Consider the following 47,428-nt stretch of genomic DNA (forward strand, 5'->3'; position numbering starts at 1 on the left):
CCGCGGGCTGCCCGTCTTCCTGATGGCGCAGGAGCAGGAGCTTCCGCTGTGGGTCTACGAGGTCATCCACGGCTACGTCTACCCGCTGGAGGACACCCCGCGGTTCATCGCCGGGCGCATCGCCCACGCCGCCGACCAGTACGCCGAGAAGATCCTCCCGCCCTTCTTCGGTGCGCTCCGCCGGCTGCAGGACCATCATCACTACTCCTGGCACACCCCCGCGCACGCCGGGGGCGTGGCGTTCCTCAAATCGCCTGTGGGCCGGGCATTCTTCGACTTCTACGGCGAACGGCTGCTGCGCACCGACCTGTCCATCTCGGTCACCGAACTGGGCTCGCCCCTCGACCACACCGGCCCCATCGGCGAAGCCGAGCGCAACGCCGCCCGCGTCTTCGGCGCCGACCGCACGTTCTTCGTGGTCAACGGCAACTCCACGGCCAACCGCGTCGTCGGCCACCACGCCATCGCCCGCGACGACACCGTCCTCGTGGACCGCAACTGCCACAAGTCGGTCCAGCACGCGCTCGCCATCAGCGGCGCCCGCCCGGTCTACCTCGTGCCCGAGCGCAACGGGCTGGGGCTGGCCGGTCCCATCCCGCCCGCCGCGCTGGCGGCGGCCGCGCTCAGGGCCCAGGTGGCCGCCCATCCCCTCGCCTCCGGCGACCCGACCTACGCGGTGATCACCAACTCGACGTACGACGGTGTGTGCTACGACGCGGTGCGGGTCGGCGAGCTGCTGGGCGCCAGTGTGCCTCGCCTGCACTTCGACGAGGCATGGTTCGCCTACGCCCGGTTCAACCCGCTCTACGCCGGCCGCTACGGCATGGCCGTCGACGAGCACACGCTGCCCGGTCCCGGCCGTCCCACCGTGTTCGCCACCCAGTCGACGCACAAACTGCTGGCGGCGCTGTCGCAGGCCGCGATGCTGCACGTCCGCTCCTCGGAGCGGGCGCCGGTCGACTACGACGCGCTCAACGAGACCTACCTCATGCACGCCTCCACGTCGCCGCTCTACCCGATGATCGCCTCGCTCGACGTCGCGGCGGCGATGATGGACGGCCCGTCGGGAGTGTTCCTCACCGGGGAAGCGATCACCGAGGCAGTCCGGTTCCGGCAGGCGATGACGCGCCTGGCCGCCCGCATCCGCGACGACGGCACGCGGGCCTGCTGGTTCTTCGGCGTGTGGCAGCCTCCCGTCGTCACCGATCCGCGCACCGGGCGCACCGTCCCGTTCGCCGACGCCGACCCGGCCCTGCTGTGCTCGGAGCCCCGATGCTGGACGCTGGAGCCGGGCGCCGGCTGGCACGGGTTCGACGGCATGTCCGAGGGCTACTGCCTGCTCGACCCGATCAAGGTGACGATCACCTGTCCGGGCGCCGATGCCGCCACCGGCACGCTCGACTGGGGCATCCCGGCCCGCGTCGTGGCCGCCTACCTGCAACGACGCGGCATCGTGGTGGAGAAGACCGGCGACCACACGTTGCTGGTGCTGTTCTCGATGGGGATCACCAAGGGCAAGTGGGGCACCCTGATCGACGCCCTCACCGACTTCAAGAACGCCTACGACGCCGGCCTCCCCCTGGCGGAGGTCCTGCCCGGCTTCGGCCCGCCCGCGATCTCCCTGCGCGAGCTCTGCACCCTGGTCCACGACAAGCTGCTCGGCTCCGAGGTCGGCAAGCTCCTCGACCAGGTCTTCACCTTCCTGCCCGAGCCCGTGACCACGCCGGCCGACTGCTACCAGGCCATGATCCGGGCGCGCACCGAACGTGTCCCGCTGAGCCGCCTGCCGGGCCGGGTCGCCGCGGCCCCGGTGGTCGTCACTCCACCGGGCATCCCCATGCTGATGCCCGGCGAGGCGACCGGTCCCGCCGACGGGCCGCTGCTGGCCTACCTGCGCGTCCTGGAGGACTTCGACCGGACCTTCCCCGACCTGGCCACCGACATCCACGGCGCCCATCGCGACACCGACGGCCGCTACTGGATAGAGGTCCTCAAGCACTGACCGCGCAAGCGGATCAGACCACACAGGGCCGGGTCACGGGGGGTCTCGTCATGCGGGGTCGGGTCACACGGGGTCGGACCGCCCGAGGCGGGTCACGCGGGGTCGGGTCACGCGGGGTCGGGTCACACGGGACCGGACCGCCCGAGGCGGGTCACGCGGGACCGGACCACGCGGAGCCGGATCACGCGGGACCGGAGCACCCCGAGCCGGACCACGCGGGTCAGATCAAGGTCGCCCCGTGAACGGGGCCGTGGGCGGCGACGGCGGTGTGGGCGGCGCCCGTCGTAGTCAGGCTGTGGGCGAGATCGCGGGCGTGGGTGGCGTCGATGGCGAGGAACGCGCACGTCGGGCCCGAGCCGGAGACGATCGCGCCCAGGGCGCCGTGCTGGCGGCCGGACTCGAGCGTGGGGGCGAGCTCGGGGCGGAGGTTGAGCGCGGCGGGCTGGAGGTCGTTGCTCAGATGGGTGCCGAGCGCGTACGCGTCGCCGGTGCCGAGCGCCTCCATGAGGGAGTCGTTGAGCGTCGGCCACGGCACGTCGGCGTCGGAGGCCGCCCGGAGCCGGTCGCACTCGGCGTACACGCTGGCCGTCGACAGACCCCCATTGGCCAGCGCGAACACCCAGTGGAACGTGCCCCCGGTGGGCAGCTCACTCAACTGCTCACCGCGCCCGGTGCCGACCGCCGTGCCGCCGATCAGCGAGAAAGGGACGTCGCTGCCGAGATCACCGGCGATCTCCATGAGATCGTCCATGGGCAGCCCCAGACCCCACAGCTCGTTGCAGGCGACCAGCGCACCCGCCGCGTCGGCGCTGCCGCCCGCCATGCCGCCCGCGACGGGGATGCTCTTGTGGATGACGAGTTCGGCGCCGTAGCTGCGACCGGCGTGCTTGGCGAGGGCGCGAGCGGCTCGGATGGCGAGGTTGCTGTCGTCGGTCGGCACCTGGTCGGACCACTTGCCGTTCACCTGGACGGTGATCCCCTCCGACTCCTTGGCCACCACCTCATCGAAGATCGACACGGCATGGAAGACGTTGACCAGGTCGTGGTAGCCATCTTCCCTGAGCGGGCCGACAGAAAGCTGCACGTTGACCTTCGCGGGCACACGTACGGTCACCGAACTCATCGATCTTCTGCCACTCTCATTACTTGCCGGGGTCAAGGACACTCGATGTTATCGGGGCGCGGAGCCCTGACATGCGGTTCTCGAAATATGACGCCGGCCTCTGCCGCCTCCTCACCACAGAGAGTCAAGTTGGTCACCATTTCCCCTGATCCCCCTGCTTGATGAGGTGCGCCCTCTTTCCGCCGCCCCTCCGGAAGGGTCGGAGCGTGCTCCCCAGCGCATCGCGGTAGCCCCGAACGAACCGCAGCACGCCGCGGGGCACAAGGCGGTCGCACCGGACGAACCGCAGCACGCCGCGGGGCACAAGGCGGTCGCACCGGACGAACCGCACGCCCGGGGCACGAGGCGGAGGTTGGACAGGGTTTCCGCGCTTTGCCAGGGTGAGTGAGTGCGTCGGGGTGATGGCTGCTCGGGTGAGGAGTGGTGGACGTGGTGACGGTGGTGGAGGTCCCGCAGTGGCGGGGGTCGGGCGCACCCACGGCGGAACGGCTGAAGGAAGGGGCACGACTGCTCGCCGACATGGTGGGAGCCGGGCAACGGGTACGGGTGACGGTGGAGGACGACCTCGTCACCACGGCGGCCCGGGTGCGTACGGCGCTTGAACAGGCGTCCGAGGACTTCGTGGTCACCACCGGCGGAGACTGCGGGGTCGAGCTGGAGCCGGTGGCGGCGGCCCGCCGACGCTACGGAGACCGGCTGGTGGTCGTCTGGTTCGACGCCCATGGCGACCTGAACACCCCTGCCTCCTCGCCCTCCGGCGCCTACCACGGCATGGTCCTGCGCGCCCTCACCGGCGACGGCCCCGTGGGCCTGGTGGCCGACGACCCGCTGACGCCACGCCAGATCGTCCTGGCCGGAGGGCGTGACCTTGACGCCGCGGAAGAGTCGTTCATCGAGGCCGCCGGGATCCGCCACGTCCCAGGGCCGGACGCAACGGCCCTGATCGAGGCCATCGAGCTCTGCGGCACTGAACGCCCCCACGAAGGCCCCTCCGGAACGGCACCACCCCACGAAGGCCCCTCCGGAACGGCACCACCCCACGAAGGCCCCTCCGAAGCGGCACCACCTCACGACGCCGACCTGACAACGCCACAGCGTCAGGACACGACGGCACGCGACGCGCGCACCGGGATCACGGCATCGCGACGGATGACGGCAGGGGGCGACGGCACCGTTGTGTATGTGCACATCGACTTCGACGTGCTGGATCCGGAGATCTTCACGAGTGTGGGATCGCCGGCACCCGGTGGGTTGCGACCCGAGGAACTCCTTTCGCTGGTACGTGCGGTGGGCGAGCGGTTCGACGTCGTGGGGCTCGGGCTCATGGAGTACGAGCCCGCTCGTAAGGAGGATCAGGAGCTGCTGTCCTCTCTGGTGACGGACCTGGTGGCGGCCTGCGGCCCCGCGTGAGTCCTTGGAGACACCCGACCGTCTTGGAGGCACTCGACGCCTCAGGCGCGCCGACCTGTTCGAGCCGCCAGCCTGGCGAACCGCAGGAGCGGCCCGAGCACCAGGCCGCCGCCGCCGAGGAGCCGCCGGAAAACCAGGCGTTGTAGTGGACGGACGGAGGAGCGAGGATGATCGAACGTGCCAAGGGGCGCCAGCGGCCACACGGCCCCGGCAGCCGACGACCGTGTGACTCGCCCGGTAGCCGACAGCCGCGTGAGAAGCTGACCGCACCCGGCTCCCCAGACAGAAGCCGGCCGACCGCGCCCCGCTCCCCCGGACCGAGGCCAGTTGACCACACCCGCTCCCCCCAGACCGAAGCCGGATGACGCCACCCGCTACCCCCATACCGAGACCGGCCGGCCGCACTCCGTTATCCAGACCGAAGCCGCAGGGGCGGCACCCCGCTGCCTCCCTCCAACCGAAGCTGGATGGCGGTGCGTGGCGGGTGAGTCGGGTCGGGGTGTGCCGTGAGCGCGTGGGGCTGAGGGCGGGGGTCAGCCTGGGCGGACGGCGCCTCTGAATGTCGCGCGGTAGTAAGGGATGTTGAGGAAGCGGGTCTTTCTGACCACGTCGCCGGTTTTCGGGGCGTGGATCATGAGGTCGCGGCCGAGGTAGAGGGCGACGTGGGTGGGGGCGCCGGTGCCGCCGCCGAAGAAGAGCAGGTCGCCGGTGCGGCGGGCGGCCAGCGGGATGCGGCGGCCTTGGCGGTATTGGGCTCCTGTGTAGTGGCTGAGGCGCACGCCGGCTCTGGACCAGGCGTAGAGGGTCAGACCGCTGCAGTCGAAGCCTCGGGTTCTCGAGCCTCGGCCTATGCCCAAGGTGGGGCCTTTGGAGGAGCCTCCGCCCCAGGAAAAGGAGACGCCCAGCTGGGTCAGGGCGGCTGCGGCGGCGATCTGTCCTCTTGTCAGGGCCTTCTTCGTGGCCGCCGCTTGGGCGGGGGTGGTGGCGGTGGTCAGGAGGGCTATGACGAAGGAGATGAGCAGGGCGGGGTGGAGGGTGAGCCAGAGGAACACGGAGTGCTTGGTCATCGGTGCCTCCCAGGGCGAACGGGGGTGGGAGGCCAGGATGCGAGGCTGATCGGGGTCAAGATTGGGCCGAACGTGGTTCTGGGGACAGCGGGCGCGAGGAGGGTCAGCCTGTGGATGCGGCCGTGGACCACCGATCGGAAGCCGGGATCGGTCGTGGCTCTCGCGCCACCCGCAACACCGACCTCGCCACCAGCGAAGCCGCACAACCGCGAACCCATTGGCTCGGCGGCGGACGACACCAACTCGACCCCCGACGACACCAGTGCGGGCACCGGCGGTGTTGGTTTCGGCTTCCAGCGAGGTGGGTGGTCGGCCTCCGATGAGGTGGGCGGTCGGCTTTCCAGCGAGGTGGGTGGTCGGCCTCCAGTGGGGTGGGTGGTCAGTGCCCAGTGGGGTGGGTGGTCGATGTCCAGTGAGTGGGTGGTCCTGTTACCGAGGGAACTGCGGGGCGGGTTTCTGGCGGTGAGGGTGGCGGGACGGGGAGATCGGGGGGGCGGGGGTTCCTCGGCGTTCGACGGACGTCCAGTTGGGACCGGTTTGTTGGGGTTGGGGTGATATGACGTGCAAGCGGCATATCGGCGAGTTCCAAGTGAACGGCAAGGCAGATCACCGATGCTGCTTGCGGAGCATAATGATCTTCTGCGGACAAAATGACCTAAAGGAGAACGACCTCGCGCGGCGAACGACCGCGCCTATCACGCGACGGTGAACCGCCCGCGCGATCCCGCGCGATCCCGCGCGCCCAGCGACGACCTCGCCCGGGGCCCGCGTGCCGCTCTGGAGGAGCGGGCCCAGCCGCCCACCCGGGCACGTTCGACCCTTGCTCGAAAGAAGGACATATGAACACGGATGCGACGGGCGCGAACCGCCCTCTCACTGGCCTGCCCGGCCGGCTCCACGAGGCCCTGGAAGCGCAGCGCCGGCGCACGCCCGATCGCGTCGCCGTCGTCGCGGGCACGAAGCGGCTCACCTACGCCGAGGTCGACCGCATGGCCAACGGGGTCGCCAACGCTCTGAAGGCACGGGGCGTCGGGCGCGGCGACCTGGCGGGGATCTGCCTGGACCGCGACGAGTGGCTGGTGCCCGCGCTGATCGGGGTGCTGAAGGCGGGCGCGGCGTACGTGCCGCTCGACCCGGCCTACCCGGCGGAGCGGTTACGTTTCATGGCCGAGGACTCCGGCGCGCAGGTGGTGGTCACCTCGGCCGTCAAGCGCGACACCGCGTCCCTGACCGGCGCCGCCACCGTGCTCGTCGACGACACGACGCCCGCCGAGCACGGCCCCGAGGTGCCGGGCGAGCCCAGTGACGCCGCGTACGTCATCTACACCTCAGGCTCCACCGGCCGGCCCAAGGGCGTGGTCGTCGAGCACCGCAACACCCTGAACCTGGTGCGCTGGGAGGCGGCCAACTACACGGCAGAGGAGTTGAGCGGCATGCTGGCCGGCTCCTCCATCTGCTTCGACGCCTCGATCACGCAGATCTTCACCCCGCTGTCCGCGGGCGGGACCGTGATCATGGCGGACAGCATCCTGACGCTGCCCACGCTGCCGGCCCGCGACGAGGTGCGCACGGTCTTCGGCGTACCGTCCGCGCTGTCGGTGCTGCTGCGCGAGCCGCTGCCGGAGGGCGTGCGCATGGTGCTGTCCGGTGGCGAGCGGCTGACCGCCTCCCTGGTCGAGCGCGCGTTCGCGAACCCGGGCGTGCGCCGCGTGCTCAACATGTACGGCCCCACCGAGTGCACCACCGGCAGCACCATGTACGACGTGCGCCGCGGCCACGAGGGCGACCCGCCGCTGGGCGGCCCCATGGCGAACGCGCTGCTCAGCATCCGCGACGCCGACGGCGGACCGGTTGCGGACGGAGAAGTGGGCGAGCTGTGGATCGGCGGCCCCGGCGTGACCCGCGGCTACCTGGGCCACGAGTCGCAGGCGTTCCGCACCGAGCCGGACGGCTCCCGCGTCTACCGCAGCGGCGACCTGGTCCGGTGGGTGGACGGCGAGCTGCGGTACGTGGGCCGCGCCGACGACCAGGTCAAGATCCGCGGCTACCGGGTGGAGCTGGGCGAGGTCGAGTCGGCGCTGGAGCGTCACCCCGACGTGCGCCGCGCGGTCGTGCTCGCGCACACGGACGACGACGGCATCGCCTACCTCGTCGGGCACGTGGAGGCCCCGGACGTGAGCGAGCCCGAGCTGCGCGGCTGGCTGCGTGACCGCCTGCCCGACCACCTCGTCCCGGCCAGGATCGGCGTGGCCGACGAGCTGCCGATCGCCCCCATGGGCAAGGTGGATCGCGCGGCCCTGCCCAAGCTGCGTCCCGCTCGTACGGGGAGCGAGGCGCCTGTCGCGCCGCGCACGGACGACGAGCGCCTGGTGGCCGAGGTGATCGCGGACGTGCTGGGCCTGCCCGAGGTGGGCGTGCACGACCGGTTCGCCGACCTGGGCGGGCACTCGCTGGCCGCCGCCCGGGTGGTGATCGAGCTGTCCCGGCGGCTCGGGCACACCGTGCCGCTGGCCTCGTTCCTGATCGAGCCGACCGCGGCCGGGCTGGCGGCGCGCCTGCGCGAGCCAGGCTCGGCGCCGCTGCGGCGGACCGGCGCGACCCGGCACCCGCTCACCGCCGCGCAGCGCGAGTTCTGGACGCTGCGCCAGCTCCACCCGCACAGCCCGGTCACCACAGTGTCGGTCCGGCTGCGCGTGCGCGGTCTCGGCGGGAGCGCGCCGCTGCGCTCGGCGCTCGACGCGGTCCTGCGCCGGCACGAGACCCTGCGCAGCACGGTCTCGGTCGGCGAGGACGGCCTCCCGTACGCGGTCGTGCACCCGCCCGTCGCCGTCCCCCTGGTCGAGCACCCGGCGGGCGCTGACCCGGTGAAGGTGGCGCGGACGGCGGCGGAGCACGTGTTCGACGTGACGAGCGAGGTGCCGCTGCTGCGCGCGAGCCTCTGCCCCGCGGGGGACGACGTGGCCGAGCTGGTGCTCGTGACCGATCACCTCGCCTTCGACGGCGGTTCCGTGGGCGTGCTGATGGAGGAGCTGGCCGCCGAGCTGGCGGGAGAGAACGTTCCCGAGCCCGCGGTGCAGCTCGGCGACGTGGCGGTACGCGAGCAGGAGGACCGGCCCGACCTTGAGCGGCTGCGGGAGTTCTGGCGGGACGAGCTGGCGGGCGCGCCGGTGGCGGGGCCGCCGCCCGCCGATCTGACGACGGGCCGGGTGATCAGGGCGCTGCCCGAGGAGTTCACGGACGACGTGGCGGCGCTGGCGCGAGCGTGCGGCACGACCCCGTACGCGGTGTACCTCGCCGCTCTCGCCCTGGCCGCCGGAGAGGCCGACACGCTGGTCGGCATGGTCGCGGCGCGGCGCGCCGAGCCGGAGCTGGCCAGGATCGTCGGGCCGCTCATCGACACCGTGCCGGTACGGCTGCGGCCGGACGCCGCGCCGACCTTCCGCGACCTGGTCAGGCAGGCCGGGGAGGCCGCGACGCGGGCGCTCGTGCATCAGGAGATCCCGCCCGCCGAGCTGCCCCGCTCCCCCGTGCTGCTGGCCATGCAGCACGCCGAGGTGCCGGTGCGGGCCGGCTGTCTCGACCTGCTGACCGAGGTGGGCTCAGGCGCGGCGGTGCACGAGTTCAGCGTCCTCGTCAACCGTACGGTCGAGGGCTCCGAGCTGCACCTGGAGTACGCGGTCGCGCTGCTCTGCAGGGAGACGGCCGAGGCGTACCTCGACCGGCTGCTGTACCTGCTGCGGCGAGCCGTGGCCGAGCCTGACCAGGGGATCGCCGCGTTCGAACGGGTCACCCCGGACGAGCGCGCCGCGCTGCTGGCCCGCGCGGCCGGGCCGCGGCTGCCCGACGACGTGCCGGCGGTGCCGGTGGCGCTCGCCGCGCACACGACGGGGACGGCGGTGGTCGGTCCTGACGGCGCGACGCTGAGCCACGCCGAGCTGAACGACCGCGCCGACCGGATCGCGGCCGGGCTGCTCGCGCACGGGGTGTCTCGGGGGGACGTGGTCGGCGTCCGCGTGCCGCGTGACCTGATGGTGCCCGCGGTGCTGCTGGGCGTGTGGCGGGCGGGAGCGGCGTACCTGCCGCTCGACCTGGACCACCCGGACGAGCGCCTGCGCCTGCTGGCCGCGGACGCGGGCGCCCGCGTGGTGCTCACTCGCGGCGAAACGCCCTCAGAAGTGCCATCTGAAGCGCCCTTCGAAGCCGACGCGTCTCAAGCGGGCGCGTCTCAAGCGGGCGCGTCTCAAACGGGCGCGTCTCAAACGGGCGCGTCTCAAGCGGGCGCGTCTCAAGCGGGTGCGTCTGATGCGGTACTGGACGGGCCGGTGATGCTCGATGCGGATCGGCTGGCGGCGGGTCCCCATGCGGACCTGCCCGAGGTCGGTGCCGAGGATCTGGCGTATCTCACCTACACCTCCGGCTCCACCGGCGCCCCCAAGGGCGTCGAGGTCACCCACGGCGGCCTGGCCGCACTCGTGGCCGGCATGATCCAGACCCTCCGGCTCGGCCCGGACGACGTACAGCCCGCGGTCTCGCCGCTGAGCTTCGACGCCTTCGCCTCCGAGCTGTGGAGCGTCCTGACCGCCGGCGGCACGTCCGTGATGGTGGACAGGACCACGGCCGAGGACGGGCACGCGCTGGCGGAGCTGATCACCACGAGCGGGGCCACGGTGGTCGACCTGGTGCCGACGTCGTACCGGATGCTGCTGGCGGCCGGCTGGACGGGCGGCCCCGGGCTGCGCGCCGTCGCCGGCGGTGAGGCGCTGGACCCGGCGCTGGCCGAGCAGATCCTGCCGCGCGTCGGCGAGCTGTGGAACGCGTACGGCCCCACCGAGACCACCGTCACCTCGACGCTGCACCGGGTGCGCCCGCACGAGGGCGACCGGGTGCCGATCGGCTCGCCGATGCCGGGTGAGCGGGCGTACGTGGTGGACGCGCACCTGCGGCTGGTGCCGCCAGGGGCGGTCGGCGAGCTGCTGCTGGGCGGGGCCGGCGTGGCGCGCGGCTACCGGGGCAGGCCCGACCTGACCGAGGCCGCCTTCGTGGCGGACCCGTTCACGCCGGGCGGCCGCTGCTACCGTACGGGCGATCTGGCGCGCTGGCGGCAGGACGGGACGCTGGAGTTCCACGGCCGCCGCGACCACCAGGTGAAGGTCCGCGGCTACCGGATCGAGCTGGGCGAGATCGAGGCCGTGCTGCGCGAGGTCACCGAGGCCGCGGTGACCGTGGCGGGCACGGAGGCGCACGCCCACCTGGTCGGCTACGTCACGCCGGAGACGGCGGACCTGGCCGCGATCGAGCGGCACGCCCGTTCCAAGCTGCCCGGCCACATGGTGCCGCGCCGCTGGGTCGCCCTGCCGGCCCTGCCCACGCTGTCCAGCGGCAAGGTGGACCGCTCCGCGCTGCCCGAGCCTGACACCGGCCCCGACCCGGCACGGGTCGCGCCGGCCACCGACGCCGAGCTGCTGGTGGCCGCCGTCTGGGCCGAGGTGCTCGAACGGCCCGAGGTCTGGGCGGGCGACGACTTCTTCGCCCTCGGCGGCGCCTCGTTCGCCGCGACCAGGGTGGCCGCGCGCCTGCGCGAGATGTTGCAGGTCGCGGTGCCGGTGCGGTTGTTGTTCGACCGCCCGGTGCTGGCCGGCTTCGCCGCCGCGCTTGAGGAGCTGCTGGCCGCTGAGCTGACGGAGGGGAACGAGGGATGACCGAGGTACGTGAGGACCGGATCGCCGGCCTGGTCCGGTCCAGGCTCGCGGCCGCGCTGAAGCAGGCGGAGAAGGCCCCCGGCATCCCGGCGACGTCGGCCACGGACATGCCGCTGTCGCCCGCGCAGGAGCGGCTGTGGTTCTTGGCCCAGCTGGAGCCGGACACGGCGGCGTACAACGTGCCGCTGACGCTGCGGCTGCGCGGCCCGGTGGACGTCGACGCCCTCACCGGCGCGGTCGCGGACCTGGCGGAGCGGCACTGGATCCTGCGCGGCGTGATCGAGGACGGCCGGGTACGCCCCGTCGGTGACGTGCACGTGCCCGTCGTGGACCCGGCTGACCTGGAGCGCGAGCTCAATGAGCACGCCTGGCGGCCGTTCCGGCTGGACGCCGAGCCGCCCCTGCGCGCGACGGTGTTCCGGGTCGCCGGCGACGAGTGCGTGCTGGCGCTCACCCTGCACCACATCGCCACCGACGCCTGGTCGGAGCGCGTGCTGCTGGACGACCTCGCCCGCCTGTACGCCGCCCGCCTCGGCCTGGAGCCGCCCCCCGCTCCTCCCGCCCTGCAGTACGCGGACGTCGCCGCGTGGGAGGCCGACCGGCCCGACACCGACCTCGACTGGTGGGCCGGGCACCTGGCGGGCCTGCCGCCGGTGCTCGACCTGCCGCTCGCCCGCCCGCGCCCGCCCGTCCCCGGGTGGGCGGGCGCGGCGGTGCCGGTCGAGGTGCCGGCGCCGCTGGCGGCGAAGGTGCGCGCGGTGGCGGGGACGTCGCCTTTCATGGTGTTCCTGGCCGGTCTGCAGGCGTTGCTGAGCCGCCTGTCCGGCGTGGACGACATCGCCGTGGGCGTGCCGCACGCGGGACGTCACCACCCCGACGCCGAGCGGGTCGTCGGCTGCTTCGTCAACACGCTGGTGGTGCGCGGCGACACCGCGGGCGATCCGACGGGCGCCGAGCTGCTGGCGCGGGCGCGTACGGCGGCGCTGGACGCGTACGCGCACGCCGGCACGCCGTTCGAGCGGGTCGTGGAGCGGCTGCAGCCGGACCGGAACCTCGCGGTCACGCCGCTGTTCCAGGTGATGCTGAACGTCTACGAGACGGGCGCGCCGGTGTCGCTGCCCGGGCTGGAGGTCGAGGCGGGGACGACGGCCGCGCCGACCGCGAAGTTCGACCTCAACCTGGAGCTGGGCGACGACGGCACCGGCTTCTCGGGCGAGTTACGGTACCGGACCGACCTGTTCGACGAGGCGACCGTGCGGCGCCTCGTCGCCTGGTACCTGGAGCTGCTCGACGGCATGCTCACCGACCCCGGCGCGCCGGTGCGGCTGCCGGCCGGCGACGACCTGCGCGGCCCCGCCACGAACCTGACCGTGGACGTGCCGCTGCACGCGCTGGTCGAGCGGGTGGCCGACGCCCGCCCCGACGCGGTCGCGGTCGGCTCGCTCAGCTACGCGGAGCTGGACCGCCGCGCCAACCAGGTGGCCCATTGGCTGCTGGCGCGCGGGGTGCGCCAGGACGAGCCGGTCGGCGTGCTGCTGGAGCGGCGGCCCGAGCTGGTGGTCGCCATGCTCGGCGTGCTCAAGGCGGGCGCCGCCTACCTGCCGCTCGACCCGGTCTACCCGGAGCGGCGCAACGAGGCGGTGGTGGCCGACGCCGGGGCGCGGATCGTGCTCACGGACGCCGAGCTCGCCGCCGCCGCGGACGGGTCGCGCGAACGTCCCGACGTGGCCGTACGGCCTGAGCACCTGGCGTACGTGATCTACACCTCGGGCTCGACCGGGCGGCCGAAGGGGGTCGCGGTCGAGCACCGGCACATCACGCACTACCTCGGCGCGGTGGCCGAGGCGCTCCCCGAGGGGCTGACCTCGTTCGCGCTGGTGTCCACCGCCGCGGCCGACCTCGGCATGACGAACGTGTGGTGCGCGCTGACCACGGGCGCCACTCTCCACCTGATCGACCACGAGACGGCCACCGACCCGGCCGCGTTCGCCGCCCGCCTGGCGGCGCACCCGGTGGACGCGATCAAGATGGTGCCCAGCCAGCTCGAACTCCTCGGCACCGCCGCGCTGCCGCGGAAGCTGCTGATCCTGGCCGGTGAGGCGGTGCCGGCGGACCTGGTGGCGCGGGTCCGCGAGGCGCGGCCCGGCCTGGAGGTGCAGATCCACTACGGCCCCACCGAGACCACGGTGTCGGTGCTGGCCTGCGACGCGAGCGAGAGCGCCCCCGGGCGGGCGCCGTTGGGCCGGCCGCTGCCCGGCGTGGTGTGCCGGGTCGCCGACCGGTCGGGGCGGGCGCTGCCGGCCGGCGTGCCTGGCGAGCTGTGGATCGGCGGGCCCAGCGTGGCGCGCGGCTACCTGGGCCGCCCCGACCTCACCGCGGAGCGCTTCACCGATGGCTGGTACCGCACCGGCGACCGCGTCAGGGTGACGGGTGACGGGCTGGTCGAGTTCCTGGGCCGGATCGACGACCAGGTGAAGGTCCGCGGCTTCCGCGTCGAGCTGGGTGAGGTCGCCGCCGCGCTGCGTGCCCTGCCGCAGGTCGCCGAGGCGTACGTGCAGCCGGTCGGCGCCGGCCTGGAGCGGCGGCTGGCCGCCTGGGTGACGCCGGCGACGGTGAACGTGGCCGAGGTGCGGGCGGCGCTGCGCGAGCGGCTGCCCGACTACATGGTGCCGGCCGCGATCGGCGTGCTGGAGGCCCTGCCGCTCACCCCGAACGGCAAGGTGGACCGGGCCGCGCTGCCCGAGCCCGAGGCGGGGCCCGCGGTGCGGGTGCCGCTGGGCACTCCGGCGGAGCGCCTGGTGGGCGAGGTCTGGACCGACGTGCTCGGGCTCGCCGAGGTGTGGGCGGACGACGACTTCTTCGCGCTCGGCGGGCACTCGTTCGCGGCGACCCGGGTGGCCGGGCGGCTGCGGGAGCGGCTGGGCGCGGCGGTGCCGGTGCGGCTGCTGTTCGAGCACCCGGTGCTGGCCGACCTGGCCGCCGCGCTCCCCCGCCCGGCCGGCGCCGAGCGGGTGCGGCGGGCGCCGGTGGACGGCCCGGTGCCGCTGTCCGGGGTGCAGGCCAGGCTGTGGTTCCTGGCGCAGCTCGAACCGGACAGCAGCGCGTACAACGTCCCCGTGGCGCTGCGGCTGCGCGGCCCGCTGCGGGTGGAGGCGCTGCTGGGCTCGGTACGCGACCTCGCCGAGCGGCACCACGTGCTGCGCAGTGTGGTGGACGCCTCCGGAGCCGAGCCCGTGATGGTGGTACGTGACGCCGGCGAGGTGCCCGTGTCCACCGCCCGCGTGACCCGGCCGGAGGTCGGGGACGTGCTGGCCGCGCACCTCGCGACCCCGTTCGCGCTTGACCGCGAGCCACCGATGCGCGCGGTCCTGCTGGCCGTGGATGACGCGGGAGCCGATGCGGGGGATGACGGCGAGCACGTGCTGTCGCTCACCTTCCACCACATCGCCACCGACGCGTGGACGCGCGGGCTGCTGCTCGACGAGCTGTCCAGCCTGTACGCCGCCCGCCTCGGCCTGCGCCCCCCGCTGGCCCCGCCGCCCGCGCAGTACGCCGAGGTGTCGCCGGTCCCCGACCCGGCCGACCTGGACTGGTGGGCCGGGCACCTGGACGGCGTGCCGCCGGTGCTCGACCTGCCCACCGACCGCCCGCGCCCCGCCGTTCCCGACCCCGGCGGTGCCGCGCTGGACCTGGAGCTGCCGGCCGCGCTGAGCGAGCGAGTCAGGGCGGTGGCCGCCGCGTACCGGTCCACGCCGTTCATCGTGCTGCTGGCCGGACTGCAGGCGCTGCTGGCGAGGCTGTCGGCGAGCGCGGACATCGCGGTCGGCGTGCCGGTCTCCGGCCGCGACCACCCCGACACCGAAGGGGTGGTGGGCTGCTTCCTCAACACCGTGGTCGTACGGACCGACGTGGGCGGCGACCCGACAGGCCGCGACCTGCTGGCCCGCGCGCGGGAGTCCGCGCTGGGCGCGCTCGCGCACGCGGGCACGCCGTTCGACCGGGTGGTGGACCGGCTGCGACCGGAGCGGAACCTGGCGGCCACGCCGCTGTTCCAGGTGATGCTCAACTACATCTCCGGCGTGGCCCGGCCCGAGCTGCCGGGGCTGGAGGCGTCCGAGATCCAGCTTCCTGAGCTGACCACCAAGTTCGACCTGAGCTGGCACGTCGTGGACGAGGGTCCTGGCGCGCCGCTGCGGGGCGGGCTCGCGTACCGGACGGACCTGTTCGAGCCTGGTACGGCGGACAAGCTGACCCGCTGGTACGTCTCCCTGCTCGACGGGCTGCTCGCCGACCTGGACGCGCCGGTGGGCGCCGTGCCGCTGGAGCCGGTGACCGGGCCTGTCGTGGACGGAGGGCCGCCGCCCGAGCCGCCCGCCGGGGCGGTGCACCACCTGATCGAGCGCTGGGTGGACGAGACCCCCGGCGCCCCCGCGGTGGTGGGCGGCGACCGGGCCCTGACGTACGGGGAGCTCGAGTCGGCCGCGAACCGGATCGCGCACTGGCTCCTGGACGCCGGGGTACGCGCGGACGAGCCGGTCGGCGTGCTGCTGGAGCCGGGGGCCGACCTGGCGTGCGCGTTGTTCGGCATCCAGAAGTCGGGCGGCGGCTACCTGCCGATGGACCCGGCGTACCCGGCGGCGCGGATCGCCGCGATGCTGGAGACGGCCGGGGTGCGGGCCGTGGTGACGGTGAGCGAGTTCGCGCCGCTGATCGGGGACGGCAGGCGGGTGCTGGCGCTCGACCGGCTGCCGTCCCTGCCCGACACCCGCCCCGAGGTGGACGTACGGCCCGAGCACCTGCACCACGTGATCTTCACGTCAGGGTCGACCGGCACGCCCAAGGCGGTGGCCGCCGAGCACGGCGGCGTGCTCAACTACCTGGGCGGCATGCTGCCGCGCATCGGCGTGCCGGGCGGGTCGTTCGCGGTGGTCTCGACGCCCGCCGCCGACTTCGGCCTGACCTGCGTGTTCGGCGCGCTGACCACGGGCGGGACGGTGCACCTGGTGCCGCGCGAGACCGCGATGGACCCGGCGGCGTTCGCCGGCTACCTGGCCGAGCACCGGGTGGACGTCGTCAAGTGCGTGCCGAGCCACCTGGAGCTGCTCGCCTCGGGCGGCGACCTGGCCGCCGTGCTGCCGCGCGAGCTGCTGATCCTGGCGGGCGAGGCGTGCCCGTGGGACCTGGTGGAGCGGGCCAGGGCGGCCCGGCCAGGGCTGCGGCTCCAGAGCCACTACGGTCACACCGAGTCCACGATGATCTGCCTGGTGTGCGACACCGAGGAGATCCCGGCCGACCGGCGGACCGGCATCGTGCCGCTGGGCCGTCCGCTGCCCGGCGTGTACGGCCACCTGGTGGACGCGGCGCTGCGCCCCGTGCCGCCGGGGGTGCCCGGTGAGCTGGTGGTCGGCGGCCCCGGCGTCACCCGCGGCTACATCGGCCGGCCCGAGCTGACCGCGGAGCGGTTCGTCCCCGACCCGCTGACCGGGGACGGACGCTGCTACCGCAGCGGCGACCTGCTGCGCCTCACCTCCGACGGGCAGATCGAGTTCCGCGGCCGGGTGGACGACCAGGTCAAGGTCCGCGGCTACCGCGTGGAGCTGGGCGAGGTCACCACAGCGCTGCGGGCGCTGCCCCAGGTCGCCGAGGCCGTGGTGCTGCCCGTCGGCGAGGGCAGGGCCAGGCAGCTCGCCGCGTGGGTGACGCCCGCGACCGTGGAGGCCGCGGCCGTACGCTCGGCGCTGCGCGAACGGCTGCCCGACTACATGGTGCCGGCGCACGTCGTGGCGCTCGACCGGCTGCCGCTCAACCCGAACGGGAAGATCGACAGGGCCGCGCTGCCCGAGCCGGTGGCGGAGCAGGCCGCGTACGCGCCGCCGTCGACGCCGAACGAGGAGCTGGTCGCCGGGGTCTTCGCCCAGGTGCTCGACGTGGAGCGGGTGGGGGCGGGCGACGACTTCTTCGCCCTCGGCGGCGACTCGTTCGCCGCGGTCCGCGCGGTCACCCGGATAGGCCGCGGGCTGCGGGTGATCGACCTGTTCACCCGGCCCACGGTGGCCGATCTGGCCGCGTTCCTCGGCCGCGAGGACGGCGCCGAGGAGCGGGGCGGGCTGCTGCATCGCCTGGGCGGCGGGCGGACCAGCGAGTTCACGCTGGTGTGCGTGCCGTACGGCGGCGGCTCGGCGGTGGTCTACCAGCCGCTGGCCAAGGCGCTGGGCGACCGGGTGGAGGTGCTCTCCGCCGAGTTGCCCGGCCACGACCCCGCCCGCCCCGACGAGCCGCCGCTGCCGCTGGAGGAGCTGGTGGACGTGCTGGCCGCCGAGGTGGCGGCGAGCGCGTCGGGCCCGGTCGCGATCTACGGCCACTGCGTGGGCTCGGCGGCCGCCGTCGCGCTCGCGCGCCGGCTGGAGGCGGACGGCGTGCCCGTGCTGGGCGTCATCGCCGCCGCGAGCTTCCCCGCCGCACGGCTGCCCGGCGCGATCAGGCGGCTGTTCGGCGGCGACCGCTTCGTGTCGGACCGGATGTTCCGCGACGCGCTGCGCGCCTCGGGCGGCCTGCTCGACGACATGGACGAGGACGCCAAGCGCACCGCCGTACGCGCGATGCGGCACGACGCCGACCAGGCGCAGGAGTGGTTCACCCGGGAGCTGGCCGGCGAGGGTGCGCCGCTGCGCGCCCCGATACTCAGCCTGGTCGGTGAGCGTGACCGCGCCACCGAGCTGCACGAGGAGCGCTACGCCGAATGGGCCGCGTTCTCGCCCCGGGTGGAGCGGGCCGTGCTGCCCAGGGCCGGCCACTACTTCCTGCGTCACCAGGCCGAGCCGCTGGCCGCCCTCGTGCTGGAGCGCCTGACGCGCTGGTCGGCGGGCGCACTGCCCGATCCGGTACGCCCGCCGGAGCGCACCAGGCTGTGGCCCTTCTACACGGTGGCGGCCGGGCAGATCGTCTCGGGCCTCGGCACTGCGCTCAGCTCGTTCGCGCTCGGCGTGTGGGCCTACCAGCTCAGCGGCGAGATCCTGGACCTGGCGCTGGTCACGATGCTGGCGCAGATCCCGGCCGTGCTGCTCACCCCGCTGGGCGGCGCGCTGGCCGACCGGATCGACCGGCGCAAGATCATGCTGGCCTGCGACGCGCTGTCCGGGCTCGCCATGGTGGCGCTGGTGCTGCTGCTGATGACCGGCGAGCTGCGGTTCTGGAACGTCTGCGCCATCGTGGGCGTGACCTCGGTCGTGACGGCGTTCCAGCAGCCCGCGTGGCTGGCGGCGGTGGCGCAGCTGGTGCCGAAGCCGTACCTGCCGCAGGCCAACGCGCTGGCGAACGTGGGCTTCGGCATCGGCAACGTGGTCGCGCCGCTCGCGGGCGGCGCATTGATCGGCCTGTTCGGGCTGTCGGCGGTGGTGGCCGTGGACGTGGCCACGTTCGTGGTCGGCGTGGTGACGCTGCTGCTGGTGCGCTTCCCCGACCGGCTGTTCCACCGGCGCGAGGAGACGTTCACGGCTGCGCTCACCGGCGGCTGGCGGTTCCTGCGCAGGCGGCGGCCGCTGCTGGTGATGGCGCTCTACTTCGCGGTGGTGAACTTCTGCACCGCCCTCATGTGGGTGCTCGTCACCCCGGTCGTGCTGTCCATCGGCGACTCGGCCGACCTGGGCGTGGTGACCGCCGTCGGCGGCGTCGGCGCGGCCCTGGGCACCGGCGTGGTGCTGGTGTGGGGCGGCACCAGGCGGCGGGCCACCGGCATGATCGGCTTCGTCGCCGGGTCGGGGATCGGCGTCGTGCTCATGGGCGTGTGGCCGGTCGTGTGGCTGGTCGCGGCCGGGCTGTTCATCCGGCTGGCGTGCATGAGCATCGGCAACGCGCACTGGCTGTCGATCATCCAGGTCAAGGTGGGCCCCGAGCTGCAGGGCCGGGTGCTCGCCGTGAACATCATGATCGCCACGGCCATGCAGCCGATCGGCTTCCTCGCCGCCGACCCGCTGGCGGAGTGGGCCGGGCGGTTCACCGACGGGCCCGGCGGAGGCGCGGGGGCGGTGCTGCTGGCCAGCGGCGTGTTCCTGGTGGCGTGGGGCCTGCTGGGGCTGCGCTACCGGCCGCTGCACCACCTGGAGGACGTCGTCCCCGACGCCGCGCCGCCGTCCGAGGCCGCGGCCGACCTGGACGCCATCCAGGAGAGGGTGCTGAGCGCGTGAGCGTGGAAGACGTGCTGCGCACGACGCTGGTCACCGCCGCCGACGTCCGGGCGGCGGCGGCCCGCATCGCGCCATACGTGCGGCGCACCCCCCTGCTGCGGCTGCCCGGCGAACGGCTCTGGGTCAAGCCGGAGAACCGGCAGCCGACCCGCTCGTTCAAGGTGCGCGGCGCGGTCAACGCCGTCGTCCGGCTGGCCCGGCAGGGCGTACGGCACGTGATCGCGCAGTCGTCGGGCAACCACGCCCAGGCCATCGCGTACGCGGCGGCCGAGCAGGGGCTGCGGGCGACCGTCGTGCTGCCGGACACCGCTCCCGAGCTGAAGGTGAGCGCGGCGCGCCGGCTCGGCGCCGAGGTGGTGATCGTGCCGCCCGCCCTGCGGGAGGAGGCCTGCCTGGCGCTGGCCGACCGGTTCGGCGCCACCGTGATCGGCTCCGACGCCTTCGACGTCATCGCCGGGCACGGCAGCGCGGGGGCCGAGGTCGTCCCCGACCTGCCGGACGCGGGGTCCGTCCTGGTGCCCGTCTGCAACGGCGGGCTGCTCGCCGGGATCGCGGTCGCGGTCAAGGCCGCCGACCCGGCGATCCGGGTGATCGGCGTCGAGCCCGAGCTGGCCGCCGACGGGGCGGCCAGCTTCCGGTCGGGTACGCGGACGGCGTGGCCGGTGGAGCTGACCTACCGCACGCGGGCCGACGGGCTGCGCGCTCCCGTGCTGGGGGCGCTGGCCTGGGAGCACATCCACCGGTACGTGGACGACATGGTGACCGTGACCGAGGACGCCATCGGCGCCGCCGCCCACCTGCTCCAGCGGGAGCTGGGGGAACGCGCCGAGCCCAGCGGCGCGGTCGCCACGGCCGGCTACCTCGCCCACCGGGCACACCTGCCGCCTGGACCGGTCGTCGCGATCCTGTCGGGCGGCAACGTCGCGACCGGCACGGCGCCGGCGGCCCTTTCGGGGGGCGACGTCGCGACCAGCGCGGCGCCGACGGCCCTGCCGGGAGGCGACGTCGCGACCGGCGCGCAGCCACTGATGCGGCCTGAGGTCGTCGAGCAGGGTTAGGGACGGTGCTCGGCTATGCGCGCGAAGGCGTGGACGTCCAGCTGCTCGCCGCGGGCTGAGGGGTCCACGCCGGCGGCGCGGAGGGCGCGTTCGGCGTCGGCCGGGCTGCCGGCCCAGGTCGCCAGGGCGGCGCGGAGGGTCTTGCGGCGCTGGGCGAAGGCGGCGTCCACGGCCTCGAAGACCTCTTCGCGGGTGGCCGTCGTGGGCGGCGGGTCGCGGCGGACCAGGGACACCAGCCCTGAGTCGACGTTGGGGACGGGCCAGAAGACGCTGCGGCCGACCGGCCCGGCCCTGCGCACGTCGGCGTACCAGGCGGCCTTGACCGACGGCACGCCGTACACCTTGGAGCCGGGGCCGGCCGCGAGGCGGTCGGCCACCTCCGACTGCACCATGACCAGCCCCTTGCGCAGGGACGGCAGCACCTCCAGCAGGTGCAGCACCACGGGAACGGCCACGTTGTACGGCAGGTTCGCCACCAGCGCCGTGGGCTCGTGGCCGGCCAGGTCGTCGGGTGTGACCTTCATCGCGTCGGCGTTGACCACCGTGAGGTCACCGGCGGGGGCGCGGTCGGCGACCGTGAGCGGGAGCTGGGTGGCGAGCACCGGGTCGATCTCGACGGCGACCACGTGAGCGGCCGACGGCAGCAGCGCGAGGGTGAGCGAGCCGAGGCCGGGCCCGACCTCTATGACCACGTCGTCAGGGGAGAGATCGGCGACGCGGACGATGCGCCGGACCGTTCCGGCGTCGATCACGAAGTTCTGCCCGAGCTTTTTTGTCGGACGAAGATCTAGCTTGTCCGCCAAAATACGTATTTCTGCAGGGCCCAACAGCCTCATCATCCAACCAGTCTCCCGCATCGAAGAACGTGTGATGGCGTACGGGGAGATCAAAGGAGAGGATGGCGTGGAACAGGAAGGAACGTCCCTCATGGAGCCAACGGGCGCCGCGCCGCTCCGGCCGACCGACTTGCGGGAGATCGGGCCGTACCGGTTGCTGGGCCGACTCGGCGAGGGCGGCATGGGGACCGTGTTCCTCGCCCGCGCGCCGACGGGGCGTTTCGTCGCACTCAAGGTGGTGAAGGCGGAGTTCGCCAACCAGGAGGGGTTCGCGGCGCGCTTCCACGCCGAGGTCGAGAACGCCCGGCGGGTGGCGTCGTTCTGTACGGCCCAGGTGCTGGACAACGGCAACACCGGCGACGGGCGGCCGTACATGGTCACCGAATACATCGCGGGCACTCCCCTGTCCGCGCAGATCACGAACTACGGGGCGCTCGATCCCGGGCCGCTGCACGGCGTGGCGCTGGGGGTGGCGGCGGCGCTGGCGGCGATCCACGTCGCCGGGCTGGTGCACAGGGACCTCAAGCCGGCGAACGTGATCCTGTCCATCTCCGGGCCGCGCGTGATCGACTTCGGGATCGCGCGGGCGCTCGATCGTGAGACGGGGTTCACGATGTCCGGCGAACTGCTGGGCAGTCCGGGGTGGTGGGCGCCCGAGCAGGTACGCGGGGAGGCCGTCAGTCCTGCGGCCGACATCTTCGCGTGGGGATGTCTGGTGGCTTACGCCGGGAACGGGCGGCATCCGTTCGGGCGCGGCGACCCCATCACGCTCGCCACCCGCGTGCTCAACAACCCGCCCGACCTGGGAGCGCTGCCCGCGCCGCTCAACGAGCTGGTACGCCGGGCCACCTCCATGGACGCCGCCCTCCGGCCCAGCGCCCAGGACCTGCTGATCGCGCTGGTGGGCGGCACCGCCCCCGCCCCCACGACTGCTGCTCCGGTCGCCGACCCGCCGACGCTGGTGGCCACCGAGATGCTCGGCGAATGGGAGCCCCCGCAGAACGTCGTCAACGAACCCGACATCACCGCCACCTTTACCACCCCACCCCCTAGCGACGCGACCGGGGTGAAGGGTGGGGCGGTCGCCCCAGAGGCCGTTACGGGGCCGGGCAGCGACTCAGGGGTCCCAACCGGACCGGGCGCCGGCTCGGGGGCCGTTACCGGACCGGGCAGCGGCTCAGGGGTCGCGACCGGGCCAGGTGCCGGCTCGGGGGCCGTTACGGGGCCGGGCAGCGGCTCGGGGGTCGCCACCGGGCCGGGTGCCGGCTCGGGGGCCGGCAGGCAGCGGGGGGTTCCGCCTGCGGCCTCCGGCGCCGGTGCGGCGGGTCCCTCGCCGAGCGCGCCCGAGCACGACCAGGCGTCCATCGAAGAGCGGGCGCGCCGGGAGGAAGAGGCGGCCAAGGAGGAGCTGGCCCGCTGGAAGGTGCCCGGCCAGACAGAACCCCCTACGGGTGCCGGGCGGGTGCTGGGGCTCTTCTCCTTCGGCAAGCGGTCGCGTGGAGCCGGCCAGGAGGACGGTGCGCCCTCCCAGCCAGGCGCCGACCAAAACGTCGGGACGGCGCGGGGAGGCGGCGAGTCAGCACCGGCCGGTGAGCCGGCGGGGGCCGGTGGGCCCGCGCAGGGCGATGGGGCCCCGTCCCGGAGCGGCGGAGCCGCGTCGGACAGCGGGCCCGTCCCGCGCGGTGAAGCCAGGCAAGGCGGCGGACCCCTGCCGGGCGGTGAAGCCAGGCAAGGCGGCGGACCTCTGCCGGGCGGTGAATCTCTGCCGGGCGCTAAGCCTCTGCCGGAGGGTGTTCTGCCTGGGCGGAGATTAAACGCGGAGACCCTGCCTGGGACGCGGGCTCCCCTGGGTACGCCCGTCGACGAGCCCGACACGCTCAACGGGACCCGCGCGCCGGGTACGCGGTGGCTCATCGCCGCTGTGGCGGCCGTGGCGGCGATCGTGGTGACGGTGGCGGTGCTGATCGCGACGTCCGGGCGCAACACGCCCATCACCGCGAACCAGGCCGCTCCCTCCCAGGTCGCCGGCAGCGCGAAGCCCAACGACGTGGGCCGCAGGTTCGCGCTCGGCCCGAACTTCGACGACCCGGTCGCGATCGTGGCGGTGGCGCCGGAGTGCGGGCTGAAGACGTACCAGGACATGTCTGCCGCCAAGGGACAGCTCTGCGTGGTCCGCTGGACGATGATCAACCCGGGCGGCGAGCGGCGCGAGCTGGTCCAGCCCGTGGTGACGATGGTGGACGACCGGGGCGCCGAGCACGACGCGGCCGCGCTCACGCTGCCCCCGGCCATCCTGCCGGGCGGGCGGCTGGACAGCGCGTTCGTGTTCGACATGGCGGCCTACCGCAGGCCGGTGACGATGACGGCGACCATGCTCGAGAACGGGCAGCAGATCGAGGTGGCGCTGGGATGATCAGGGCGTTGGTGCCGCTCATCGGGCTGCTGGCGGCGATGACGGGAGTTCCGGCCGTGGCCGGCCCGGCCGTGGCCGACACGGCCGCGTGCGCGGGCGCGGCGGACTTCGACGGTGACGGGGTGGACGACGTCGTCGTCGGTGACCCGTTCGGGGACGAGCAGAAGGGGGCCGTGCACGTCCTGTCGGCGGGCAAGGTCGTGCCGGTCGCGGTGCCGGGGCCGGCCAAGGGCGACGGGTTCGGCTGGTCCGTACGTCTGGCGCAGGTCAACGGCGACGCCTGCGCCGACCTGGTGGTCGGGGCCCCGTACGCGGACGTGGACGGCGTCGAGGACGCCGGCGCCGCGTACGTGATCTTTGGCGGCCAGGCCGCTCCCCCGCTCCTCCTGACCGCGACGCAGCCGCAGCGGTTCGGGCACTTCGGCTGGTCGGTGGCGGCCCGGGGCGACCTGGTGGCGATCGGGGCGCCGTACGAGGACGAGGGGGACCTGCCCGACACCGGCGCCGTGTACGTGCGCAAGGGCGCGGGCGAGCTGCGCCGCATCAGCCAGGAGAGCGTGGACGTGCGGGGCAACAGCGAGGTCGGCGACCAGTTCGGCTGGTCGCTGGCGTTCGGCCCGGAGAACGCGCTGGTCGTCGGCGTCCCGTACGAGAACGACGACGGCCTGGGCCGCCAGGTCGAGGACGGGAAGATCGACTCGGGCTCGGTGGTGTTGATCGACGACGTGCTGGCCGCGAAGCTCGCCTCGGTCAAGATCGACTCCCCGACCGGCGCCTCGGGCGACCGGTACGGCTACGCCGTCGCCTACGCCGAGGGCTCCGGGTACGCGATCAGCTCCCCAGGACCCGGCTACGTCGACCTGCTCGGCCCCGACAGGAAGCCCGTGCGGCGGGTGGAGCAGGGGGGCAAGGAGGCGTTCGGGTTCTCGATGGCGGCCTCGGCGGACGGCCGGCTGGCGATCGGCGCTCCCTACGGGGGCGGCGTGCGGGTGGTCTCCTGGAAGGACGCGGAGGAGGACCGGCGGCTGGAGGACGCGGACGGGCTGTTCGGCTCGGCGGTGGCGTTCAGCGGCAACAGGCTGTACGTGGGCCAGCCGGACGCCCGGCCGTACGGCCGGGTCGCGGTGGCGGGCAGGAACGCCGAGACGCTCCAGCCGCTCCAGCCCGCGAAGGGCGCCGACTTCGGCATCTCCCTCGCCGGCTGAAGCGCCCCTTGTCAGGAGCCCCCGCCGGTCGACCGGCGGCGGGGACCAGGCAGGGAGCAGACCGGGAGCAGACCGGGAGCAGGCAGGGAGCAGGCAGGGAGCAGGCGGTGGTCAGGTGGTGGGGAAGAGGCGGTCGCCGCAGGCCGGCCACTGCCCCTGCCACCGCCCGCCCACCTGCTGGTAGAGCACCTGAGCCCGGTACGTCTGCTCCTCCTCCGGCCACTCCGACGGCAGCCCCATCCCGCCCACCGACTCCCACACCGGCAGGCTGAACTGGTACATCCCGTAGTAGGGCCCGTCCGCGTTGTACGCCAGCGGATCCCCGTGCGACTCGCAGTGCGCCAGCGCCTTCCAGTCGAGTTTGACCACGTCGCGCGGAATCGGCACGGCACGCGGCGGGGTGACCGTGATGACCGTCCCGTCCTTGGGGAAGCTGTCGAGCGGCGGATCGACCAGGTAGCCGCGCCGCACCGGGATGCCCTGCCGGCGCAGCACCCCGCGCACGGTCCGCGCGGTGGTGCGGGAGGTGCGCCTGGTGTTACCGGTCATCACGTGCACCTTGCGCCGCGTGTAGAAGGTCAGGGACATGCCTTCGAGCGGCACCTCGTACGCGGGCGGCGCGGACAGCCGGCCGGCGGCGGGGGTCAGGTCGAGCTCGGCGAGGGCGTCGCCGACGTTGGTGGCGGTGACGAGGTGCCTGCTGGTGTGGCCGTCGAGGGTCAGCGTGATGGGACGCGCGCGGCGTACCTCGATGGTGGCGCCGTCGGTGACCTCTTTGTGGGCGGCGGGACGTACGACGTCGCCGAAGCCCAGCGACACGCCGGTGTCGTCGAGCACCTCGCCGACGGTGACCGCCATGGCGTGGACGGGCCTGCGCTCGCCGTCCACGATCACCGTCACCTCTTTGACGAGCAGCGACACGGTGACGAGCGCGCCGACGGCCACCGCGCCTGCCGTGCAGACGACGGGCGTCCACGGGGAACGCCACGGGAGCGGCGGACGGGGCGCACGCCTCTTTCCTCGCAACGGGGCCACCTCCGAGTAACCGGAAACGGCCCGAACGCTAGCGGGGGCGGCGCGGGCGCCCGGAAAGCTTCACCGAAAGATGGTCACCACTCGCCGAAGACCGTGATTCCGTTGCCGCTGATCGCCTCGCACAACCGGTCAGGATGGACGTTCTTGACCTCGGCGAGGCAGCGCAGGGTGAGCGGGATGAGGTAGGGCGCGTTGGGCTTGCCGCGGTGCGGGACCGGCGGCAGGTAGGGGGCGTCGGTCTCGACCAGCATCAGCTCGGCGGGCGCGACCGCGGCGGCCTCGCGCAGGTAGGAGGCGTTCTTGTACGTCACCGGCCCGGAGAAAGACATGAAATATCCGGCCTCGGCGCACTTTTTGGCCATCTCGGCGTCCCCGGAGTAGCTGTGGAACACCACGACGTCCGGCGCCCCCTCGGCGGCCAGCACCTTCAGCACGTCGTCGTGCGCCTCGCGGTCATGGATGACCAGCGCCTTGCCCGTCCGCTTGGCGATCTCGATGTGCGCGCGGAAGCTGGCGTGCTGGTCGTCCTTGCTCGCCCAGTCGCGGTAGTAGTCGAGCCCGGTCTCGCCGACGGCCCGCACCTCGGGCCGCCCGGCCAGCGCCTCGATCTCGGCGAGCACCTCAGGGGTGGCCGCGTGGGCCTCGTTGGGGTGGATGGCCACCCCGGCGTGGACGTCGTCGTGCCCGGCCGCCGCGTCGGCGTTCCAGCGCGAGGAGGCGAGGTCGTAGCCGATCGTGACGAGCCGCGTCACCCCGACCGCGCGGGCGTCGGCGAGAATGCTGCGCACGCTGGCCTCGGACGCCTGCGCGGCCTGCGCCACCGGGTCGCCCGACGACGCCTGCCGGTTGCCCACCATGATGTCGAGGTGGCAGTGGCTGTCGAAGACGGGCGAGGAAAGCGGCTCAGGCGCGGCGGGAAGCTTGCTCACGGGATCTACGGTAGCCCCCGCCGCGCGGCGCCGATCAATCGGCCAGCCGGGCCAGCTCCTCGTCGACGACCTTCGGGTCGAGCTTCTTGAACAGCGGCGACGGCGGCGCGAGCGGGATGCCCGGCTTGATCGGCCGGTGCTCCCAGCGGGCGGCGCCGTCGTATTCGCCGGTGATGACGGGGTAGGGCGTGCCGCCGTCCTCGTCGACCTCGCGGATCTCCGGCATGCCGGACCACACGCCCTCGCCGCCCAGCATCGCGTGGACCTTGTTGGAGGAGCCGGGCAGGAACGGCGTCAGCATGGTCTTGGCGTCGTCGACGACCTGGAGGGCGACGTGCAGGATCGACTTCTGCCGCTCAGGGTCGTCCTTGAGCTTCCACGGCTCCTGCTCGGCCAGGTATCTGTTGGCCTCGCGGACGACGTCGAACGCCTCGGTGATGGCGTTCTTGAAGCGGGAGCGGCCGAGCTCGGCGCCCACGGGCCCGAACGCGTTGCGCGAGCGCTCCAGCAGCGCCCGGTCGGCGTCGGTCAGGTGGCCCGCCTCGGGCACCGCCCCGAAGTTCTTCGCCGCCATGGAGATCGACCGGTTGACCAGGTTGCCCCACGCGGCCACCAGCTCGCCGTTGTTGCGGTTGACGAACTCCTGCCAGGTGAAGTCGGTGTCCTGGTTCTCGGGGCCGGCCACGGCGATGTAGTAGCGCAGCGCGTCGGCGTCGTAGCGGGCGAGGAAGTCGCGGACGTAGATGACGACCTGCCGCGAGGAGGAGAACTTGCGGCCCTCCATGGTGAGGAACTCGCTGGAGACCACCTCGGACGGCACGTTGAGCGCGCCGAGCGAGCCCGGCGAGCCGTCACGGGCGCCGATGCCGTTGTAGCCGAACAGCATGGCCGGCCAGATCTCGGCGTGGAAGACGATGTTGTCCTTGCCCATGAAGTAGTAGCCGCGGGCGTCGGGATTCTGCCACCACTGGCGCCAGGCGTCGGGGTCGCCCGAGCGCCTGGCCCACTCGATGGAGGCGGACAGGTAGCCGATGACCGCGTCGAACCACACGTAGAGGCGCTTGTTGGGCTGGTCGCGCCAGCCGTCGAGCGGGATCGGCACGCCCCAGTCGAGGTCGCGGCTGATGGCCCGGGGCTGCAGGTCGCCGAGCAGGTTGAGGGCGAACTTCAGCACGTTGGGCCGCCACTCGCCCTGCTTGGACTGCAGGTAGGAGCCCAGCACCTCGGCGAAGGCGGGCAGGTCGAGCATGAAGTGCTCGGTCTCGACGAACGTCGGCGTCTCGCCGTTGATGCGGCTCTTGGGGTTGATCAGCTGGATCGGGTCGAGCTGGTTGCCGCAGTTGTCGCACTGGTCGCCGCGCGCGCCGTCGTAGCCGCAGATGGGGCAGGTGCCCTCGATGTAGCGGTCGGGCAGCGTGCGGCCGGTGGACGGCGAGATCGCGCCCATCGTGGTCTTCGGGAAGATGTAGCCGTTGGCGTGGAGGCCCTTGAAGATCTCCTGCGTGACGGCGTAGTGGTTCTTCGTCGTGGTCCTGGTGAACAGGTCGTAGGACAGCCCGAGCCCGGTCAGGTCTTCGGCGATGACGCGGTTGTAGCGGTCGGCCAGGTCTTTGGCCGACACGCCCTCCTTGTCGGCCTGCACCTGGATGGGTGTGCCGTGCTCGTCGGTGCCTGACACCATCAGCACCTTGTTGCCCGCCATCCGCTGGTAGCGGCTGAAGACGTCGGACGGCACGCCGAATCCGGACACGTGCCCGATGTGACGGGGGCCGTTGGCATAGGGCCACGCAACGGCGGTCAAGATGTGCTGGGACATGGTTCCAAGCCTACGGGGTCGTTGGCGATCGTTTGTTCCGCGACTCCCCCTCGCGAAGGGGGCACGCGCGGGCCGGCGGAGCCTGGTGGCCCCGCCGGTGTGCGCGGGCGCATCTAGTGCTTGGTGGTCTCTTCGAGCGAGAGGTTGGCGGCGGCCTCCTCGGCCGCGGCGGCGGCGTTGTCGACGGAGGTCTCGCGGGTGCGGCGGATGCCCAGGATGCTGATGAACAGCGCCGCGAAGATGGTCTGGAAGCTCATGACGAGCGCGGTCGCCGACGGCACGACGATGCGCAGCGACTCGCGCGGGTCGAGCTCGCCGAAGCTGCGCACCTTCCAGTGGACCAGCGACATGACCAGGCCGACGAGACCGGCCAGCGCGAGCAGGCCGCCCGCGATGAGGCCCTTCTCCAGGCTCACCATGTCGATCAGCCGCCTGATGCGCGGCGACTCGGGCAGGAAGCCCTCCTCTGCCGCGTAGACCTTGGTGAAGACGGCGAACAGCGCCGCCTGGAACCCGATCACCACCAGGGCGGACGAGCCGACCAGCGTGTCGACGTCGAAGGCCAGCTCGCCGATCTCGACCGGGCCGAACGTCAGCGCGGTGCCGGCCACCAGGCCGATCACCATCATGAGCACGCCGGGGTAGAAGAACAGCCACTTGGGGCTGTAAAGGAGCAGGAAGCGCAGGTGGCGCCAGCCGTCGCGCCAGGAGCGCAGGTGCGGCGGCCTGGAGCGGCCGTCGGGCGAGAGCGTGGTCGGCACCTCGCGTACGTCGAGACCCGACAGCGTCGAGCGGACCACCATCTCGGAGGCGAACTCCATGCCCCCGGTCTGCAGCTGCAGCCGCAGGATGGAGTCGCGGCGGAAGCCGCGCAGCCCGCAGTGGAAGTCGCCGATCGCCGAGGGGAAGAACAGCCGCCCGATGAACGACAGCACCGGGTTGCCGAGATAGCGGTGCAGCGGCGGCATGGCGCCGGGCGCGATGCCGCCCTTGAAACGGTTGCCCATCACCAGGTCGGCGCCGTCGCGCAGCTGCTCGACGAACGGCAGCAGCGCGGTGAAATCGTAGGAATCGTCGGCATCGCCCATGATGACGTATTTGCCGCGAGCCGCCCGGATGCCGCCCATGAGGGCGTTTCCGTAGCCCTTCTCATCGACATGGACCACGCGGGCACCGGCGTCGCGGGCGAGCTGCTGCGAGCCGTCCGTGCTGCCGTTGTCGGCGATCAGGACCTCGCCCTCGATGCCGTGCTCCTCCATGCACGCCAGGGCCTTGCGCACACAGACTTCCACGGTCTCCGCCTCGTTGAGGCAGGGCATGACCACCGTCAGTTCCACGTGTCTACCCTTCAGTTAAGGCTCTTCCAGTGAACCATGATGCCCTGAACGTGACGGTGGTCGGGCACGGACCCGGAAACGACTGGCATTCTTTACAACATGGTGAGCGTCGCGGAGATTACCCCTGTGGACCACTCCGCCGCAGGTCGGGCAGCACGTCTGCTGTCCATGGTGCGCAGGCATCGGGTGTTCGCCGCGGCCTTCGGCGTCGGTGCCGTGCTGCGGCTGATCACCATGCTCGGCTACGGGCCTGCCATGTGGTTCAACGACTCCTACGAGTACGTCTCGGTGGCGCTGCACCCGCGGCCGCACCCGATCAGGCCCGACGGCTACAGCTTCTGGCTGATGCTGCTGCAGCCGTTCCACAGCTTCTCGCTGGTGGTGTTCACCCAGCACCTCATGGGCCTGGCCACGGCCTGCCTGATCTACGCGCTGCTGCGGATCAAGTTCAGGCTGCCGAAGTGGGGCGCCACGCTGGCCGCCGCGCCGGTGCTGTTCGACGCCTACCAGATCCAGCTCGAACAGCTCGTGATGTCCGACACGCAGTTCACGCTGCTGGTGGTCGGCGTGATCACGCTGGTGCTGTGGAAGCGGCGCCTGTCGTGGAAGGCGGGCGCGGTCGTCGGCTTCCTGCTGGCGCTGACCTGGCTGACGCGCTCGATCGGGCTGCCGATCCTGGCGCTCGTGGTGCTCTATCTCATCGTCAAGCGCACGGGGTGGCGGCCGATCGCGGCGGTGGTGACGGCGTGCGCGGTGCCGGTGATGGCGTACATGGGGTGGTTCGCCTCCGCGTACGGCAAGTTCGCCATGACCAACAGCGACGGCCTGATCCTCTACATGCGCACGGCCATCTTCGCCGACTGCAACAAGATGGACATCGACAAGTACAAAGAGGTCCAGCTTCTGCTGCTGTGCATCAACGACCCGGTCAATCAGCGCAAGGACTACGCACAGTGGTACCTGTGGGGGCAGGGCAACGGTGACGGCACCGGCACCGGCGAGGTGCTGCACCGGTGGGGCGCCAACAAGAAGTGGAGCGAGATCACCAACGACGCGGCCAGCGCGTTCGCCACGCGGGCGATCCTGTCGCAGCCCGGCGACTATCTGAAGGTGGTCGCACGCGACTTCTTCCGCTCGTTCCACTGGGCGAGGCCGCGCTTCCCCGACGAGTCGACGTACAACATGTACCAGTTCAAGCCGTACGTCGAGATCGACGGCAACGGGCAGCCCAAGCGGCTGCCGAAGTGGTCCTCCTACGCGGGCGGCCGCACCGACACCGACGCGTTCGCCTACGAGCAGGGCCCGCCCGAGACGCGCGTCGTGCACCCGTGGGCCGACATCATGAGCGGCTACCAGAAGGTCTTCTACCTGCGCGGCATCATGCTCGGCGGCATCCTGCTGATCGGCCTGTACGGCGTGGTCGTGCGCTGGCGCAAGTTCGGCGGCCCCGTGGTGCTGCCGTGGCTGGGCGCGGTGGGCCTGCTGCTCGCGCCCGCGGCGACGGCCGAGTTCGACTACCGCTACGTGTTGCCGGCCGTCCCGCTGGCCTGCATCGCGGCGGCGATCACGCTGCGCCGCGGCGTCACGTGGGCGAACTGGTCGAAGTACTCACCCAAGAGGAGAGCAGCATCCGCGCCCAATACTGCGCGTAGCTGATGGTCTCGGCGCTCAGCACGGGCTGCAGCCACCAGAAGTTGACGAGCACGATGAGCGCGAACGCGCCGACGACGGCGGCGCCGACGGCCCTGCGGGCGGGCGGCGCGTCGCGCCTGCCGATGACGAGCCCGGCCACCAGCACGACGGCCAGCACCATGAACGGCAGCACGGGCGCCATGTAGAACAGGTACATCGTGCGGTTGTCGGCGACGGCGTAGTAGAACCACGGCAGCCAGCCGGCGGCGTAGGTGAGCAGCACGGCGCCCGCCCGCCAGTCGCGGGTGGCGGCGTACCACGCGACGAGGGCGACGAGGGCGACGGCGGAGCCGTACCAGAGGGCGGGGGTGCCGACGCCGATCACGGCCTGGGCGCAGTCGGCGGCGCCGCAGCCGGACTTCTCGCCCTCGTAGAAGAAGGCGACGGGGCGCAGCAGCAGCGGCCACGACCACGGCTCCGACATGTACGGATGCGGCGTCTCCAGACCGCTGTGGAAGCCGAGGACCTGAACGTGGTAGTCGAGCCAGGAGCGGACGGAGTCGAAGGCGAAGAACAGCGGGTTGCCCGAGGAGGTGGCCTGGTCCCAGTTGCGCCCCCAGCCGCGCGAGGTGGCGAACCAGCCGCTCCACGAGGCCACGTACGTCAGGGCCGGCACGAGGGCGAAGGCCCCTGCCGCGCCCGGCCCGTCGTACGCCAAAGTCCCCCTGTACGCCTCGCGCGCCCCCAGAGCCCGCCTGGCCCCGGCGTCCCACACGAGCGACAGCAGCGCGAAGGCCAGCAGGAAGAAGACCCCCGACCACTTGACCGCACAGGCGGCGCCCAGGCACACGCCGGCCGCGAGCCGCCAGGGCCGCAGCCCCAGCCGGGGCCCGCGCAACAGCGCGGCGTCATATCGGCCGGCCAGCCGGGCCCGCATGTCGTCGCGGTCGGCCACCAGGCAGGCGAACCCGGCCAGCACCCAGAACGCGAGGAAGATGTCCAGGATCGCCGTGCGCGAGAGCACGAGGTGCAGGCCGTCGAGCGCCAGCAGCAGCCCGGCCAGGCAGCCGAGCAGCGTCGAGCGGGTCATCCTGCGCGCCACCCTGGCGAGGATGAGGATGGTCAGCGTGCCGGCCACCGCCGCCGCGAAGCGCCAGCCGAAGGGGTTCATGCCGAACATCCACTCGCCGGCCGCGATCATCCACTTGCCGAGCGGCGGGTGCGCCACGAAGGACGCGCAGTCGTCGGGCTGCGGGCACTGCTTGAAGATGTCGAGGTTGCCGGCCAGCAGCCGCCGGTCGGCGATGGGGTTCTTGGCGTCGCCGAGCATGGTGCGCTCGACGCCCTCGGCGAGCAGCGAGTAGGCGTCCTTGACGTAGTAGGTCTCGTCGAAGACGACGGCCTTGGGCCTGCCGAGGTCGATGAAGCGGAGCAGGCCGCCGAAGACGGCCACCGCGAGCGGCCCCAGCCAGCCGGCGAGCGCGCCACCCTGGAACGGCGGCACCAGCCGGCCCGGTGATAACCCCCAATTACGCACCCTGCGCACCTTACGGGGTGGGGGTCTTCCCGTGCACGAGGTCGTAGAGCTCCCGCTTGGGCATGCCCGCCTCCTTGGCCACGCCGGCGACCGCGGCGTTGCGCCGCTCCCCCTCGGCGACCCTGCGCTCGACCTCCGCGACCAGCGCCTCGGGGTCCAGCTCGACGTCGCCCGGCACGTGGCCGGCGACCACGACGGTGATCTCGCCCTTCACACCGCCCTCCGCCCACGCGGCCAGCTCGCCGAGTCCGCCCCTGCGGACCTCCTCGTACGTCTTGGTCAGCTCGCGGCACACCGCGGCCCTGCGGTCGGGCCCGAACGCCTCGGCCATCGCCGCCAGGCTGCTCGCCAGCCGGTGCGGCGCCTCGAAGAAGACCATCGTGCGCTCCTCGGTGGCGAGCGCCTTGAGCCGGCGGGCCCGGTCGCCCGGCTTGCGCGGCGGGAAGCCCTCGAAGCAGAACCGGTCGCTGGCCAGGCCGGAGATCGCGAGCGCGGTGGTGACGGCGCTCGGCCCGGGCAGCGCCGTGACTGGCACGCCGGCCTCGACCGCGAGGCTGGTGAGGCGGTAGCCGGGGTCGGACACGCCCGGCATGCCCGCGTCGGTGATCACCACCACCGTGCGGCCCTGCTTGAGCGTCTCCAGCAGCTCCTGCGCGCGGCCCGCCTCGTTCTGGTCGTAGTAGGACACCACCCGGCCGGTCAGCTCGACGCCGAGGTCGGCCGCGAGCCTGCGCAGCCGCCTGGTGTCCTCGGCCGCCACCACGTCGGCGCCCGCCAGCGCGTCGCGCAGCCGTGGGGAGACGTCACCCACCTGACCTATGGGGGCTCCTGCCAGCACCAACCTGCCGTTCCCTGTCACCTGACCATTGTGGCAGGGCATCCCAATTAGACCGTGTTTCTTGGGTAACCACCGCTCTGGGGCCCGTACGATGTCCGAATGGCGGTGACCGATTCTCCGTACCAGGCCTTCGAGCAGCCGAAGGACCCAGGCCCTTCCGAGGCTCGGTCCGTACGCGATCGTGTCGTGCCTCCCATGCGGGGCAGCGTGCTCTGGGGATGGATCGGGCCGCTGCTGGTCACCCTGTTCGGCGGGATCCTGCGCTTCCTGCAGCTCGGCGACCCCAAGGCCGTGGTGTTCGACGAGACGTACTACATGAAGGACGCCTTCTCGCTCATCACCCACGGCGTCGAGCACGTCACGATCAAGGACGCCGACAAGACGATCATGTCCGGCGGCACCGACATCTGGCAGGCGTGCGGCCAGCAGATCGACAAGTGCGCCTCCTACGTCGTGCACCCGCCGCTCGGCAAGTGGATGATCGGCGCCGGCGAGTGGATCTTCGGGCTCAACCCGTTCGGCTGGCGCTTCGCCGCCGCCCTCATCGGCACGCTGTCCATCCTCATCCTCGCCAGGGTCGCCCGCAGGATGACCCGCTCCACGCTGCTCGGCTGCTTCGCGGGCCTGCTGCTGGCGCTCGACGGCCTGCACTTCGTGCTCTCGCGCACCGCGCTGCTCGACATCTTCCTGATGTTCTGGGTGCTCGCGGCGTTCGCCTGCCTGGTGGCCGACCGTGACCAGGCGCGCGAACGGCTGGTCACCTGGTACGAGCACTCGCCCGTCTCCGTGTACGGCCCGTCGCTGGGCATCAGGTGGTGGCGGATCGCGGCCGGGGTGTGCCTGGCCTTCGCGATGTCGGTCAAGTGGTCGGGGCTGGCGTTCCTGGTGGCGTTCGCGGCCATGTCGCTGCTGTGGGACGCCGGGGCCCGCCGCGCGCTGGGGCTGCGCCGGCCGTACGTCGGGGCGTTCAACAAGGACCTGCCGCAGGCGACGCTGGCCTTCGGCGTGGTGCCGTTCGTGGCGTACATGGCGACCTGGATCGGCTGGTTCGCCACCGCCACCGGCTACGGCCGCAACTGGGACCAGGCCACCTCGTCGGGCAACCCGCTGTTCTTCCTGGTCGACTCCATGCGCTCGTGGATCCACTACCAGTGGCAGGTCTTCACCTTCCACAGCGGCCTGGAGACCCCGCACAACTACATGTCGGAGCCGTGGTCGTGGCCGCTGCTGCTGCGCCCCGTCGCCTTCTACTACGAGGGCAAGAAGGGCGGCTGCGGCGCCACCGACTGCTCCGAGGCGGTGCTCGGCGTCGGCACGCCGGTGATCTGGTTCGGGGCGCTGGCCGCGCTGGTGGCCCTCATCGCGTGGTACGTCTCCTCGCGCGACTGGCGGGCGGGGGCGGTGCTGCTCAGCTACGCGATGGGCTGGCTGCCGTGGTTCTACTTCGCCATCGCCGACAACCGGACGATGTTCCTGTTCTACGCCATGCCGATGGTGCCGTTCATGGTGCTGGCCATCACGTTGTGTGCGGGGCTGCTCATCGGGCCCGCCACGCCGACGGCCTCCGGCGCCATGCCGTTGCGGCGTACCGTCGGGGCCGCCGTGGTCGGCGCGTTCACGTTGCTCGCGCTGATCAACTTCTGGTGGCTGCATCCCGTACTGACCGGCGAGTTGCTCTCGTACACGGAGTGGAAGGCCCGCATGCTCTTCGAGAAACGGTGGATATGATCACGTTACAGTCGGCCCGATAGGGATTTCTTAGGTAGTCGCTGTGCAAGACCCAATACGCACCGGTTTCGGTCATCGTCAGGCCCGGGGTCGATACGGCAAACTTCGAGGCATGAGTGCACCGGATGTCACCGCCCTTCTCGCCGAGTTGGAGCGATCTCAGCCGGATCTGGCCGAGGAGGCCAGGACCGCCGTCGAATGGTTGACGGGTGGGGAGCCACTGGAGACGGTGACCCAGCTCGACGTCTGCGAGTTCCTCTGGTACACGTTGCCGCTCAAGGTCGGGCCGCAGGGTGGCGACCACGAGCGGCTGGCACGTTCGCTGGGGCAGCTGCTCCGGCTCGGCGGCTTGGACCGTTACGCCGAGTTGTGCGTGTCTCCGACCACCGTCCAGATCCTGCGCACCTACGCCCGCGAGGGCGAGGACGCCGGCACCAGCGCCTACCAGCAGGCCCTCGAGGCCACGGGCGTGCTCCCGCCCGACGTTCCCGAGCTGCAGTGGAGCATGATCATGGGGCCTGAGGAGCTGGGCGCGCACATCGCCTGCTCAGCGGCCCTTGAGCTGGCCATCGTGGCCGGCGAGGACGTCGACCGCACCGCGCTGACCCGGCGGTGGCTCACCGAGCCGCGCTCCGACCTGGGCGGCGACAGCTGGCTCAACCGGGTGCACGGCGAGCGGCTCAACCGCTGGGTGCTGGGCCGCGGCCCGGCGCGGCGGGAGCTGGCGCAGCCGTTCGAGGTGCGGCTGCACGCGCCGGTCTCGCCGCAGCCGCTGCCCGCCCTGCACCGGCTGCTGTCGGTCGCCGCCTCCGGCGAGACGCTGCCGCTGCGGCTCGCGCCGTCGCCCGAGGCGCTGCGGCTGCGCGATCTGGCCGAGCGCGAGCTGGGCGCGATCCGCCGCGACGGCGCCAAGCTGTCGATCACCGACTACGGGCTGCGGCTGCTGCATTCGAGGTCGGCCATGTGGTCGGCGGTCACCCGGCTGCTGCTCGCGCGGGGTGAGCACGAGTTCGAGGTGTCGGCCAGGGAGGCCGCGCTGATGCTGCTCGCCGACGGCACGCTGATGTCGCCGGCCAAGCTGATCGGGCGGGTGGCGGAGGTGGTGGGCGGCGAGGGCTGGCATCCGGCGACGAGCGTCGAGGACGTCACGGGCCCGGTGACCGACCTGGTTGCCCAGCTCACGGCGCTGGGGCTGGCGTTCAGCGACGAGCTGGCGGTGCGGATGGACCGCCCCGGCCAGCTCGCGGCGCTGGCGGCGCTGCGGGCCCACGCGCTGCGGCCGAGGAAGTACGTCAGCTCCGGGTGACGACCCCTGGCATCTGGGCAAATACTCCGAGTAGTTACGATTGTCGGGAAATGCCCTATGTCGGAGGGGGACCGTCATGGAGCTGTTCCCGGCCATGCCGCTGGCGGAATGGACCGAGGCAAAGGAGACCTTCCACAGGTTCGCACAGATCGTAGGAAAGATCAGGCTGGCGTCGAGCAACCGGCGCAACCACTGGTGGCAGGTGCCGTTCCACCCGACCGGGCGCGGGCTCACCACCCGCCCCATGGGCGGGCTCGGCGAGCAGCCGCTGTTCTGCGTCGACTTCGACCTCGTACGCCACCGCCTGGTCATCGACGTGTTCGACGGCCGCAGCGCCGAGTTCAGCCTGATCGGCAGGAGCGTCGCCTCCTTCTACGAGCGGCTCTTCGAGACGCTGGCCGGGCTGGGGATCCGGCCGGAGATCTGGGCGGTGCCGTTCGACCTCGGCGACGACACGCCGTTCGCCGAGGACACCCTGCACGCACGCTACGACCCGATGCTCATCAACCGCTACTGGCGGATCCTCTCGCAGGTCGTGCAGCTGCTCGACCGGTACGCCGCCGACTACGCCGGCAAGACCAGCCCCGTCCACCACTACTGGCACACCTTCGACATCGCGGTGACCAGGTTCACCGGGCGGGTCGTCAAGGTCTCGCCGGAGACCGACCCGGTCACGCGGGAGGCGTACAGCTGGGAGGTGATCAGCTCGGGGTTCTGGTTCGGCGACAAGGAACGCCCCTGGCCGGCGTTCTACTCCTACACCGCGCCCGAGCCCGAGGGGCTGGCCCGCGAGCCGCTGCGGCCCGCGCAGGCCGAGTGGATCCCGGCGCGCGGCAGCCACCTGGCCGTCCTGCGCTACGACGACGTGCGGGTCATGGAGGACCCCGTGGGGGCCGTGCTGGAGTTCCTCGACAGCGCCTACCAGGCGGGCGCCCGGCTGACCGGGCTCGACATGGCGGCCCTGGCCTGCCCCGGCGGGGTCACCGACCCCTACTACGAGCAGCGGGCCTGAACACACGTGAGCGCCCGTCCTCCGAAGAGGGCGGGCGCCCGACGTGTGCGTACCGGTGTGCGTGTCGCCTCTCGGCGAAAGGCACAACGCGGCTCCAGCCGAACGGTAGTCCGCGAAGGCAATAGGTGAGGCCCGGGGACACTGGGCACACCGGCCACGATTCATGTAACCACACCTGGGGCCGCATCATTCCCGGCCGCGCCGGTCGATCCTCGATGCCCTGCCGCGCAGGTAGCGCTGCTGGGGCAGGCTCAGGGCCCGCGAGGCCGCCTCCTCGTACGCCTCCCGCGCCCCCGCGAGGTCGCCCGACATCTCCAGCAGGTGCGCGCGCACCGCGAACAGCCGGTGGTCGCCGGCCACCCGCTCGTCGTCCCCGAGCCGGTCGAGCAGCTCGAGACCGACGCTCGGGCCGCGGGCCATGGCGGCGGCGACGGCGTGGTTGAGCGCGACGACCGGGTTGTCGGAGATGCGCATCAGCAGCTCGTACAGGGCGGTGATCTGCGGCCAGTCGGTCTCCTCCGGCGTGCGCGCCTCGTCGTGCAGGGCGGCGATGGCCGCCTGGAGGCAGTACGGCCCCGGCTGCGCCATGGGCAGGGCCTTCGTCACCAGCTCGGTGCCCTCGGCGATGGAGGCGGCGTGCCACTTCGACCGGTCCTGCTCGGCCATCGGGACCAGCTCGCCGTCCGGCCCCGTACGCGCCGGGCGGCGCGCGTCGGTGAGCAGCATGAGCGCCAGCAGCCCGGCCGCTTCTGGATCGTCCGGCAGCAGCCGGTGCACGACGCGGGCCAGCCTGATGGCCTCGTCCGCCAGCTCGGCGCGGTGCAGCTCGGGGCCCGACGTGCTGGCGTACCCCTCGTTGAAGATCAGATAGAGCACGTGCAGCACCGCGGCCAGCCGCTCCTCGCGCTCGGCCTTGCCCGGCAGCCGGAACGGCTGCCCGCTGTCCTTGACGCGCTGCTTGGCCCGGGTGATGCGGCGGGTCATCGTGGGCTCCGACACCAGGAACGCCCGGGCGATCTCCGCCGTGCCCAGACCGCCCACCGCCCGGAGCGTGAGCGCGACCTGCGCGGGCGGCGTCAGCGACGGATGGCAGCACAGGAACAGCAGGATCAGCGTGTCGTCACCGGCCGCCTCCTGCCGGTCGGCGGCGGGTGAGAGCCACTCGTCCGGCAGCGCGCGGGCGGCGACCGCGTCCTCGCGGCGGCGGCGCGCCTGCTCGGCGCGCAGCAGGTCGGTCAGGCGGCGCGCGGCCACGGTGATCAGCCAGGCGCGCGGATCGTCCGGCACGCCCTGCTCGGGCCACTGCGTGGCCGCCGCGAGCAGCGCCTCCTGCACGGCGTCCTCGGCGGTCGCGAAGTGACCGTAGCGGCGCACGAGCGCGCCGAGCACCTGCGGCGCCAGCTCGCGCAACAGGTGCTCGGACACCGCCCCGCCGTTCAGAACGCCATGTCCTCGACCGACTCGATGATCGGCCGGATGTCGGCGAACGCGTCGGCCCCGTCAGGCGACGGGCACTGGCCCAGGCGCAGCGCGATCTCGGTCGCCCTGTCGTAGCTCGCGCACTCCACCACCCAGTAGCCGGCCAGCACCTCCTGCGTCTCCGCGTAGGGGCCGTCGGTGACGAACGGGGCGCCGCCTCGCAGGCCCACCCTGCGGGTGTGCACCGGGGCCGCGAGGCCGCGCGTCTCGACCAGCTCGCCCGAGTCCTCCAGCTCCTTGTTGACCTCCGTCATGAACGCGTGCATGGCGGCCACGTCCTCGGGCTTCCAGGCGACGCCGCCGGTGTCCTTGCCGGCCATCTCGTCGTAGTTCCGCTGGGACGCGTACGAAAGGATCATGAACTTCATCGGTTTCGCCCTCTCTCTGGTGCCTTCAGCAGAGACGTCGGAGCCGTGGACGCGTACCGGACATCATGCCGCGAATTTTTCTCCGCGCGTTTCCTTGCGGCAGTATCGGAGGCGTGCCATACGCGACGACGCCCGACGGGGTGAAGCTGTCCTACCAGGTCCGCGGCCATGGGGAGCCGCTCGTGCTGCTGCAGGGGCAGGCCAACGACCACCGCTGGTGGGACTCCGTACGGGACGACTTCGCCGCCTATCGGACGATCACCCTCGACTGGCGGGGCACGGGCGGCAGCGACAAGCCGGACGAGCCGTACACGACGCGCGGGTTCGCCGCCGACGTGCTGGCCGTGCTCGACGACGCCGGAGTGTCGCAGGCGCACGTGTACGGCACCTCGATGGGCGGGCGGGTCGCCCAGTGGCTGGCCGCCGACCACCCCGGCAGGGTGGGGGCGCTCGTGCTCGGCTGCAGCTCACCCGGCGGCGCCCACGGCGTCGAGCGGAGCAACGACGTCCGCAGGTCGCTCGCCCAGCCCGACCGCGCCGCCGCCGGACGGGCCCTGCTGGAGCTCATGTACACGCCCGCCTGGCTGGCCGGGCATCCCGGCCCCTACTTCACGATCGGCGACCCTGGCATGCCCGCCCACGCCCGCCGCCGCCACCTGGCCGCCAGCGCCGGCCACGACGCCTGGGACGCGCTGCCCCGCATCACCGCGCCCACGCTCGTCGTCCACGGCACCGACGACGTCTTCAACCCGGCCGCCAACGCGCCCCTGCTGGCCGAGCGCATCCCCGGCGCCTCGCTCCAGCTCATCGAGGGCGCCAGGCACGCCTACTTCGAGGAATTCCGGCACGTCGCGAGCCCGACGGTGCTCGACTTCCTGGCCGCTTATTGAGTGGACGACCGGGGCGCGGCGTTGCTACGGTGCCGCGCATGGCCGGCCCCGAGGCATCAAGACGCCAGCCACCGGTCGTCCGGTGGCTGACCCGCCTGCCCCTCCATGTGAAGGGGCCGCTGCGGCATGGCCCGATCCCCCGGCTTCTCCTGACGCCGGGCCGCTGATCTCGCGCCCGTCCGGCTCCGCCTGATCTCGGCTGATCGCGCCCGCCATCCGGACCACCGACGACACAGGTCCCTGCCCAGTTCCTTCATCCGCGCGGGACGTCTCCCCCGCGCTCACCTGTGCCGGCCCATGTCCGGGTCGTGGAGTTTCTCATGCCTTTCGTGGTCTATCTGCTCGGGCTGGCGGTCTTCGCCCAAGGGACGTCCGAGTTCATGCTGGCCGGGCTGGTGCCCGGGATCGCCCGTGAGCTGGGCGTGTCCATTCCCGCCGCCGGGCTGCTCACCTCGGCCTTCGCCGCCGGGATGGTGGTGGGCGCGCCGCTCATGGCGGTGCTGAGCCTGCGCTGGTCCAGGCGGTCGGCCCTGCTGTCCTTCCTGGTCGCGTTCCTGATCGCCCACGTGGTCGGCGCGGTCACCACCGACTACGCGGTGCTGCTCGCCACGCGGGTCGTGGCGGCGCTGGCCAACGCCGGGTTCCTGGCGGTGGCCATGGCCACGGCGATCGCGCTGGCCCCGCCCCACGCCAAGGGCAGGGCCACGTCGATCCTGCTCAGCGGGGTCACGATCGCGTGCGTCGCGGGGGTGCCGGGCGGCGCGCTGCTCGGCGAGCTGTGGGGCTGGCGCTCGGCGTTCTGGGCGGTGGCCCTGGCGCTGGTGCCGGCGATCGTCGCCGTGCTGCGGTCGGTGCCGGGCGGCGCTCCCGGCGGCACCGTACGCGGCGAGGCCCGGGCCCTGCGCCACCCCAGGCTCCTCGTCCTCCTGCTGCTCGGCGCGCTGGTGAACGGGGCCACCTTCAGCACGTTCACCTACCTCGCGCCGCTCCTCACCGGCGTCACCGGCATCGCCCAGGTCTGGCTGCCGGGCCTGCTCGCGCTGTTCGGGCTGGGCTCGTTCGCCGGGGTGACGATCAGCGGCCGGCTCGCCGACACCCGGCCCAAGGTCCTGCTGGTGGCCGGCGGGGTGGCGCTGGCCGCGGGCTGGGCGCTCTTCGGGCTGGTGGCAGGGGTGCCAGTGGCGGCGGTGACGCTCGTCCTGGTCCAGGGGACGCTGTCGTTCGCGGTCGGCTCCACGCTCATCTCCCAGGTCCTGTACGCCGCCGCCACCGCGCCCACGCTGTCCGGCGGCTTCGCCACGGCGGCGCTCAACGTGGGCGCGGTGCTCGGCCCCTGGCTGGGCGGCCTGGCGATCGGCGCGGGCCTCGGCTTCCGCTCGCCGCTGTGGGTGAGCGCGGCCCTGGTGACGCTGGCCCTGGCGGTCGCCGCCGCCGCCCGCCCGTACCACCGGGCGGAGCCCGCCCGGGCGCGTCCGGTCAGCGAGGCGTGAAGCGCTCGATGGCGGCGTCCACGGCCTTCCTGAACGTCCCGCTGCCGGTGTGACCGGAGTCGTCGATGACGGTCAGCTCCGCGTCCGGCCAGACCTGGGTCAGCTCCCAGGCCGTGTTGAGCGGGCTGCTCAGGTCGAGGCGGCCGTGGATCAGCGCGCCGGGGATGCCGGCCAGCCGGTGCGCGTTCCGCAGCAGCACGCCCTCCTCCAGCCAGGCGGCGTGGGCGAAGTAGTGGGAGCAGATCCTGGTCAGGGCCAGCACGTCGGCGGGCGGGCGGTCGCTGTAGGCGCCGGGTGCGCCGTTGACCTCCATCGAGATCACCGCGTCCTCCCAGGTGACCCAGTCGATGGCGGCCCGCTCCCTGACCTCGGGGTCGGGTCCTGACAGCAGCCGCGCGTACGCCGCCACGAGGTCGCCGTCGCGCTCCTCCGGCGGCACGCCCTGCCTGAACCGCTCCCACTGCTCGGGGAAGAAGCGGCCGACGCCCCGGTAGAGCCAGTCGATCTCGGAGCGGCGGGTCATGGTGACGCCGGTGATGATGATCTCCGAGACCCGCTCCGGGTACGTCTCGGCGTAGGCCAGGATCAGCGTCGAGCCCCACGAGCCGCCGTACAGCAGCCACTTGTCGATGCCGAGGTGCTCGCGCAGCCGCTCCATGTCGGCGATGAGGTTGTGGGTGGTGTTGGTGGTCAGGTCGGTGTCGTGCTCGGCGGCGTGCGGGCGGCTGCGGCCGCAGTTGCGCTGGTCGAACAGGACCGTGCGGAACACCTCTGGGTCGAACCTGCGCCGTGAGCCGGTCGAGCAGCCCGACCCCGGTCCGCCGTGGACGACCAGCACGGGCTTGCCGTCCGGGTTGCCGCAGGTCTCCCAGTAGACGAGGTTGCCGTCGCCGGTGTCGAGCAGGCCGTGCTCGTACGGTTCGATCGCGGGACGCAAGGGGGCTCCTCTCAGATGTAACAGCGCTTCAATATATCGGCCGCCGCCGAGTCCCCGATCACCGGTAAAGAGGGCTAGATCCAACTATGGAGTAATCGAACCACCACTAAGGGTAATGATCGCAACAGTAAGTCGATCATCACTCATGGGGAGCAACATGTACAGGCAGGCCATCGCCGTACTGACCGCCACGTCCGCCGCCCTGCTCGCGCCCGCCGCGACCGCACACGCGGAGGACGATCCGGCCGTCACCCGCACGGGATGCAGCGACGTCGACGGCATCAAGATCAATGTGCAGCCGCCACCGCCCTTCACAGGGACGGTGACCGCCGACGACATCCGCGCGCTCATGGAGTCGATCGTCGCCGGCAGCTCGCTCCAGGGCTTCTTCGCGCCGGGGAACGAGGCCGAGGCCGCCGGCGAAGCCGCCGCCGGAGCCGCCGCCGGAGCCGCCGCTGAGGGCACGCCGCTGTCCGCTGCCGGCCCGACCCTGCCGCCCATCCCCAACCTGCCGCCGCTGCCCTGGCCCTTCCCCTCACCCAGCGTCACCCCGTCACCGGGGACGAGCCCCGCCGCGGCCGCCACCCCCGCCTCGCCCGACACGCGCGTCGAGACCATGCTCGAAGCCCTCGTCGACCGGGCCATCGCCTGCGCCCGCAGCACCAGGACCCCGAGCGCCCAGGAGGCGCGGACCCCGGAGACCGTCACCCGCTACCTCGAAGCGCTCGTCACCAAGCCGGTGTGCGCGGGCAACCCGGCGCCCGCGCCCATGCAGACCCCGGCCACGCTGCTCGACGTCCTGGGCGTGCCGCGCCTGCTCGACACCGTGCTGTCCAGCCCGCTGTTCTGCGTCCGCCCGGCCGACGCGAACAGCGCCACCGAGTCGGTCCTCGACACGCTCGGCATCATCCACGCCTTCGACGAGCTGCTCGCGGGCTGAGCCGGTCAGGCGGGCGGGCCGAGCAGCACGGGCAGCTCCAGCGGCCCCTCCGTGATCAGCGAGGACGTGTACGCGATCTTGTCGGGCGGCACCGCGAGCCGCAGCTCGGGGAAGCGGGCGAACAACGACGACAGCGCGATCCGCAGCTCCAGCCTGGCCAGCGGGGCGCCCAGGCAGAAGTGCGGGCCACGGCCGAAGCCCAGGTGCGCGTCCGGCTCCCTGGAGGCGTCGAAGGCGGCCGCGTCGCCGCCGTACCTGGCCGGGTCCGAACCGGCGGCCGAGAGCGCGACCGCGATGGGCTCGCCGGCCCTGATCGCCGTCCCGGCCACCCGCACGTCCTCGCGCGGATAACGGAACATCACGGTGAGCACGGAGTTGCGGCAGCGCAGCGCCTCCTCGACCAGCTGCTCCCATGAGCCGTGCGCCCGTACCCGCTCCAGCTGGGCCGGGTCCGCGCACAGGGCGATGACGGTGTTGGCGATGAGGTGCACGGTCGTCTCGTGCCCGGCGATGAGCACCACCCACAACAGCCCCACCATCTCCTCGTGGGAGATGCGGTCGCCCTCCTCTTCCTGGACGCGGATGAGCCCCGTCGTCAGGTCGTCGCCGTCGCCGTCGCCGCGCTTGCGCCCGATGAACTCGCTCAGGTACGCCAGCAGCCCACCACCGGCCGCCGCCGCCTCGGCGGGCTCGGCGACGTGCGACAGCAGCACGTTCGTCCACTCCCTGATCCGGTAGCGCTCGTCCTCCGGCACCCCGAGCAGCTCGCAGATCACCGCGATCGGCAGCGGCTCGCCGAACTCGCGCACCAGGTCCACCTCCTCGCCCGCGCGCGTCAGCCGGTCGAGCAGGTCGTCGGTGAGCTGCTGGATGCGCGGCTCCATGGCGGCCACCCTGGCCGGGGTGAACGCCTTGTTGACCAGGCCGCGCAGCCGCCGGTGGTCCTCGCCGTCCTTGGTCAGCAGGTGGTCGCCCTCGATGAGCTGGCGCAGCGGCCAGTCGGGGGCGATGGTGCCGTCGTGCAGGGCGGTGAAGGCCGCCGGGTTCTTGCCGTAGACCGTGCCGTCGCCGGTCAGGACCTCGTTCACGGTGTCGTACGAGGTCACCATCCAGGCCTCGACCGCGCCCGGCAGCTCGATGCGGACGACGGGGCCGCTCTCGTCCCTGAACCGGCTGAGCGTCTCCGAGGTGCGTTCACCGGGGACAGGAAGCTGCCGTGGTTCCACTGGGACCTCCCCATGGCCGACGTCACTCCACCATCCGCCGCCGCCCGCCACCGGCCAAGACCTCTGCGCTGTCACCCCCAGGCGATCAACACCTGCCGACCCGGACACATCCCACCCCTAAGGTGACGGGATGGACGCCATCGAGACCTCCCGGCTCACGCTCGTACCCCTGCGCCCCGAGCACGCCTCCGAGATGGCCGGGGTGCTCGCCGACCCGGCCCTGCACGCGTTCACCGGCGGGGCGCCGCTCAACGCCGTGGAGCTGCGCGCCCGCTACGAGCGGCTGGCCGCCGGGCCGCCCGGGTGGCGCAACTGGGTGATCCGGCTGCGCGCCGAGGACTGCCTGGTCGGGTACGTGCAGGCGACCGTCGAGGGACGTACGGCGGAGGTCGCCTGGGTGGTCGGCACCGCGTGGCAGGGCCGCGGCCTGGCCAGGGAGGCCGCGGTGGCGCTGGTCGAGCGGCTCGCGGACGAGGTGGACACGGTGATCGCGCACATCCACCCCGGGCACGCGGCCTCCCAGGCGGTCGCCGCCGCGGCCGGCCTGCGGGCGACGTCGCAACGGCAGGACGGGGAGGTCCGCTGGGAGCTGCCGGCCGGGAGCTGAGACGGGGGAGGTCCGCTGGGAGCTGCCGGCCGGGAGCTGAGACGGGGAGGTCCGCCGGGGACGGGGCGGTCGCGAACTTGCGGACAGGGGTTGAGACGGGGGCGGCTGATGGCTTTAATACGCGCGGGCTCCGCCCCGCCCGTCGCCCTGGCAGAAGAGGAGCAGCTGTGAACGTCTCCGCAGGTCAGCGAATCTCTGAGATCGTCGGTGCCAGTGTGTTAGCGCTACCACGCCACCGTACCGCCGCATGAAAGTTTCTTCTCGCCCATTGGGAAAGCGCTTACCCCGAGCTGCAAAGGACCCCAGAATGCGCTTGAGCCTGGCCGCCGCGGCCGCCGTCCTAGCCCTGACCTCCACCGCCGTCGCCGCCCCCGCCCACGCCGCTCCCGCCAAACAGATGGAGGACCTGGACCGGGGGCTGATCAGCGTACGCTCCGGGTCGGGCAACCTCGTCTCCTGGCGGCTGCTCGGCACCGACCCCGACGGCGTCACGTTCAACCTCTACCGCGGCTCCACCCGGATCGCCTCCGGACTGAGCGGCGGCACCAACGTCCTCGACAGCGGCGCCGCCGCCGACGCCTCGTACACCGTGCGGGCCGTGGTCAGCGGCAGCGAGCAGGCCGCCTCCCCCGCCTCGCTCCGCTTCACCGGCGGCTCCTACCTGGACGTGCCCATCCAGCCGCCGTCCGGCGGCACCACCCCCGACGGCGTCTCCTACTCCTACAGCGCGAACGACGCCTCGGTGGGCGACCTCGACGGCGACGGCCGGTACGAGATCGTCCTCAAATGGGACCCGTCCAACGCCAAGGACAACTCCCAGTCCGGCTACACCGGCAACGTCTTCGTGGACGCGTACCGCCTCGACGGCACCCGCCTGTGGCGCATCGACCTGGGCCGCAACATCCGCGCCGGCGCGCACTACACGCAGTTCCAGGTCTACGACTACGACGGCGACGGCCGGGCCGAGGTCGCCATGAAGACGGCCGACGGCACCAGGGACGGCCGCGGCACGGTGATCGGCAACGCCGGCGCGGACCACCGCAACTCCAGCGGCTATGTGTTGTCCGGCCCCGAGTACCTGACGATGTTCAACGGCCAGACCGGCGCCGCGATGTCCACCGTCAACTACGACCCGCCGCGCGGCACGGTGTCGTCCTGGGGCGACAACTACGGCAACAGGGTGGACCGCTTCCTGGCGGGAACGGCGTACCTGGACGGCTCCCGTCCCTCCCTGATCATGGCGCGCGGCTACTACACCCGCAGCGTCATCGCCGCCTGGGACTTCCGCAACGGCTCCCTCACCAAGCGCTGGACGTTCGACAGCA

28 protein-coding genes and 1 pseudogene (1 of these 29 only partly in view) are annotated in these 47,428 nt (G+C 72.7%); 16 read left to right on the forward strand and 13 right to left on the reverse strand.

What is annotated here, in order from left to right; translation table 11 throughout:
- On the forward strand, positions 1 to 2,002 hold the 3' portion of the coding sequence (locus tag AB0K28_RS19755) for an Orn/Lys/Arg decarboxylase N-terminal domain-containing protein (RefSeq protein ID WP_364371747.1). It extends 236 nt beyond the left edge of the window; 2,002 of the gene's 2,238 nt are visible here — the last part of the coding sequence; its start codon lies off the left edge, out of view; it ends in the stop codon at positions 2,000 to 2,002.
- A gap of 220 nt (positions 2,003 to 2,222) precedes the next feature.
- Here AB0K28_RS19755 and AB0K28_RS19760 read toward each other — a convergent pair whose 3' ends face one another.
- Positions 2,223 to 3,125: a 4-(cytidine 5'-diphospho)-2-C-methyl-D-erythritol kinase gene (locus tag AB0K28_RS19760; protein WP_364371750.1), complete on the reverse strand. Its 903-nt coding sequence runs from the start codon at positions 3,123 to 3,125 to the stop codon at positions 2,223 to 2,225.
- Positions 3,126 to 3,548: 423 nt separating this feature from the next.
- Between AB0K28_RS19760 and AB0K28_RS19765 the strand changes: the two genes are divergently transcribed.
- Positions 3,549 to 4,535: an arginase family protein gene (locus AB0K28_RS19765; RefSeq protein ID WP_364371753.1), complete on the forward strand. Its 987-nt coding sequence runs from the start codon at positions 3,549 to 3,551 to the stop codon at positions 4,533 to 4,535.
- 533 nt (positions 4,536 to 5,068) lie between these two features.
- On the opposite strand, the gene AB0K28_RS19770 is transcribed toward AB0K28_RS19765, so the two are convergent.
- Positions 5,069 to 5,602 carry an NlpC/P60 family protein gene (locus tag AB0K28_RS19770; RefSeq protein WP_364371756.1) on the reverse strand — a complete coding sequence of 178 codons (534 nt, stop codon included), beginning with the start codon at positions 5,600 to 5,602 and terminating at the stop codon, positions 5,069 to 5,071.
- An 839-nt stretch (positions 5,603 to 6,441) separates the two neighbouring features.
- On the opposite strand from AB0K28_RS19770, the gene AB0K28_RS19775 reads away from it, so the two are divergent.
- From AB0K28_RS19775 to AB0K28_RS19785, 3 genes are read left to right on the forward strand one after another with little or no spacing between them, the layout of a single operon-like run.
- Positions 6,442 to 11,301: an amino acid adenylation domain-containing protein gene (locus AB0K28_RS19775; protein WP_364371759.1), complete on the forward strand. Its 4,860-nt coding sequence runs from the start codon at positions 6,442 to 6,444 to the stop codon at positions 11,299 to 11,301.
- Complete coding sequence (locus AB0K28_RS19780) at positions 11,298 to 19,484, forward strand: amino acid adenylation domain-containing protein (protein ID WP_364371762.1); 8,187 nt, start codon at positions 11,298 to 11,300, stop codon at positions 19,482 to 19,484. The genes AB0K28_RS19775 and AB0K28_RS19780 overlap by 4 nt, the downstream gene beginning before the upstream one ends.
- Complete coding sequence (locus tag AB0K28_RS19785) at positions 19,481 to 20,542, forward strand: pyridoxal-phosphate dependent enzyme (RefSeq protein ID WP_364371765.1); 1,062 nt, start codon at positions 19,481 to 19,483, stop codon at positions 20,540 to 20,542. The genes AB0K28_RS19780 and AB0K28_RS19785 overlap by 4 nt, the downstream gene beginning before the upstream one ends.
- Here the strand turns inward: AB0K28_RS19785 and rsmA are convergent.
- Entirely contained in the window at positions 20,539 to 21,399 is an 861-nt protein-coding gene (gene rsmA / locus AB0K28_RS19790) for a 16S rRNA (adenine(1518)-N(6)/adenine(1519)-N(6))-dimethyltransferase RsmA (protein ID WP_364371768.1), read from the reverse strand. The genes AB0K28_RS19785 and rsmA overlap by 4 nt on opposite strands.
- Positions 21,400 to 21,469: 70 nt before the next feature.
- Here rsmA and AB0K28_RS19795 point away from each other — a divergent pair, with 70 nt between their 5' ends.
- Together AB0K28_RS19795 and AB0K28_RS19800 are read left to right on the forward strand one after the other, a co-directional pair.
- Positions 21,470 to 23,791 (forward strand): protein kinase, encoded by a 2,322-nt coding sequence (locus AB0K28_RS19795; protein WP_364371833.1) that lies wholly within the window; start codon positions 21,470 to 21,472, stop codon positions 23,789 to 23,791.
- A complete protein-coding gene (locus tag AB0K28_RS19800; protein ID WP_364371771.1) occupies positions 23,788 to 24,996 on the forward strand; it encodes a hypothetical protein in 1,209 nt (402 codons plus the stop codon). The genes AB0K28_RS19795 and AB0K28_RS19800 overlap by 4 nt, the downstream gene beginning before the upstream one ends.
- A gap of 111 nt (positions 24,997 to 25,107) precedes the next feature.
- Here AB0K28_RS19800 and AB0K28_RS19805 read toward each other — a convergent pair whose 3' ends face one another.
- The 4 genes from AB0K28_RS19805 to AB0K28_RS19820 form a co-directional block, all read right to left on the reverse strand.
- Complete coding sequence (locus AB0K28_RS19805; protein WP_364371774.1) at positions 25,108 to 26,022, reverse strand: ubiquitin-like domain-containing protein; 915 nt, start codon at positions 26,020 to 26,022, stop codon at positions 25,108 to 25,110.
- A gap of 83 nt (positions 26,023 to 26,105) precedes the next feature.
- Positions 26,106 to 26,960 (reverse strand): TatD family hydrolase, encoded by an 855-nt coding sequence (locus AB0K28_RS19810; protein ID WP_364371777.1) that lies wholly within the window; start codon positions 26,958 to 26,960, stop codon positions 26,106 to 26,108.
- 34 nt (positions 26,961 to 26,994) lie between these two features.
- Complete coding sequence (gene metG, locus AB0K28_RS19815; protein ID WP_364371780.1) at positions 26,995 to 28,776, reverse strand: methionine--tRNA ligase; 1,782 nt, start codon at positions 28,774 to 28,776, stop codon at positions 26,995 to 26,997.
- A 113-nt stretch (positions 28,777 to 28,889) separates the two neighbouring features.
- Complete coding sequence (locus AB0K28_RS19820; RefSeq protein ID WP_345390371.1) at positions 28,890 to 30,113, reverse strand: glycosyltransferase family 2 protein; 1,224 nt, start codon at positions 30,111 to 30,113, stop codon at positions 28,890 to 28,892.
- A gap of 99 nt (positions 30,114 to 30,212) precedes the next feature.
- Here AB0K28_RS19820 and AB0K28_RS19825 point away from each other — a divergent pair, with 99 nt between their 5' ends.
- Positions 30,213 to 31,769 carry a hypothetical protein gene (locus tag AB0K28_RS19825; protein WP_364371783.1) on the forward strand — a complete coding sequence of 519 codons (1,557 nt, stop codon included), beginning with the start codon at positions 30,213 to 30,215 and terminating at the stop codon, positions 31,767 to 31,769.
- On the opposite strand, the gene AB0K28_RS19830 is transcribed toward AB0K28_RS19825, so the two are convergent.
- Both AB0K28_RS19830 and rsmI read right to left on the reverse strand, forming a co-directional pair.
- Positions 31,696 to 33,249 carry a phospholipid carrier-dependent glycosyltransferase gene (locus AB0K28_RS19830; RefSeq protein ID WP_364371786.1) on the reverse strand — a complete coding sequence of 518 codons (1,554 nt, stop codon included), beginning with the start codon at positions 33,247 to 33,249 and terminating at the stop codon, positions 31,696 to 31,698. The genes AB0K28_RS19825 and AB0K28_RS19830 overlap by 74 nt on opposite strands.
- Positions 33,250 to 33,292: 43 nt before the next feature.
- Positions 33,293 to 34,162 carry a 16S rRNA (cytidine(1402)-2'-O)-methyltransferase gene (gene rsmI, locus AB0K28_RS19835; RefSeq protein WP_364371789.1) on the reverse strand — a complete coding sequence of 290 codons (870 nt, stop codon included), beginning with the start codon at positions 34,160 to 34,162 and terminating at the stop codon, positions 33,293 to 33,295.
- 57 nt (positions 34,163 to 34,219) lie between these two features.
- Here rsmI and AB0K28_RS19840 point away from each other — a divergent pair, with 57 nt between their 5' ends.
- The 3 genes from AB0K28_RS19840 (at position 34,220) to AB0K28_RS19850 (ending at position 38,166) form a co-directional block, all read left to right on the forward strand.
- A complete protein-coding gene (locus tag AB0K28_RS19840) occupies positions 34,220 to 35,848 on the forward strand; it encodes a phospholipid carrier-dependent glycosyltransferase (protein WP_364371792.1) in 1,629 nt (542 codons plus the stop codon).
- 112 nt (positions 35,849 to 35,960) lie between these two features.
- The gene (locus AB0K28_RS19845) at positions 35,961 to 37,154 is read left to right on the forward strand and encodes a hypothetical protein (protein WP_364371795.1); all 1,194 of its coding nucleotides are present in this window, start codon (positions 35,961 to 35,963) and stop codon (positions 37,152 to 37,154) included.
- A 76-nt stretch (positions 37,155 to 37,230) separates the two neighbouring features.
- Complete coding sequence (locus AB0K28_RS19850; protein WP_364371798.1) at positions 37,231 to 38,166, forward strand: DUF5996 family protein; 936 nt, start codon at positions 37,231 to 37,233, stop codon at positions 38,164 to 38,166.
- Positions 38,167 to 38,352: 186 nt separating this feature from the next.
- On the opposite strand, the gene AB0K28_RS19855 is transcribed toward AB0K28_RS19850, so the two are convergent.
- Together AB0K28_RS19855 and AB0K28_RS19860 are read right to left on the reverse strand one after the other, a co-directional pair.
- Positions 38,353 to 39,591 carry a sigma-70 family RNA polymerase sigma factor gene (locus AB0K28_RS19855; RefSeq protein ID WP_364371801.1) on the reverse strand — a complete coding sequence of 413 codons (1,239 nt, stop codon included), beginning with the start codon at positions 39,589 to 39,591 and terminating at the stop codon, positions 38,353 to 38,355.
- A gap of 11 nt (positions 39,592 to 39,602) precedes the next feature.
- Positions 39,603 to 40,013: a YciI family protein gene (locus AB0K28_RS19860; RefSeq protein ID WP_364371804.1), complete on the reverse strand. Its 411-nt coding sequence runs from the start codon at positions 40,011 to 40,013 to the stop codon at positions 39,603 to 39,605.
- Between the two features lie 113 nt (positions 40,014 to 40,126).
- Between AB0K28_RS19860 and AB0K28_RS19865 the strand changes: the two genes are divergently transcribed.
- Entirely contained in the window at positions 40,127 to 40,903 is a 777-nt protein-coding gene (locus AB0K28_RS19865; protein WP_364371807.1) for an alpha/beta fold hydrolase, read from the forward strand.
- 320 nt (positions 40,904 to 41,223) lie between these two features.
- A complete protein-coding gene (locus AB0K28_RS19870; RefSeq protein WP_364371810.1) occupies positions 41,224 to 42,393 on the forward strand; it encodes a Cmx/CmrA family chloramphenicol efflux MFS transporter in 1,170 nt (389 codons plus the stop codon).
- Here AB0K28_RS19870 and pip read toward each other — a convergent pair.
- Positions 42,380 to 43,330, reverse strand: coding sequence for a prolyl aminopeptidase (pip, locus tag AB0K28_RS19875; protein ID WP_345390402.1), 951 nt, complete (start codon positions 43,328 to 43,330; stop codon positions 42,380 to 42,382). The genes AB0K28_RS19870 and pip overlap by 14 nt on opposite strands.
- A 157-nt stretch (positions 43,331 to 43,487) precedes the next feature.
- Between pip and AB0K28_RS19880 the strand changes: the two genes are divergently transcribed.
- The gene (locus AB0K28_RS19880; RefSeq protein WP_364371813.1) at positions 43,488 to 44,270 is read left to right on the forward strand and encodes a hypothetical protein; all 783 of its coding nucleotides are present in this window, start codon (positions 43,488 to 43,490) and stop codon (positions 44,268 to 44,270) included.
- A gap of 5 nt (positions 44,271 to 44,275) precedes the next feature.
- Here the strand turns inward: AB0K28_RS19880 and AB0K28_RS19885 are convergent, their stop codons facing one another.
- On the reverse strand, positions 44,276 to 45,496 hold the full coding sequence (locus AB0K28_RS19885; RefSeq protein WP_364371815.1) for a cytochrome P450: 1,221 nt from the start codon (positions 45,494 to 45,496) through the stop codon (positions 44,276 to 44,278).
- 130 nt (positions 45,497 to 45,626) lie between these two features.
- Between AB0K28_RS19885 and AB0K28_RS19890 the strand changes: the two genes are divergently transcribed.
- Both AB0K28_RS19890 and AB0K28_RS19895 read left to right on the forward strand, forming a co-directional pair.
- Positions 45,627 to 46,103 carry a GNAT family N-acetyltransferase gene (locus tag AB0K28_RS19890; protein WP_345390416.1) on the forward strand — a complete coding sequence of 159 codons (477 nt, stop codon included), beginning with the start codon at positions 45,627 to 45,629 and terminating at the stop codon, positions 46,101 to 46,103.
- A 307-nt stretch (positions 46,104 to 46,410) separates the two neighbouring features.
- Positions 46,411 to 47,428: pseudogene (locus AB0K28_RS19895) on the forward strand (rhamnogalacturonan lyase); the annotation flags it as partial.

It is taken from the genome of Nonomuraea sp. NPDC049504, from assembly GCF_040676845.1.
Lineage (GTDB): Bacteria > Actinomycetota > Actinomycetes > Streptosporangiales > Streptosporangiaceae > Nonomuraea > Nonomuraea salmonea.

Bases quoted from the DNA above. Each gene is read 5' to 3' on its own strand.
- AB0K28_RS19760 (WP_364371750.1), bottom strand. From the start codon at position 3,125: ATGAGTTCGGTGACCGTACGTGTGCCCGCGAAGGTCAACGTGCAGCTT.
- AB0K28_RS19770 (WP_364371756.1), bottom strand. From the start codon at position 5,602: ATGACCAAGCACTCCGTGTTCCTCTGGCTCACCCTCCACCCCGCCCTG.
- AB0K28_RS19775 (WP_364371759.1), top strand. From the start codon at position 6,442: ATGAACACGGATGCGACGGGCGCGAACCGCCCTCTCACTGGCCTGCCC.
- AB0K28_RS19780 (WP_364371762.1), top strand. From the start codon at position 11,298: ATGACCGAGGTACGTGAGGACCGGATCGCCGGCCTGGTCCGGTCCAGG.
- rsmA (WP_364371768.1), bottom strand. From the start codon at position 21,399: ATGCGGGAGACTGGTTGGATGATGAGGCTGTTGGGCCCTGCAGAAATA.
- AB0K28_RS19795 (WP_364371833.1), top strand. From the start codon at position 21,470: ATGGAGCCAACGGGCGCCGCGCCGCTCCGGCCGACCGACTTGCGGGAG.
- AB0K28_RS19800 (WP_364371771.1), top strand. From the start codon at position 23,788: ATGATCAGGGCGTTGGTGCCGCTCATCGGGCTGCTGGCGGCGATGACG.
- metG (WP_364371780.1), bottom strand. From the start codon at position 28,776: ATGTCCCAGCACATCTTGACCGCCGTTGCGTGGCCCTATGCCAACGGC.
- AB0K28_RS19825 (WP_364371783.1), top strand. From the start codon at position 30,213: ATGGTGAGCGTCGCGGAGATTACCCCTGTGGACCACTCCGCCGCAGGT.
- rsmI (WP_364371789.1), bottom strand. From the start codon at position 34,162: ATGCCCTGCCACAATGGTCAGGTGACAGGGAACGGCAGGTTGGTGCTG.
- AB0K28_RS19840 (WP_364371792.1), top strand. From the start codon at position 34,220: ATGGCGGTGACCGATTCTCCGTACCAGGCCTTCGAGCAGCCGAAGGAC.
- AB0K28_RS19845 (WP_364371795.1), top strand. From the start codon at position 35,961: ATGAGTGCACCGGATGTCACCGCCCTTCTCGCCGAGTTGGAGCGATCT.
- AB0K28_RS19850 (WP_364371798.1), top strand. From the start codon at position 37,231: ATGGAGCTGTTCCCGGCCATGCCGCTGGCGGAATGGACCGAGGCAAAG.
- AB0K28_RS19860 (WP_364371804.1), bottom strand. From the start codon at position 40,013: ATGAAGTTCATGATCCTTTCGTACGCGTCCCAGCGGAACTACGACGAG.
- AB0K28_RS19870 (WP_364371810.1), top strand. From the start codon at position 41,224: ATGCCTTTCGTGGTCTATCTGCTCGGGCTGGCGGTCTTCGCCCAAGGG.
- AB0K28_RS19880 (WP_364371813.1), top strand. From the start codon at position 43,488: ATGTACAGGCAGGCCATCGCCGTACTGACCGCCACGTCCGCCGCCCTG.
- AB0K28_RS19890 (WP_345390416.1), top strand. From the start codon at position 45,627: ATGGACGCCATCGAGACCTCCCGGCTCACGCTCGTACCCCTGCGCCCC.